The sequence below is a fragment of the Methyloterricola oryzae genome (assembly GCF_000934725.1).
GTDB classification, from domain to species: domain Bacteria; phylum Pseudomonadota; class Gammaproteobacteria; order Methylococcales; family Methylococcaceae; genus Methyloterricola; species Methyloterricola oryzae.
The window spans coordinates 1-57,671 of the sequence record NZ_JYNS01000012.1 but is presented as its reverse complement, the minus strand read 5'-3'; the positions used below and the strand labels follow the sequence as shown (position 1 = coordinate 57,671).

Annotated in this window: 51 protein-coding genes, 1 tRNA gene and 2 pseudogenes (1 of these 54 running past the window's edge); 29 read left to right on the top strand and 25 right to left on the bottom strand. The window is 59.4% G+C overall.

The genetic code is table 11. The annotated features are described in order from the left end of the window. Positions 1-557: the 5' portion of a response regulator transcription factor gene (locus EK23_RS15285; protein WP_045226253.1), read on the bottom strand. 106 nt of this gene lie to the left of the window's left edge; only the first 557 of its 663 coding nucleotides appear in the window; the start codon lies at positions 555-557; its stop codon lies beyond the left edge, outside the window. Then, positions 547-1,824, bottom strand: coding sequence for a sensor histidine kinase (locus EK23_RS15280; RefSeq protein WP_158002522.1), 1,278 nt, complete (start codon positions 1,822-1,824; stop codon positions 547-549). The genes EK23_RS15285 and EK23_RS15280 overlap by 11 nt, the downstream gene beginning before the upstream one ends. 267 nt (positions 1,825-2,091) lie before the next feature. Between EK23_RS15280 and EK23_RS15275 the strand changes: the two genes are divergently transcribed. Both EK23_RS15275 and EK23_RS15270 read left to right on the top strand, forming a co-directional pair. Beyond that, positions 2,092-2,319 (top strand): hypothetical protein, encoded by a 228-nt coding sequence (locus tag EK23_RS15275; protein ID WP_045226251.1) that lies wholly within the window; start codon positions 2,092-2,094, stop codon positions 2,317-2,319. Between the two features lie 100 nt (positions 2,320-2,419). Beyond that, positions 2,420-3,340 carry a GGDEF domain-containing protein gene (locus EK23_RS15270; protein ID WP_045226250.1) on the top strand — a complete coding sequence of 307 codons (921 nt, stop codon included), beginning with the start codon at positions 2,420-2,422 and terminating at the stop codon, positions 3,338-3,340. Between the two features lie 20 nt (positions 3,341-3,360). Here the strand turns inward: EK23_RS15270 and EK23_RS15265 are convergent, their stop codons facing one another. The 8 genes from EK23_RS15265 to EK23_RS15225 form a co-directional block, all read right to left on the bottom strand. Beyond that, positions 3,361-4,101 (bottom strand): DUF2914 domain-containing protein, encoded by a 741-nt coding sequence (locus EK23_RS15265; protein ID WP_045226249.1) that lies wholly within the window; start codon positions 4,099-4,101, stop codon positions 3,361-3,363. Between the two features lie 122 nt (positions 4,102-4,223). Next, entirely contained in the window at positions 4,224-5,456 is a 1,233-nt protein-coding gene (locus EK23_RS15260; RefSeq protein ID WP_045226248.1) for a ribonucleotide-diphosphate reductase subunit beta, read from the bottom strand. A gap of 36 nt (positions 5,457-5,492) precedes the next feature. After that, a complete protein-coding gene (locus EK23_RS15255) occupies positions 5,493-6,053 on the bottom strand; it encodes a cytochrome b (RefSeq protein WP_045226247.1) in 561 nt (186 codons plus the stop codon). Between the two features lie 23 nt (positions 6,054-6,076). Then, complete coding sequence (locus tag EK23_RS15250) at positions 6,077-6,676, bottom strand: Tll0287-like domain-containing protein (protein WP_052808226.1); 600 nt, start codon at positions 6,674-6,676, stop codon at positions 6,077-6,079. A gap of 47 nt (positions 6,677-6,723) precedes the next feature. Then, positions 6,724-7,089 (bottom strand): ribosomal protein L7/L12, encoded by a 366-nt coding sequence (locus EK23_RS15245; protein WP_045226246.1) that lies wholly within the window; start codon positions 7,087-7,089, stop codon positions 6,724-6,726. Positions 7,090-7,105: 16 nt separating this feature from the next. Further along, the gene (locus tag EK23_RS15240) at positions 7,106-8,023 is read right to left on the bottom strand and encodes a class I SAM-dependent methyltransferase (RefSeq protein WP_045226245.1); all 918 of its coding nucleotides are present in this window, start codon (positions 8,021-8,023) and stop codon (positions 7,106-7,108) included. A 100-nt stretch (positions 8,024-8,123) separates the two neighbouring features. Then, a complete protein-coding gene (locus EK23_RS21930) occupies positions 8,124-9,377 on the bottom strand; it encodes a PP2C family protein-serine/threonine phosphatase (protein ID WP_052808225.1) in 1,254 nt (417 codons plus the stop codon). A gap of 1,292 nt (positions 9,378-10,669) precedes the next feature. Next, positions 10,670-13,540, bottom strand: coding sequence for a ribonucleoside-diphosphate reductase subunit alpha (locus EK23_RS15225; RefSeq protein WP_045226243.1), 2,871 nt, complete (start codon positions 13,538-13,540; stop codon positions 10,670-10,672). Between the two features lie 244 nt (positions 13,541-13,784). On the opposite strand from EK23_RS15225, the gene EK23_RS15220 reads away from it, so the two are divergent. Next, a complete protein-coding gene (locus EK23_RS15220) occupies positions 13,785-14,882 on the top strand; it encodes an AI-2E family transporter (protein WP_045226242.1) in 1,098 nt (365 codons plus the stop codon). Between the two features lie 28 nt (positions 14,883-14,910). Here EK23_RS15220 and EK23_RS15215 read toward each other — a convergent pair whose 3' ends face one another. The 3 genes from EK23_RS15215 to edd form a co-directional block, all read right to left on the bottom strand. After that, a complete protein-coding gene (locus EK23_RS15215) occupies positions 14,911-16,107 on the bottom strand; it encodes an RtcB family protein (protein WP_045226241.1) in 1,197 nt (398 codons plus the stop codon). Between the two features lie 81 nt (positions 16,108-16,188). Then, a complete protein-coding gene (locus tag EK23_RS15210; RefSeq protein ID WP_045226240.1) occupies positions 16,189-16,812 on the bottom strand; it encodes a bifunctional 4-hydroxy-2-oxoglutarate aldolase/2-dehydro-3-deoxy-phosphogluconate aldolase in 624 nt (207 codons plus the stop codon). Positions 16,813-16,858: 46 nt separating this feature from the next. After that, positions 16,859-18,679, bottom strand: coding sequence for a phosphogluconate dehydratase (gene edd, locus EK23_RS15205; protein ID WP_045226239.1), 1,821 nt, complete (start codon positions 18,677-18,679; stop codon positions 16,859-16,861). Between the two features lie 369 nt (positions 18,680-19,048). Between edd and EK23_RS15200 the strand changes: the two genes are divergently transcribed. The 5 genes from EK23_RS15200 (at position 19,049) to EK23_RS15180 (ending at position 23,837) form a co-directional block, all read left to right on the top strand. Beyond that, complete coding sequence (locus EK23_RS15200; RefSeq protein WP_045226238.1) at positions 19,049-19,639, top strand: RNA polymerase sigma factor; 591 nt, start codon at positions 19,049-19,051, stop codon at positions 19,637-19,639. Next, complete coding sequence (locus EK23_RS15195; protein ID WP_045226237.1) at positions 19,636-20,346, top strand: zf-HC2 domain-containing protein; 711 nt, start codon at positions 19,636-19,638, stop codon at positions 20,344-20,346. Before EK23_RS15200 ends, EK23_RS15195 begins: the two co-directional genes overlap by 4 nt. Positions 20,347-20,377: 31 nt before the next feature. After that, positions 20,378-21,733 (top strand): S8 family peptidase, encoded by a 1,356-nt coding sequence (locus EK23_RS15190; RefSeq protein WP_052808224.1) that lies wholly within the window; start codon positions 20,378-20,380, stop codon positions 21,731-21,733. An 87-nt stretch (positions 21,734-21,820) separates the two neighbouring features. After that, positions 21,821-22,447 carry a LexA family protein gene (locus tag EK23_RS15185; protein ID WP_045226236.1) on the top strand — a complete coding sequence of 209 codons (627 nt, stop codon included), beginning with the start codon at positions 21,821-21,823 and terminating at the stop codon, positions 22,445-22,447. 589 nt (positions 22,448-23,036) lie between these two features. Next, positions 23,037-23,837: a L,D-transpeptidase gene (locus EK23_RS15180; RefSeq protein ID WP_235282095.1), complete on the top strand. Its 801-nt coding sequence runs from the start codon at positions 23,037-23,039 to the stop codon at positions 23,835-23,837. Positions 23,838-23,872: 35 nt separating this feature from the next. Here the strand turns inward: EK23_RS15180 and EK23_RS15175 are convergent. The 3 genes from EK23_RS15175 to EK23_RS23690 all read right to left on the bottom strand — a co-directional run bounded on the left by EK23_RS15175 (position 23,873) and on the right by EK23_RS23690 (position 24,540). Continuing rightward, positions 23,873-23,963: transfer RNA gene (locus tag EK23_RS15175), tRNA-Ser, on the bottom strand. 106 nt (positions 23,964-24,069) lie between these two features. Further along, positions 24,070-24,318, bottom strand: a complete 249-nt coding sequence (locus EK23_RS15170; protein WP_045226235.1) for a hypothetical protein — start codon at positions 24,316-24,318, stop codon at positions 24,070-24,072. 45 nt (positions 24,319-24,363) lie between these two features. Beyond that, positions 24,364-24,540, bottom strand: a complete 177-nt coding sequence (locus EK23_RS23690; protein ID WP_158002521.1) for a hypothetical protein — start codon at positions 24,538-24,540, stop codon at positions 24,364-24,366. Here EK23_RS23690 and EK23_RS15165 point away from each other — a divergent pair. From EK23_RS15165 to pgaD, 5 genes are all read left to right on the top strand, one after another. Continuing rightward, positions 24,539-24,796 carry an OadG family protein gene (locus tag EK23_RS15165; protein WP_045226234.1) on the top strand — a complete coding sequence of 86 codons (258 nt, stop codon included), beginning with the start codon at positions 24,539-24,541 and terminating at the stop codon, positions 24,794-24,796. The two genes, EK23_RS23690 and EK23_RS15165, sit on opposite strands and share 2 nt — an antisense overlap. Positions 24,797-24,826: 30 nt before the next feature. Then, positions 24,827-26,593, top strand: a complete 1,767-nt coding sequence (gene oadA / locus EK23_RS15160; RefSeq protein WP_045226233.1) for a sodium-extruding oxaloacetate decarboxylase subunit alpha — start codon at positions 24,827-24,829, stop codon at positions 26,591-26,593. Between the two features lie 12 nt (positions 26,594-26,605). Next, a complete protein-coding gene (locus tag EK23_RS15155; RefSeq protein WP_045226232.1) occupies positions 26,606-27,733 on the top strand; it encodes a sodium ion-translocating decarboxylase subunit beta in 1,128 nt (375 codons plus the stop codon). A 375-nt stretch (positions 27,734-28,108) separates the two neighbouring features. Beyond that, positions 28,109-29,500: a poly-beta-1,6-N-acetyl-D-glucosamine synthase gene (gene pgaC / locus EK23_RS15150; protein ID WP_235282094.1), complete on the top strand. Its 1,392-nt coding sequence runs from the start codon at positions 28,109-28,111 to the stop codon at positions 29,498-29,500. After that, on the top strand, positions 29,481-29,921 hold the full coding sequence (pgaD, locus tag EK23_RS15145; protein WP_045226231.1) for a poly-beta-1,6-N-acetyl-D-glucosamine biosynthesis protein PgaD: 441 nt from the start codon (positions 29,481-29,483) through the stop codon (positions 29,919-29,921). The genes pgaC and pgaD overlap by 20 nt, the downstream gene beginning before the upstream one ends. Positions 29,922-29,943: 22 nt before the next feature. Here the strand turns inward: pgaD and EK23_RS21925 are convergent, their stop codons facing one another. Further along, positions 29,944-30,861 carry an alpha/beta fold hydrolase gene (locus EK23_RS21925; RefSeq protein ID WP_052808221.1) on the bottom strand — a complete coding sequence of 306 codons (918 nt, stop codon included), beginning with the start codon at positions 30,859-30,861 and terminating at the stop codon, positions 29,944-29,946. Between the two features lie 100 nt (positions 30,862-30,961). On the opposite strand from EK23_RS21925, the gene EK23_RS15135 reads away from it, so the two are divergent. Next, positions 30,962-33,019 carry a thioredoxin domain-containing protein gene (locus EK23_RS15135; RefSeq protein WP_045226230.1) on the top strand — a complete coding sequence of 686 codons (2,058 nt, stop codon included), beginning with the start codon at positions 30,962-30,964 and terminating at the stop codon, positions 33,017-33,019. On the opposite strand, the gene gluQRS is transcribed toward EK23_RS15135, so the two are convergent. Then, positions 32,990-33,892: a tRNA glutamyl-Q(34) synthetase GluQRS gene (gene gluQRS / locus EK23_RS15130; protein WP_045226229.1), complete on the bottom strand. Its 903-nt coding sequence runs from the start codon at positions 33,890-33,892 to the stop codon at positions 32,990-32,992. The two genes, EK23_RS15135 and gluQRS, sit on opposite strands and share 30 nt — an antisense overlap. Before the next feature lie 23 nt (positions 33,893-33,915). Then, positions 33,916-34,356 (bottom strand): RNA polymerase-binding protein DksA, encoded by a 441-nt coding sequence (gene dksA / locus EK23_RS15125; protein WP_045226228.1) that lies wholly within the window; start codon positions 34,354-34,356, stop codon positions 33,916-33,918. Positions 34,357-34,473: 117 nt separating this feature from the next. Between dksA and EK23_RS15120 the strand changes: the two genes are divergently transcribed. The 9 genes from EK23_RS15120 (at position 34,474) to EK23_RS15080 (ending at position 44,810) form a co-directional block, all read left to right on the top strand. Beyond that, positions 34,474-35,661, top strand: a complete 1,188-nt coding sequence (locus EK23_RS15120; RefSeq protein ID WP_045226227.1) for an aminotransferase class I/II-fold pyridoxal phosphate-dependent enzyme — start codon at positions 34,474-34,476, stop codon at positions 35,659-35,661. 184 nt (positions 35,662-35,845) lie between these two features. Then, on the top strand, positions 35,846-36,763 hold the full coding sequence (locus EK23_RS15115; protein WP_145998686.1) for a hypothetical protein: 918 nt from the start codon (positions 35,846-35,848) through the stop codon (positions 36,761-36,763). 12 nt (positions 36,764-36,775) lie between these two features. Continuing rightward, positions 36,776-37,804: an AAA family ATPase gene (locus EK23_RS21920; protein ID WP_052808220.1), complete on the top strand. Its 1,029-nt coding sequence runs from the start codon at positions 36,776-36,778 to the stop codon at positions 37,802-37,804. An 85-nt stretch (positions 37,805-37,889) separates the two neighbouring features. Continuing rightward, positions 37,890-38,960 (top strand): XrtA/PEP-CTERM system-associated ATPase, encoded by a 1,071-nt coding sequence (locus tag EK23_RS15105; RefSeq protein ID WP_045226225.1) that lies wholly within the window; start codon positions 37,890-37,892, stop codon positions 38,958-38,960. Positions 38,961-38,963: 3 nt separating this feature from the next. Continuing rightward, positions 38,964-39,824: an XrtA system polysaccharide deacetylase gene (locus tag EK23_RS15100; protein ID WP_235282093.1), complete on the top strand. Its 861-nt coding sequence runs from the start codon at positions 38,964-38,966 to the stop codon at positions 39,822-39,824. Between the two features lie 19 nt (positions 39,825-39,843). Further along, complete coding sequence (locus EK23_RS15095) at positions 39,844-40,866, top strand: FemAB family XrtA/PEP-CTERM system-associated protein (protein ID WP_045226223.1); 1,023 nt, start codon at positions 39,844-39,846, stop codon at positions 40,864-40,866. A gap of 48 nt (positions 40,867-40,914) precedes the next feature. Then, positions 40,915-42,117 (top strand): TIGR03087 family PEP-CTERM/XrtA system glycosyltransferase, encoded by a 1,203-nt coding sequence (locus EK23_RS15090; protein ID WP_045226222.1) that lies wholly within the window; start codon positions 40,915-40,917, stop codon positions 42,115-42,117. A gap of 398 nt (positions 42,118-42,515) precedes the next feature. Continuing rightward, positions 42,516-43,733 carry a TIGR04063 family PEP-CTERM/XrtA system glycosyltransferase gene (locus EK23_RS15085; protein ID WP_045226221.1) on the top strand — a complete coding sequence of 406 codons (1,218 nt, stop codon included), beginning with the start codon at positions 42,516-42,518 and terminating at the stop codon, positions 43,731-43,733. Positions 43,734-43,790: 57 nt separating this feature from the next. Continuing rightward, the gene (locus EK23_RS15080; RefSeq protein ID WP_045226220.1) at positions 43,791-44,810 is read left to right on the top strand and encodes a glycosyltransferase family 4 protein; all 1,020 of its coding nucleotides are present in this window, start codon (positions 43,791-43,793) and stop codon (positions 44,808-44,810) included. 23 nt (positions 44,811-44,833) lie between these two features. Here the strand turns inward: EK23_RS15080 and EK23_RS15075 are convergent, their stop codons facing one another. The 4 genes from EK23_RS15075 to EK23_RS21915 form a co-directional block, all read right to left on the bottom strand. Beyond that, positions 44,834-46,357: an oligosaccharide flippase family protein gene (locus EK23_RS15075; RefSeq protein WP_045226219.1), complete on the bottom strand. Its 1,524-nt coding sequence runs from the start codon at positions 46,355-46,357 to the stop codon at positions 44,834-44,836. A 27-nt stretch (positions 46,358-46,384) separates the two neighbouring features. Beyond that, positions 46,385-47,572, bottom strand: a complete 1,188-nt coding sequence (locus EK23_RS15070; protein ID WP_045226218.1) for a J domain-containing protein — start codon at positions 47,570-47,572, stop codon at positions 46,385-46,387. Positions 47,573-47,739: 167 nt separating this feature from the next. Beyond that, on the bottom strand, positions 47,740-48,735 hold the full coding sequence (locus tag EK23_RS15065; RefSeq protein ID WP_045226217.1) for a hydrolase: 996 nt from the start codon (positions 48,733-48,735) through the stop codon (positions 47,740-47,742). A gap of 23 nt (positions 48,736-48,758) precedes the next feature. Further along, complete coding sequence (locus EK23_RS21915; RefSeq protein ID WP_145998684.1) at positions 48,759-49,145, bottom strand: hypothetical protein; 387 nt, start codon at positions 49,143-49,145, stop codon at positions 48,759-48,761. A gap of 633 nt (positions 49,146-49,778) precedes the next feature. Here EK23_RS21915 and EK23_RS23345 point away from each other — a divergent pair. The 3 genes from EK23_RS23345 (at position 49,779) to EK23_RS15050 (ending at position 52,512) form a co-directional block, all read left to right on the top strand. After that, a complete protein-coding gene (locus EK23_RS23345; protein WP_145998683.1) occupies positions 49,779-51,584 on the top strand; it encodes a hypothetical protein in 1,806 nt (601 codons plus the stop codon). Between the two features lie 302 nt (positions 51,585-51,886). Beyond that, complete coding sequence (locus tag EK23_RS24595; protein ID WP_327037059.1) at positions 51,887-52,081, top strand: ATP-binding protein; 195 nt, start codon at positions 51,887-51,889, stop codon at positions 52,079-52,081. Next, complete coding sequence (locus EK23_RS15050; protein WP_327037058.1) at positions 52,063-52,512, top strand: ATP-binding protein; 450 nt, start codon at positions 52,063-52,065, stop codon at positions 52,510-52,512. Before EK23_RS24595 ends, EK23_RS15050 begins: the two co-directional genes overlap by 19 nt. Here the strand turns inward: EK23_RS15050 and EK23_RS15045 are convergent. Next, positions 52,489-53,091, bottom strand: coding sequence for an RHS repeat domain-containing protein (locus EK23_RS15045; protein ID WP_235282092.1), 603 nt, complete (start codon positions 53,089-53,091; stop codon positions 52,489-52,491). The two genes, EK23_RS15050 and EK23_RS15045, sit on opposite strands and share 24 nt — an antisense overlap. Before the next feature lie 117 nt (positions 53,092-53,208). After that, positions 53,209-55,713, bottom strand: a complete 2,505-nt coding sequence (locus EK23_RS15040; RefSeq protein WP_268748188.1) for a DUF6531 domain-containing protein — start codon at positions 55,711-55,713, stop codon at positions 53,209-53,211. A gap of 218 nt (positions 55,714-55,931) precedes the next feature. Between EK23_RS15040 and EK23_RS22610 the strand changes: the two are divergent. From EK23_RS22610 to EK23_RS24715, 3 genes and pseudogenes are all read left to right on the top strand, one after another. Next, positions 55,932-56,873, top strand: a pseudogene (locus tag EK23_RS22610) (IS1595 family transposase); the annotation flags it as partial. An 11-nt stretch (positions 56,874-56,884) separates the two neighbouring features. After that, a pseudogene (locus tag EK23_RS15025) lies at positions 56,885-57,439 on the top strand (transposase); the annotation flags it as partial. Between the two features lie 54 nt (positions 57,440-57,493). After that, the coding region (locus EK23_RS24715; protein WP_045226299.1) for a transposase at positions 57,494-57,671 on the top strand (178 nt) is incomplete at its 3' end.

Here is a 57,671-nt window from a genome sequence, read left to right as displayed (position 1 = left end):
CGCATCTTGACCATCAGGCGCGCCCGGTGCGCATCCACGGTGCGCGGGCTGATGCCCAGCAACTGGGCGACCTGCTTGCTGGACTTGCCTTCGGCGATGAAGGCCATGATCTCGCGTTCGCGCGGCGACAACCGCGCGTAGCGCGCGCGGATATCCGCCTTGCCATTCTGCAATGCGCGTTGTTGGGCATCCAGTTCCAGCGCCTGTCTGATTCGCTCGATCAGTACCGCCGCGGAAACGGGCTTTTCCAAAAAGTCTAGCGCCCCCGCCTTCACGGCTGACACGGAATCGCGAATCGAGCCGTAGGCGGTCATGAAGATGATGGGCAGATTGATGTGGCGCTGGAGCAGTTCTTGCTGCACCGCCAAGCCGTCCATCCCCGGCATGCACAAATCCAGCAACAGGCAGCCTGGAATTTCCTGATTGTAACCATTGAGAAAGTTCTCGCCGTTGGCGTAGCAAACCACGCGATAACCGGCGCTGGATAGCGACAGTTTCAGGGCGTCGCGCACGGCGTCGTCGTCATCGATGACAAAAACGGTTGGGTCATGCTTCATGGGAATCTCCCGCCACTGGCAGCGTAAAATGGACGCAGCTGCCCTGCGTATTGCCCGCGTCCAGCCACAACTCGCCGCCATGGGCCTTGATGATGGATTGGCTGATGCTCAGCCCCAGGCCCAGACGTCCGCTGTTATCCGCCTGCATGTGCTTGAAGATGTTTTCCGCGGGCGTGCCCCGCATCCCCGGTCCGTTGTCCAGGACGCTGATGCGGACCCAGTTCATCAGGGATGCCGCGGTGATTTCCACCGTGGGTGCCTGACCCTGAACCGAAGCGCTGGCCTCAATGGCATTATGCAGCAAAGTAACGAGGACTTGCTGCAGCTGCACGGCGTCGCCTGAAACCTGCGGCAGATCGCGCGGCAATGCGATACTCAGGCGGCACTTGTGGTCCAGCGCGAAGCTGTCCACCAGCCCCGAAACCTGCTGCACCAGTCCATGGACATTGATATCCGCTACATCCGGGTGCAAGCGCCGCATGAAACTGCGCAGATGGGTCACGACTTCCATGGCCCGGTTCAACTGATTGCGTACCCGGACCACCAGGTCGGCGGCCAGCTCGTGGTTGAATGGGGTTAGCGCCGTCTGCAACGCGTCGCAGTAATAGCTCATGGCGGTCAAGGGTTGGGTCATTTCATGGGTTATACCTGAGGCCAGTTCGCTGATTCCGTGCAGGCGTGATTCCCGCGCCAGCATGTCGCGCTGCCTGGCCGTCTGCAGTTCCAGTTGGCGCTGCGCGGTAATATCGAAATGCAGCACCACTGCGCCGTCACAGGCCATCTCGCCAAACGCGGTGACCTTCATGGAAAACCAGCGGTATTGCTGCGGCGAATCGCAGGGATACTCCAGACTGAACTGACGTTGCCGACCGGAAAGCACCGCCTCGATGCCCTCCGCCGCAAGACCGGCTGTGGTGTCGCCGTCCTGCTGTGCCTGCCGGCAAACCTTGAGGTAATCCAGGTTGACACCCTCGGCGATGAACTGATTGCCGCCGTTGTCGCGGGCAAAGCGGCGCCAGCCCTCATTGACTGAGACGATCCGGCCGGATCGGTCCAGCACCGCGACATTGGCGGGCAGGGCATCCAGCACCAGGCAGAGCCTGAAGGTCGCTGCGCTCGGTAGGAAGTCGGCGTCGCCCAAGGCGCAGGGACCCCGCCCGCACTCGGGTTGCGGAATATCGCAACTTGCCTGGTCGACGCAAGCCGCTCCGCCTGAGCCACCGGAACTGCCTGGCACCACTGGCGGCGCCGACTGCGATAGTGTCATGGATTTGATGTGGATTTGCTCTAAGTACCTGAGACCACGTGCCGGCGGCCGGCTGAGGCCTCTATCGCGCATGATCACACTATATCGGGTTGGGGTCGATTTGGCAGCAGGTAGTAATACTTAACCAATTGAACGAATCGCAAGGCATCGGTCAATGGCGGAACATAACCTCTGCCGGTGATCCCACGATTTCGCATGGGTGTGACTCGCGCGCATTCGGATAGCCGGACAGACAGACCCGTTTGACGGACTGAAAGGAGCGTGCCGATGAACCAGCAACAATTGCAGCGGATGGCTAGGGCCGCAGGAGTGCCCGAGCAACTCAGCCGGGATGGTGTCCCTGGCATTCGCAGCGAGCCTCAACTGATCCGCGCGATACAACGGGCGCAGGGTTTGGAGGACTGCTTCCGCACGGACCGACGTTACACCTGCAAGAACCTTGAGTGTCCCTGGCGCGGCGACTGCATGCGACTGGTGGCGCATTGGCAGGCTTGAACCGATGACCTCCCTCTGAGGCAACCGGCTGCGATGGAGCGCCCCGGCCCGTCGGACGCCGGGCCTGTCATCCTGCCCGCATGAAAATGAGGACGAACTCATGCAAGACTTCGAAACACGGCGGACGGCAACATCTCTCTCGGCGGCAGATTTCTCTGCGGAACGGGTCCTGGAAGCCATCGCCGAACCCATCCTCGTGCTCGAACTGGACGGCACCATCCGCTATTTGAACCAGGCCGCCAAATGCCAGTTCGCGCGACGCCAATTGCCCGAGCCTGAAAAACTGGCCGCCGACCTGCTGGTCCGGGTTCGCCATAACCTGACTAATGTCGGGGCGCTGCCGGACGTTCCAATTCAGGGAGTCACGTGTCATGCCAACGCGGAAGGAGAAAATCTGGCACTGACCTTCGCGGCCTATCCCATGCCCGCAAGGGGAGTCGAGCCAACCCGGCTGGCCATTCGCCTGCACCGTCGGGATGAGAGTTCCGCGCTGCTACGTAAGCTGTTGCACTATGCAACCCATGATGAGCTGACGGGTCTGGTAAACCGGAGGGAGATCCTCATCCGGCTGCGGCGCTTGCTTCGCGCGGGACGCTGCAGGGCGCAACACATGCTCTTCTTCATGGACCTGGACCATTTCAAGCGGATCAACGACACCTGCGGACACCGAGCTGGCGACGAAACTCTGCGTCGCGTCGCGGCGTTACTCAGTGCTCAGGTCAGGAATCGCGACACTTTGGGCCGGCTGGGTGGCGACGAATTCGTGTTGATCATGGAGCACTGCCCGGAACACAAGGCGCTGGAGACGGCTCATGCCATGGTGGATGCCGTGCGGCGGGAGCGCATTTGCTGCGGGCCTGGACTGTTCAAATGCGGGCTCAGCGTCGGTGTCCTGGCCCTGGACGGCTCCGAAGGGGATGCGCAGACCCTGCTCGACCAGGCAGAGGCGGCCTGCTACGAAGCCAAACGCAGTGCCGGCGCGTGGCCTGCCGTCCTGCGGCGCCCTGGTTCTCGGCGGTAAGGTCCGCGCCCGGCAAGCGGCTACTGCACCTCGAAGGCGGCTTGCGCGTAAAGCTTCTTCTGTGAATCGACCACCTTGACCTTCCAGGGTCCGGTCATGATGCGGTCGATGAACTTGCTGGTGGCGGAGACCTGCTTGTCTTCCTTCACAGGCACCCGCACGCGGGCGATCAGCTTGTCCTTCCAGTACCAGTCGTGGAACAGGACGCGCCCCTTCAGACCGCCCAGTTCCGTGTAGAGATAGACCTTCACCAGGCCCTGCTCATTCATGGGGATGCTCTTGGGCAACTGGTCCACCGGTTCGTCCTTGATAACATTGCTGGTGAGTTGCGCGCGGCGCACATTGCGCGACTGGATCGACACCCGGCTGGGCGCGCCCGTCTTGCCCTGGGTGAGCGGCTTCTCCTCAATGGCGGGCTGCGCGCTGGGGGCCGGCTTGATCGCCGCCGATTCGCTGGCAGCGACTGCTTCTGCCCTAATTGGCGCTGCAGCAGGCTGGGTGACGGCCTGCGGGCTTTCTGCCACAGGCGCTGCAAGCTTGGCTGGAACGCCAGCGGTCTGCACCGGCTCTTCACTATCCCCGGAGCCGAGGAGGGCGCGGCCGCCTGCGTAGAGTCCAGACAGCAACAGAGCGACGATCGCCACGGCGGCAGCGATGCGGTGCCAGTAGTAGACCACTTGCGGCGCGGGCGGGAAATCCCGGTCCACAGCCTGTTCCTGGGATTTCGGGTTGATGAGGCGGATGACGACTTTATCGGTCATGGCGGGTCCATGGCGGTGAATGCGAAATGCGGCTGCCGGCCTGCCAGACCGCGCGGGGCGAGGGTTTCGCCCCGTCGTCTGGCACCGGGCATGATACTACCGCGCGCCGCTTGGAGCGAGCCTCAATCCCAGCTCAAGGCCCCGCCGGTCTGGTATTCCGTCACGCGGGTTTCGAAGAAGTTCTTCTCCTTCTTCAGGTCCAGCACCTCGCTCATCCAGGGGAAGGGATTGTTGGCGCCCGGGTATTGCTCCGGCAGGCCGATCTGGGCGCAGCGGCGGTTGGCGATGAACTCCAGGTATTCCTTGAACATGGGCGCATTCAGTCCCAGGATGCCGCGGGGCATGGTGTCATAGGCGTACTGGGTTTCGATGTCCACGGCCTCGCGGATCATCTGGATCATCTCGGCCTTGAAGCTCTCCGACCACAGGTGCGGGTTTTCCAGCTTGATCTGGTTGATCACGTCGATGCCGAAGTTCATGTGCATGGACTCGTCGCGCATGATGTACTGGAACTGCTCTGCGGTGCCGGTCATCTTGTTGCGCCGGCCCATGGAGAGGATCTGGGTGAAACCCACGTAAAAGAAGATGCCTTCGAAGATCACGTAGAAGGCGATCAGTTCCCGCAGCAGGCGCTGGTCGTTTTCCGGCGTGCCGGTGTGGAAGTGGGGGTCCGACAGGTACTGGGTGAAGGGCAGGGCCCATTCCGCCTTGCGCGCCACAGCCGGCAGTTCCCGGTACATGTTGAAAACTTCACCCTCGTCCAGCCCCAGGGATTCCACCACGTACTGGTAGGCGTGGGTGTGCAGGGCTTCCTCGAAGGACTGGCGCAGCAGGTATTGCCGGCATTCCGGGTTGGTGATGTGACGGTAGACGGCCAGCACCAGGTTGTTGGCCACCAGGGAATCGGCGGTGGAGAAGAAGCCCAGGTTGCGCTTGATGATGGTGCGCTCGTCCTCCGTCAGGCCGTCGGCGCTTTTCCACAGAGCGATGTCGGCGTTCATGTTGATTTCCTGCGGCATCCAGTGGTTGGCGCAGGCATCCAGGTATTTCTGCCAGGCCCACTGGTACTTGAAGGGCACCAACTGGTTCAGGTCCGCCCGGCAGTTGATGATCTTCTTGTCGTCCACCTGAATGCGGCGCGCGCCCATCTCGATGTTTTCCAGCCCCGTCGCGCCGGCATGCGCTTCTTCCGGAAAGGCCGGTTCCAATGAGATAGCCGTGTCCGTACGCAGGGGAGCGGCGGTGACCGCGTCCGGCAGAGACACCGGCTCGGCCACGACGGCTTTCGGCGGCGCCTTGGGTTCGGCGGTACGGTTGGCGGTGAGGCCTGCGAGCGGGTCGTCCCAGTTCAGCATGATCGTTTCCTCAGATGAGTTGGCAGGTATGGATCTTTAGTGTTGCTCGGGTTTGGCGCCGTGGCGCGGCACCATGCGCAGCAGTACGGTGTCCTTGTCGATAAAGTGGTGCTTGAGGGCCATGAGAATGTGGCCAGTCACCAGGATGCCCAGGGTCCAGCCGATGATTTCATGCACCTCCACCAGTTCCTTGCCCAGAGCCTCGTCCTTGTCCAGCAGGAAGGGCAGGGTGATGAATCCGGCCATTTTCACCGGGTAACCGAAGGCCGAACTCATGGCCCATCCGCTCAAGGGTTGGGCCAGCATCAGGCCATATAGGGCCCAATGCGCCCAGTGGGCGACTTTTTGCTGAAGGGCCGGGATGGTTGCGGGCAAGGCGGGCGGCTGATGGGTGAAGCGCCAAGCGATGCGGGCCACCAGCAGGGGCAGCACCACGCTGCCGATGGCTTTGTGCCACTGAATCCATTGGGTCTTGTCCGGGCCCTTGGGGAGGTCGGCCAGGTAGACGCCGGCTATCCAGACCGTGATGATGAGCGCCGCCATGATCCAGTGCAGCCATTTGGCCGCCGATGTGTAGTGTTCGTACTCGTCTTGCATGGCCGATTCCCTCCTCATGTCGGTCAGTAGGTATCGGCGGCGGGTGCCGCCTTGGTGTCCGGCGTCACCGGCCGGGTAATGCTGAAGGCCCCGCGCAGGTCTCCGAATTTGAAGCCGCGGGCCTGGTCTTGCGGATAAAGCGGCTGCAGCGCCGCCTTCACCTCCGGCGCGATCTGGGTGCCGTGGCAGGCCAGGCAGACGCCCTGGGTGGGAATGCCCTTCATGTAGCGGAAGATCGGTCCGCCCCCCTGATCCACAATTTCCGAGAACTCCAGCTGCCCCGGATCCGCGCCCTTGTCCCGCTGCGCCTGGAACTGCTCGAGCACGGAGCGCTCCCAGGCATCCGGCGCGTTGGCCGGGTTGCGCACCTTCAGGCTGGTGCGGGCAATGCGGAAACCACGCGCCTGCGAAACCTGGTCGGCGATGCCGGGCGCCTTGAGCTGACAGACCTCGATGGCCTTGACCGGGCCAGCCGTGTAGAGGGCGGCTTCCAGTTCGGACTTGAGCGCGGCGGAAAAATCCGCCACCGCCTTGCGGCTGTCGGTCACATAGGCGTCTTCCCCCGCGGCCAGTCCGGCCAGGGGCAGCATCAAGAGCCAGGCGGCAATCAGCTTACGTGGCATGGGCGATCTCCATAGGGTTGCGGATTAATCGGCTCGCGCCGTCCCTCTCAGCGGCCGACCTTGGCGATGGACTCGGCCACGGCTTTGGCTTCGGCCAGACCCAGGCCGGTGATTTCGCGCAGGCGCTTGATGGCTTCGATCATCTTGCGTGCCTGCACCAGGGCCTGGATTTCGGCGGCTTGCGCGGCATCGAGGTTCACCGTGCGGCCGTTGATCACCAGGTTGATGGGCTGGCCGCTTGCGGCAGGCGCCTGGCCGGACCCCGTTGCCTGCAGGTCGATATCGCGCGGGACGCTGGCGCCCAATCGGCCCGTCAGCCAGCCGAGCAGGAAACCGATGCCCATGCCCGCCAGCAGGTAGACGTAGTCCTTGGGGATGCCGAACAGGGCGTCTGCGGTCGTTTCCGGGTTCATGTGCGTGCCTCCGCCTTCACAGGGGTTTCTTGGCGCGGAACAGGCAGTAGCGTGCCAGGCCGCCGTGAAAGACCTTCCATTGCGCCAGCGCCACCTTGAAATTGGCGGTCTGCGCCTTCTTGCGCAGGCCGAGCCAGTGCATCAGAAGCTGCATGGGATAGGTCCACAGGGCCGTCAGGTACATGCGCCGGGAGGAGGGCAGGGTCTCCTTGGTCGCCTCGGTGATATGAACCTCGCGGAAGCCGCATTCCTCCATGCCCTGCTGGAATTCCTCCGCCGTCGCCAGATTGGGCACGGCCCAGCCGTTCAGGCAATCCATCACCGCCTGCCATTCCTCGTCGTTGAACTCGCGCCGGGTGGCGTAGCCGTCGCAGGCCATCAGGGTGCCGCCCGGCTTGAGCAGGCGGTAAGCCTCGCGGAAGAAATCGCGCTTGTCGGTGGCGTAGCAGCTGCTTTCCACCGCCCAGACCACATCGAAGGACTCGTCCGGGAACGGCGTCTTGCAGAAATCGGCCACCTGAAAGTCCGTCTTGTCCGAGACGCCGTGACGCTGCGCATTGCGCTTGGCGTGCGCCACCTGCTCGGCGCTCACCGTGATGCCGGTTGCCTTGCAACCGATGTTCTTGGCCAGCCAGATGGAACTGCCGCCGATGCCGCAGCCCGCGTCCAGAACATGATCGGTCGGCTGTATGCCGGCGATGGCGGCCATGATGCGGTTCTTGTTGCTGAGCGCCTGGCTGTGGGTCTTGATGCCCTCTTCCCAATAGCCGTAGTGCAGCGCCAGGTTGTCGTTGTCGAACCAGGCGGTGCGGTAATCCCAGTAACAGTCGTCATAGTGTTTGGCGGTATCGACGCGGATTTCCTCCTCGGAAAACTCGGCGCCGTGGCGCAGGGAGTCGTTGCGATAATCTTTGTTGGCTTCCAGGTAGTGCATATTCTTGTTCTGTTCTCGTAAAACGGGTTCCCGCGATTTGGGGCCGCCTAGGGTATCACCAATGCCCCGCGGCATCTTAGGGGAGACGGGCCTGGAGCGCTCAGGCCGCAGGGTGCCGGCGGATGGCAAACAGGGTGATGTCATCGGCCTGCGCGCCCTCGCCCTGAAAAGACCGCAGCGCCTCCAGTACAGTTTCGGCGACCTCCGTCGCACTGTGCCCGGCCGCGCTGCTCAGGGCCTGACTCAGACATTCCCGCTCGAACATGCCTCCCTCCCGATTAGCTGCATCAATGACACCGTCGGTGTAGAGAAAAAGCAGTTCGCCGGGGTTCAATTGGATGCAGGCATCTTCCAGCACGGGCTCATCGAGTACGCCCAGGGGCATGCCCTCGGCCATGGGCAGGTGGCGGACCTGGCCGTGGGGATTCATGAGCATTGGCAGTTCGTGCCCGGCCCGGGCGTAATGGCATTCGCCGGTCTCGGCGGCAAGGATGCCGTAGATGAGGGTGGCAAACACCTCGCCGCTGCCCATTTCCAGCAGCAGGCGATTCACTTGTCGCAGCGTCTCGCAGGGCGTTGACGCGGGATGCGCCAAGGCGCGCAGCAGGGCATGGGTCTGCGCCATGTAGATGGCGGCCGGAATGCCCTTGCCCATGACATCGCCCACTACGAAGCCCATATGCCGGTCATCCAGCGGAAACAGGCTGTAGAAATCACCACCCACAGCCCGCGCCGGCAGCATGGTGGCGCCGAAGTCATAGCCATGTAGCGCCGGAAACTGTGCGGGCAGGATGCTCGACTGGATTTCCCGCGCCAGCTTCAACTCCTGCTCCAGGGCGCGCTTTTCCAGCAGTTCTTCCTGGGCATTTTGCAACTGCTCGTAGGCATGCTGCAGACGGCAGTTTTTTTCCACCAGGCGCTTGACGGCCGTTTCATGGGCGCTAGTCAGGCGCTCGCTCAGCATTCCGGCCAGGCGGCAGCCGAATACGGGCGCATAAACCGCCAGATCGTCGAACTCGCCGAAGGGCACCCGCAACAGGTGGCTCGGAACCGTCGCCTTCACTGTGGCCATACGCCGATGCCCCCGGTTGAACAGGCCCATCTCGCCCAGGATCTCGCCGCGCCCCGACACATCCACCACCGCGTCCTCGGGCGCGCCCGCTGTCTTGAGTATCTCCATCTGGCCGTCGAGGACCACATAGAAATCGCCACTGGCGTCGCCTTCCTCGAACAGCACCTGGCCCGCGGCCAGCTCCACCATTTGCACCTGCTGGGCCAGACGCGCCTGCTCATCCGCGGGAAGATCGCGGATGAGGGGTATGTTGGCGAGTTGTTCGGTCAGTGCGGGGGACATGGGGTGGTGTTTTTGTGATCCGTTGGTTTAGATGTTGGTTAGTGGTCTTGGATTTAGATGATTAGGTTGTGTCGCTTCGCGACGTTTTTCTTGATTCGGGTTCCCGCACCCGAAGGCGGGATACTTTTCTTTGCGTGGCCAAAGAAAAGTATCCAAAAGAAAGGCCACCCGGTTGCCGCTTTCTTGCAGCGCTGCGCAATCCTGCTCCGCTTGCAAGCCGGGGTATACCATCCGTGGTTTACCCGTTCGCCGGGCGAAAGGTCCAAAGGACCTTCCGCTTTATCCGGCTCACCCTGCGCCCTTCGCTTTCTTCGGGAGTCGGCAGAAGGGTCATCCCTGTCCCTCTGCCGCCGCGCTTTATCCCTAAAGCGCCCCTTCGGGTCATTCCCTCGAAAGCTCCAGTGCTCGGCGCGGCAAACGGGCTTCACCCAACAAGCCTCATACGATGTGCCGACCAAGAAGGTTCCTAATGAACGTTCTTTCGCGACGATACAAACAAAAACGAAATTGAGTGCCTGGGCCTCGTATAAGACCCAGGGCTTTCATTTGGTGATTGGCATCACTAGTAGCCAAAGAGCCATTAAGAATCTAATAACTTTAATAATCTCTGCCACAGTGAATCTCACCTTCAGGGTTATCTCGAACATGATTTTTACCATGCAAGAGGAACCGCTGAGCGCCCAGCAATTCCGGATGAACCGAAAATGTTGGTTGGTGGTTACGGCTTCGAGAGCTGGATTGCCCTCAGATTTTGCGCTGAGGTGCCGCAAATTCGTCAGCATCGTCTAGCCTTGGCCACCTTGCATGGAGTCGCGACTTCCATGCGGATTTCTTGTTGGGCCGTGGCCACGGACTGCTTTACTACAAGCAGTGTTTCCAACAAGAATTTCCAAGTCGATTGAACCCGTTTGCCGCGCCGAGCATCGCAGTTTGCCCAAGGAGCAGCCCGAAGGGGCGCCGCACGGAGGCGGCGCGGCGGCGAAGGGACAGGGATGAACCTTTCGCCGACCCCGTAGGGCAAACGCGAAGCGCAGGAAAAAAGCGGCAACCGGGTCGCCTTTCTTTTGGTAACTTTTCTTTGGCGACGCAAAGAAAAGTTACTCGGCCGTGGGTCCGAGAACCCACAAGCCAAAAAGCCATGTTGCGAAGCGACACAAAATTCAAGCTTCCCTGAAACATCACATCCGGCAATCCCTGCCGGAACGCCCTCGTCACAAAACGGTGCGGAGCCTTCGCCCCGCACCCAAACCGCCGGAGGAGGGAGCCGACGTCTTCAAACTCACCGAACAAACTTACTGACAGGCCTCGCATTCCGGATCGGCAATGGAACACATCTTCACCGGAATCGCGTCGTCGATGGGGTCCATCTTCACCGCGTTGAGCTTGCCCTCGGCCAGGGTGCTCTTCTCCACATGGGTGGCGCCCAGGGAGCGCAGGTAATAGGTGGTCTTCAGGCCGCGCAGCCAGGCCAGCTTGTACAGGCTGTCCAACTTCTTGCCGTTGGGCTCGGACATGTAGAGATTGAGCGACTGCGCCTGGTCGATCCATTTCTGCCGGCGCGAGGCAGCCTCCACCAGCCAGCGAGGGTCGATCTCGAAGGCGGTGGAATACAGGGCCTTCAAATCCTCCGGAATGCGCTCGACCTTCTGCAAGCTGCCGTCGTAGTACTTGAGGTCGTTGATCATGACCGCATCCCACAGGTTCAGCTTCTTCAGGTCATTGACCAGATAGGGGTTGACAACGGTGAACTCGCCCGACAGGTTCGACTTGACGAACAGGTTCTGGTAGGTGGGTTCGATGGACTGCGACACCCCGCAAATGTTGGAGATGGTCGCCGTGGGCGCAATCGCCATGGTGTTGGAATTGCGCATGCCAAACTTCTTCACCCGCTCACGCAGGGCGTCCCAGTCCAGGGTGAAGGAGCGGTCCATCTGCAGATAGCCGCCGCGCGCTTCTTCCAGCAGGCCGATGGAGTCCATGGGCAGGATGCCCTGGCTCCACAGCGAGCCCTGGAAGGTAGAGTAGGCGCCGCGCTCTTCGGCCAGTTCGGTGGAGGCCTTGATGGCGTAATAGCTCACGGCCTCCATGCTGGCGTCGGCGAACTTCAGGGCGTCCTCCGAGGCGTAGGCGATGCGCATCTTGTACAAGGCATCCTGGAAACCCATGATGCCTAGCCCCACCGGGCGGTGGCGCAGGTTGGAGCGGCGCGCCTGGGGTACGCTGTAGTAGTTGATGTCGATGACGTTATCCAGCATGCGCATGGCGGTGGCCACGGTGCGCTCCAGCTTGGCGCTGTCCAGCAGGCCCTCGTCGGTGACATGCGCCGCCAGGTTCACCGAGCCCAGGTTGCACACGGCGATCTCGGCGTCGGAGGTGTTCAGGGTGATTTCCGTGCACAGATTGGAGCTGTGCACCACGCCCGCATGCTGCTGCGGCGAGCGCAGATTGCAGGGGTCCTTGAAGGCGATCCAGGGATGCCCGGTTTCGAACAGCATGGACAGCATCTTGCGCCACAGGGTCAGGGCCGGCATGCGCTTGAATAGCTTGAGTTCGCCCCGGTCTGCCTTCTCCTCGTAGGCCTGATAGGCCTTTTCGAAGGCAGCGCCGGTGAGGTCGTGCAGATCGGGCACGTCATTGGGCGAGAACAGCGTCCACTCGCCTTCCTCGGCGACACGCTTCATGAACAGGTCAGGCACCCAGTTGGCGGTGTTCATGTCGTGGGTGCGGCGACGGTCGTCGCCCGTATTCTTTCTGAGGTCGAGGAATTCCTCGATGTCGATGTGCCAGGTTTCCAGGTACGCGCACACCGCGCCCTTGCGCTTGCCGCCCTGGTTGACGGCGACTGCGGTGTCGTTGGCGACCTTGAGGAACGGCACCACGCCCTGGGACTTGCCGTTGGTGCCCTTGATGTGGGCGCCCATGCCCCTCACCCGCGTCCAGTCGTTCCCCAGACCCCCGGCGTACTTGGACAAGAGCGCATTGTCCTTGATGGCGCCGTAGATGCCGTCGAGATCGTCCGGGACGGAGGTGAGGTAGCAGGACGAGAGCTGCGGGCGCAGGGTGCCCGAGTTGAAGAGGGTGGGCGTGGACGACATGAAGTCGAACGAGGAGAGGAGGTTGTAGAACTCGATGGCACGGTCCTCCCTGTCGATTTCCGCGGAAGCGAGTCCCATCGCAACGCGCATGAAGAAGGCTTGCGGCAGCTCGAAGCGCTGGCCGTGGCTGTGGATGAAATAGCGGTCGTACAGGGTTTGCAGACCCAGGTAGCTGAATTGCAGGTCACGCTCCGGCTTCAGGGCCGCGCCCAGGCGCTCCAGATCGTACCGGGTCAGGTCAGGGGAGAGCAGTTCAAGGTCCGCGCCGCGCCGGATGTAGTCGGCGAAGTATTCGCCATAGCGCTCGGCCATTTCCGTTTGGGTGGCTTCGCTCTTGCCGTTGCCCAGGAAGCTTAGGGCCTCGCGGCGCATGCTGTCCAGCAGCAGGCGGGCCGATACCTGGGAGTAGTTCGGCTCCTGCTCGATGCGGGTGCGCGCGGTCATGACCAGGGCCGGGGCCACGTCCTTTTCCGGGACGCCGTCGAACAGGTTGCGCCGGGTTTCTTCCAGGATCCAGGCGCTGTCCACGCCGTCCAGTCCGGCGCAGGCCTCAGCGACGATGCGCTTGAGACGAGCCTCGTCCAGGGCCTTGCGACTGCCGTCGGCCAGGGTGACCTGCAAGGCTTCGCTACCGCTCTCCACGCTGGTCTCCGCGGCCTTCTCGGCGCGCAGACGCGAATGCTCCTCGCGGTAAAGCACATAGGAGCGCGCCACTTTCTGGTGCTCGGAGCGCATCAGCGCCAGTTCCACCTGATCCTGGATGTCCTCGATGTGGATGGTTCCGCCGGAGGGCAGGCGGCGGAACAGGGCACGCACCACCTGATCGGTCAGCTCCGCGACGGTTTCGTGAATACGGCGGCTGGCGGCGGCGGTGTTGCCCTCCACGGCGAGAAAGGCCTTGGTGATGGCCACGTTGATCTTGGTGGCGTCGAATCCGGTTACCTTGCCGTTGCGTCGGATCACCCGCACCTCGCCCGGGGCGTTGGTGCTGATCTCGGCGGCGGTCATGGCGGCGGGTGGAATCATGGGTGTGGCGGAGGGCATGCGGGCTGCGGATTCTGCTTCCATTTGGGGCTCCTTTCTCGCGAATCGGGTGTGCTGGATAATCAGCGTGACACACTATAGACTGTGGTTCTGAAAAAGGTCAAGCACACTATATTGTGCTTATCTCTGTTGAAAGCCTGTGGATGAAATGTGCATGAATGCACGCAGACCGCGCCGCGCCGGACTCCCGGGCAGCCGCCCATGGCCGGTTTGTTGTAGACTGTAGCGGTCCAAAAAAAACGATAACAACGAGAAAAGGACGGGACATATGCAGTCAGTGCGCGAATGGTTGAGCGATTGGATCGCGCGGGTGCTGCCCAATTCGCAGGCGGTGTCTTTTGCGATCTTTCTGACCGTCGTCGCGGTCACCGTGGTCAGCCTGGGTAAGATCCTGATGCCGGTGTTCGCCGCGGGGGTCATCGCCTACCTGCTGGAGGGTCTGGTCAAGCTGGGCGAGCGCGAGAAATTGCCGCGCCTGGTGGCGGTGGTGCTGGTGTACGTGCTGTTTCTGGCCCTGGTGTTTTTCGTATTCATCGCCCTGATCCCGCTGCTCTACCAGCAGACAGTGGAGTTGATCAAGCAGTTGCCGGCCATGATCAACCGCGGCCAGGTGCTGATCATGCAGCTGCCCGAGCACTACCCCAATTTCATCACCGAGGCGCAGATCTACGAGCTGGTGGCGGTCATCCGCCAGGAACTGGTGAGCTACGGGCAGTCCATGCTGACCTATTCGTACTCCTCCCTGGTCAGCGTCATCACCTTGATCGTTTATCTCATCCTGGTGCCGTTGCTAGTGTTCTTCTTCATGAAGGACAAGCACACGATCCTCGGCTGGTTCACCCAGTACGTCCCCCGTGACCGCAAGCTGTCAACCCAGGTTTGGCTGGAAGTGGACGCGCAGATCGGCAATTACGTGCGCGGCAAGTTCTTCGAGATCGTCATCCTGCTGGCGGCGAGTTACGTCACCTTCAGCCTGATGGGGCTGAACTATGCCTTATTGCTGTCGGTGCTGATGGGGCTGTCGGTGATCATCCCCTATGTGGGCGCCACCCTGGTGACCTTTCCAGTGATGCTGGTGGCCTTTTTCGAATGGGGGCTCGCGGACGATTTCTGGTATCTGATGCTGGCCTACGCCATCATCCAGGCGGTGGACGGCGTGGTGCTGGTGCCGCTGTTGTTCTCCGAGGTGGTGAACCTGCACCCGGTGGCCATCATGGTGGCGATCCTCTTCTTCGGGGGCATCTGGGGCTTCTGGGGCGTGTTTTTCGCCATACCCCTGGCTACTCTGGTGCAGGCGGTGCTGACGGCCTGGCCGAGGCTCTCGCCGGGCGAGGAACGAGCGACGGCTGGCGGAGCCGGCGCCTGAGGGCCATCGTGAGGCGTGCCCCGGCGCCTCAGCCTTTCACACAGATGACCTGCTTGAGGGTGTGGACTACCTCCACCAGATCGGCCTGATTGGCCATGACCTGGTCGATGTCCTTGTAGGCTCCCGGTATTTCATCCACCACGCCCTTGTCCTTGCGGCAGATGACGCCTTCGGTCTGTTTCGCCAGATCGGCGGCGGTGTAGGCCTTTTCCGCTGCGGTCCGGCTCATGCGCCGACCGGCGCCGTGGGCGCAGGACTGGAAGCTCCGGGCATTGCCCTTGCCGCGCACGATGTAGCTTTTCGCACCCATGCTGCCGGGAATGATGCCGAGATCGCCACGTCGGGCGCGAATCGCCCCTTTCCGCGTCACCCATACCGACGCGCCGTAGTGCTTTTCCCGCGCCACGTAGTTGTGGTGGCAGTTCACGGCCTCGGCGGTTACGTTGAAAGTGGGCAGGTGGCGGCGCAGGGCTGCGAGGATGATGTCCAGCATGGCGGCGCGGTTAGCGGCGGCGTAGTCCTGGGCCCAGGTGACCGCGGCGACGTAGTCGTCGAAATGCCGCGTGCCTTCCTGCAGGTAAGCCAGATCACGGTCGGGTAGGTGAATCAGCAGCCGTTCCATGTCCTGGCGCGCCAGTTCGATGAAGTAGTTGCCGATGGCATTGCCTATGCCGCGGGACCCGGAGTGGAGCATGACCCAGGTGTTCCCGGATTCGTCCAGGCACAGCTCGATGAAATGGTTGCCGCCGCCCAGGGTGCCCATCTGGAACATCCAGTTGGAATGCTTGCCAAAACGCTTGAGCAATTCCGGATGCCGGGCCAGCAGCGTCCTGAGTCCCGCCTCGAAGGCCCGGGCCCGCTCCAAGGGAGCTCGGTCGATGGTGTGCTGCTCGCGCCCCACGGGCACGTCGCGGCTGATCTGGTCGAACACCCGCTTCAGCAGGGTGTGGCTGAGGTTCTGTTCAGAGAGGGAAAGACGGCAGGCGATCATGCCGCAGCCAATGTCCACCCCCACGGCCGCGGGAATGATGGCCTGGCGCGTGGCGATGACCGAGCCGACGGTGGCGCCAATGCCGGTGTGCACATCCGGCATGGCCGCCACATGATCATGAATGAAGGGCAGGGAGGCGATGTTCAGCAGTTGCTGGCGGGCGGTCTGCTCCAGTTCCTCGGTCCAGACCTCTACCGGCGCCTGACTGCCCTGCAATACCTGTTTAACGGGCATGGGCTGTTCCGTTCTTGATGCCGGCCGCAGAGGCCAGCGGCCGGGGGTTGCCCCTTACGAAAGAGCCCGGTAAGGGGTGCCTCAGGGCTTGAGGGCGGAGGCTTCCCGTGCTAGACGGGTGATTTCCGCCCAGTTGCCGGCGGCAACCAGATCCTTGGGAGTCAGCCAGGAACCGCCGATGCAGGCCACGTTGGGCAGCTTGAAGAAATCCGGCGCATTCTGTGGATTGATGCCGCCGGTGGGGCAGAAGCTCACCTGGGGAAAAGGACCCCGGAAGGAATCCAGCATCTTGATGCCGCCTGCCGCCACCGCCGGAAACAGCTTCATGACGGTGAAGCCATATTCCATGGCGTGCATGACCTCGGACATGGTGGCCACGCCCGGCAGGAAGGGCAGCTTGCTGTCGGCGGCGGCCTGCAGCAGCTTGGGCGTGCTGCCCGGCGAGACGCCAAACTGTGCGCCGGCGGCGATGGCGGCGTTGAGTTGATCCTGCGTGGCGATGGTGCCCACGCCGACGATGGCGTCGGGAATTTCGGCGCGGATCGCCTTCACCGCATCCAGGGCAGCGGCGGTGCGCAAGGTGATTTCCAGCACGCGGATCCCGCCAGCCACCAGGGCACGGGAGAGGGGCACGGCGTCTTCCACCTTGTCCACCACCATGACCGGCATGACGCTGGTCGCCGCGATTATCTCGTCAAGATTCATACAAGCAGGTCTCTCGTTGGGTTTGGGTGTCTGTGGCGGGCTTGCTTCAGTCGTCGAACTGGAAGGTGCAGGCGCCGCGTTCGGCGGTGTCGGCGATCTGGCGCATGCCGCTGAAGAGTTCGCGACCGTTGCCGAATCCGTTACCGGACAGGTCTTTGGTGGCCAGCTCGCGGCGTTCCCACTCGTCCGCCGGCACTTCGGCGGTCAATTCCCCGGTAGTCGCGTCCAGGCGCAGCATGTCGCCATCGCGCACCTTGGCCAAGGGCCCGCCCATGGCGCACTCCGGCGAAATATGGATGGCGGCGGGCACCTTGCCGGATGCGCCGGACATGCGGCCGTCGGTGACCAGGGCCACCTGAAATCCGCGATCCTGCAGCAGGGTGAGGGACGGAGTGAGTTGATGCAATTCCGGCATGCCATTGGCGCGCGGCCCCTGGAAACGCACGACGGCGATGAAATCCCGCTCCAGTTCGCCGCGCTTGAAGGCGGCGATCAGGTCTTCCTGATCGTCGAACAGCACGGCGGGGGCGCGCACCACGCGGTGCTCCGGCGCCACCGCCGACACCTTGATGACCCCGCGTCCCATATTGCCATTCATCAGGCGCAGACCGCCGTCGGCGCTGAACGGCGACTTGGCGGTGGCCAGCACGGCGGGGTCGAGACTTTCCGCCGGGCAAGGGCGCCAGGCGATGCGGCCGCCGTCCAGACAGGGTTCCTCGGCCCAGCGCCTAAGGCCCTGGCCTAGGACGGTGTTGACGTCCTCGTGGAGCAAACCGGCGTCCAGTAGTTCGCGGATCAGAAAGCCCATGCCGCCGGCGGCGTGGAAGTGGTTCACGTCCGCCTTGCCATTGGGATAGACCCGAGCCAACAGAGGCACCACGGCGGACAGGTCGTTGAAATCGTCCCAGTTGATGTCCAGGCCAGCGGCGCGGGCAATCGCAATCAAATGAATGGTGTGGTTGGTGGAACCGCCGGTGGACAAAAGGCCGACGATGCCGTTGACCACGACGCGCGCATCGACGATGTCGCACAGGGCTGGGGTGGACGGGTCTCGCGCCATTTCCGCGGCTCTGCGGGTCGCGGCCCGTGTCAGCGCCTCGCGCATCTCCGTGCCGGGGCCCACGAAGGATGAGCCAGGGAGTTGCAAACCCATGATTTCCATGAGCATCTGGTTGCTGTTGGCGGTACCGTAGAAGGTGCAGGTGCCGGGACCGTGATAGGACGCCATTTCCGACTGCAACAAGGCGTCGCGGTCAGCCTTGCCCTCGGCGAACAACTGGCGGACTTTGGCCTTCTCGGCATTGGAGATGCCGGTGGACATGGGGCCCGCGGGCACAAAGAGGCCGGGCAAATGGCCGAAGCGCAGGGCGGCGATTAACAGCCCGGGCACGATCTTGTCGCAGATGCCCAGATACAGCGCCGCATCGAATACCTTGTGGGATAAGCCGACGGCCGTGGCGAGGGCGATCACGTCCCGGGAGAACAAGGAGAGTTCCATCCCACTCTGGCCTTGGGTCACGCCATCGCACATGGCAGGCACACCGCCGGCCACCTGGGCCGTGACGCCTGCCGTGCGGGCCTCGTCCTTGATAATGCTCGGGTAGGTTTCGTAGGGCTGATGGGCCGACAGCATGTCGTTATAGGCCGTCACGATACCGAGATTCGGGGCCTTGGCCTCCTTTAACACCAATTTGTCATTCTGCGGCATGGCCGCATAGGCGTGGGCGACGTTGGTACAACTGATGCGGCTGCGCTCGACCCCATCCTGGCGGGCCTGACGCATGCGTTTCAGATAGGCGTCGCGCTTGGCCTGGCTGCGCTCGCGGATACGTTCGGTGACGGCAACTAAAGTCGGATGCTGGGACATAGGTTCTCGATGGGTCGGGCAGCCGGAAGCGCATTCCATGGCGAGGGCCGGCGTTCGCGGGAGAAAACGATGAATTTAAGCCGAAGCACGAAGGCAGTGTCAAGGATCGCCGCCGTGGCTTAGCCCTGTCTGGGCGGCCGTCGAGGCGTGGGGCGGTCTTGGAACGACAGGCCGGAGCAGGAGTATAAAAAAATATGTCACCCATCTCATTTTCAATGAACCTTTTGCCTGAAAAGCGGAACTCAAAGGGCAGACGACTGGTAGTGCGCTAAACAGGGGTTCCAGCCTGGGAAGGGGCCGAAAGTGCAACGATCTGACAAGCCGGGTTCTATAATGCGTACGTCTTTACAATCTAGAGCTCGCTCTCCGATGGCCGAGAATGTACGCGACGAGATCAGCGACGAAGACTTGCTGGCAAGTATCTGCAACGCGGATCAGCGCGCCTTTGAGATATTTTACAAGCGTTACTATCAGAGACTGTTTCGGTTTTCGTATCGAGTCACGCGGCGACTGGACCTGATCGAGGAAGTCATCAACGACGTGATGCTCGTGGTTTGGAACAAGTCAGCCTCGTTTAATAACGAGGCCAAAGTTTCCACCTGGATTTTGGGTATCGCCTACAAGAAGTGCTTGAAGGCGATGTCCGACCGGGGCCAAACCGAGCTCGTGTCGCTGGATGAATTCGAGGAACTGGTGCCTGGCGTTCGTGACAGCGCCATGCAGCGTGTGGAGTTGGATGATTGGCTGGAGGCGGCATTGAGCCGGATTTCGCCTGAGCAACGGGCCGTGTTGGAGTTGACATACCATCACGGCATGCATTACAGCGAGATTGCGGACATGCTTGGTTGCCCCGAGAACACGGTCAAGACCCGCGTTTTCCACGCGAGGAAGAAACTGCAGTCGCTGGTTGAAGAACTGAATGACTCGAGCCCATTTGAGCACAACGGTGAATCTCTATGAACAAGCAGACACAGAAGTCGGTTTATTCTGACCATGACGACGTGTTGATGTTGCTGCCCTGGTACGCCAATGGCACTCTGGTTGGCAGCGATCTGGACAAGGTGCGCAACCACTTGAAGGTATGCCTGACCTGTCGTCGGGAAATGGCCAGCGCGGAATTCCTCGTGGCTGGGCTGCAGCGTGAGCCTGTCATGGAGATTTCCTACAAGCCCTCGTTCGATCGTCTGATGGTTCAGATTCGCCGGGAAGAGCAGGCAAAGGCGGCGCCTGCGCCGAAAACGGCTCGTGTTTCCGGGCTCGCGCATTTTGCCGGTTGGCTGTCCGAGTGGATGTCGCCGAAGTACCTGGTGCCGGCCCTTGCGACGGTGACCATGGCAGCGGTCATCCCGTTCCTGCTGCGCGGCGAAGGTCCGGCTACCGATGATGCACAGGTATACCAGACATTGGCGATGCCGGGGAGCATGGCCAAGTACTCGGGAAGCGATGTGCAACTGGTGTTTTCCGGTGATGCATCCAAGCAGGAAATCAGCCGATTGATCGCAGCCGTTCAGGGCGAACTGGTGGATGGCCCGAGCCTGAAAGGGGTTTACACGGTACGTATCGCGCACGGTCGCGATCTGGCCGAAGCACTGTCGCGGCTGCGCCAAGACACCAAGGTGGTGTTCGCCGAGCCGGTACTGGGTCCGGGATTCTCGTCTGATAAATGAGCTAGGTGAGGCATCCGCCATGAAACCGAGTATGAAGATTTTGACGGCTTGCCTGGCTGCGCTACTTACGCAGGCATGTACCACTGACGGTACCAATCGGGATGTCTCGGGCGTGAGTGCCGACGCTAAGCCGGGTGCCGTTGTGGCTTTAGAGAAAACACAGATCCTGGTGACCTTCAACGACGAGCGGGTCAATCGGGTACCCATCGCGGATGCCGTCAATACCTACCGCGCGCGCGGTAGTTACAGCAATTCGACCTATAGCGAGCGCGTTGCCGAGAGCCTGGCACAAACCTACGGCTTGTCCCAGGTCGCGCAATGGCCTGTAACCACTCTGGGCGTTCATTGTGTCGTTTACGAGGTTCCCACCAAGTCCACCGACGACGTCATGAAGCGGCTGGGGGCGGACCCTCGGGTCGGCGTCGTGCAGACGATGAATCAGTTCCACGTGATGAACTCGCCATCCGCTAAACCCTACACGGATCCTTATTACAAGCTGCAGTCCGGATTGCATGAGATGCAGCTAAATGACATCCACCGCGAAGTCACGGGTCGGAACGTGAAGATCGCTGTGATCGACACGGGTGTGGACGTGGATCACCAAGATCTCAGCGGACAACTCGACCGGTCCGAAAACTATGTCCCCAAGTCCGGCGATTCCGATGGCAATGTGCATGGCACCGCGGTGGCCGGGATCATCGCCGCCATCGCCAACAACGGTCGCGGCATCGTCGGCATCGCGCCAGATGCAAGGCTGATTTCGCTGAAGGCATGCTGGCAAGAGAAGGCGGGGCAACCTGAAGCCGAGTGCAACTCCTTCACCTTGGCGCTCGCGTTGAACAACGCGATCCTGATGAAGCCGCAGATATTGAATATGAGTTTGTCGGGCCCCGAGGACCCTCTTCTCAGCCTGCTGATACAGAAGGCCATGGATGAGGGCATCATCGTCGTAGCCTCTGTCCCCAGCAAACACGCGAGCAATAACGCCTTCCCTGCATCCATGAAGGGTGTAATCGGTGTGCAGTCGGTTCCGGGTGATTCCATTTCCTTAGGGAAGTCGGGTACGAGGGTCATCGCTGCGCCTGGTAACGAAATTCTGACGACGATGCCGCATGACGGTTACAGTTTCATGACCGGCAGCTCCTTTGCTGCTGCGAACGTTTCGGGCGTCATTGCGCTGCTTCTGGAGAAACGACCACTATTGAACAGCGCCCAGGTGTTCGACATTCTCAAGCGCAGTGCAGAGAACAGTGGGGACAGCCACAGTATCAACGTGTGCAATGCGGTCGCTCAGGTCGGAGCGTCCTCGCCGGGATGCGGGCTCAGTCGCACCTCGGCAGGAGGCAAGAAGACATCGGGGCTGTTCGCGAGCGACACGCCGTCTTAATCAAAGCCGACAGCCCGGCGTAAACACCGGGCTGTTTTTTTGATCCGCTTGACTACAATTGTGGTTCTGTGTATTCTAACTGCCACTATGTCGCTCGCACTTCGAATCAAGCAGGCTCGATCCGCAGCCCGGCTTACCCAACGTGATCTGGCAAAGCGTTCGCTTCTCAGCCAGCAGATGATTTCCAAATTGGAAAACGGTTTGGTGGAATCAACGACCGAGGTCTTCAATCTCGCCGCGGCACTGAATGTCGACCCACGTTGGTTGGCGACGGGGCAGGGTGAAGCGATGAAAAGTTCCCAGGGAGGTGAGGAAGCCGGGCGACCCGTCGCCTATGTGCCGTTGCTCTCGTGGGTGGCGGCGGGCAACTGGCGCGACATGGCGGATCAGCGTTCACCCGCAGATGCCGAACGGGTTCCCGTAACCTGCCGGGTTGGGGACGGTGCCTACGCTCTTAGGGTCCATGGTGACAGTATGGAGCCCGTGTTTGCCAACGGTAGCATCATCGTGGTCGATCCGTCTCTTGAGGCAAGGAATGGCAGTTATGTGGTGGTGCGCCTGGATACCGCGGCGCAAGCGACTTTCAAGCAACTGGTCATCGATGGCGGTCAGCGTTTCCTCAAGCCCTTGAATCCCCGCTATCCGTTGATGGAGATCAGGGAAGAGGCCACGCTCTGCGGTGTCGTGAAACAGATGCTGATGAATTTTGAGTGATGTTTTTGCGACGAAAATACTAGGATTGTAGTCTTTCTGCGTTATTGTCCTGTTTGTCAACGACGGCGTGGCCGTCCATCAATCGAAGGGGGTCAGTATGTTGGAGAAGCTCATTATTTGCCTGGAGCGCTTGCAAGTCCGCCTGGAACAAAGGCATTTGCGGCGGCAGCACGACCGTTCCCTGAGAACGGCCAAGGTCGAGATCAACCGGCTCTCCAGAATGCGTCTTACCTGAAAATCTGAGCATTAGACCTGCGGCGCAGGATTGCCGGAGTGGTCATGTGACGGGATTGGTTGCCCGGCGGGACGCCAAACGAGCGTCCCTCATCGCGACCATCCACAGCACGGCTGTCGATTTCTGCCACTCGTGGCCGATAGGACGGAAAGGCGCCGCTTTACAGCAAGACGATGCGGAGCCATACCGCGGAGGTGATACCTACTCTTCTCCGTGCATAAGGATCGGCGCTGTAATCGGGTGGCTGCTATGGCACGCATGGGTCTATGTAGTCTGGTCGGGCTCCTGGCATTTCAGTTAGGTTTTCTATCCCCTGCTGCCTTGGCTGCGGCCTGGGATGGGTATGGACGCAGCATGCCCAGCACGCGCTACGAGCGGGATGAGGGGGCGCTGGCCAAGTTTTCTCCAGGGAAGACGTTGAAGGCATTTGCGCCCTACCAGGACCCGCCCTTCTCCGAGGCCCTTGCCCTGCCTAATCCCCTGCGTGAACCGCTCTTTCAGAGCTATCGGGTCATCGTGGTGGTAAACATGCTGAGCCAACCATTCTGGGGGAGGGCGCAGACGCTTCGGGTGTACCTGCGTGGTCAGGGCTTGATCCGCTACTGGTTGATTTCATCGGGCGGAAAGGGATTCGAGACGCCCTCGGGATACTTCGTGCCCCAAGGTTTCTCCTCCCGGCACTGGTCCAGTCGTTATGATGCGCCCATGCTGTGGGCGGTGTTTTTCAACTCCGGGATTTCCCTGCATTCCTCCCTGGATCGTGGTGCCCTGAGGGACATGGGACGTGCAGCTACTTCGCATGGCTGCGTGCGCATCGAGGACCATCGCGCTGAGGAACTGTACCATCTCATAGGGCACAGCGGTTATGGACCGGTGGACCGTCTTGACCGCAACGGGTTACAGATAAAGAAAAAGGGGCAGGCCGCCAAGTTGTTGGCCTACAAGACCCTGATCATCGTTGCACCCACCCGCCAATGGGGGACGCAGCCTTCAGTGAAGCAAGCCGCCAAGGTAAACGTGGCTCACAAGGCCTCAGAGGCCAGCGTTGCCAGAAATCTACCGGCCACGCGAACCAGTGCAAAAGCAGGTTCTAGCCAAACGGCGCAGACGAACGCGAAATCTCATCGGAACAGAACGCAAAAAGCCCGCAAATAGCGGGCTTTGCAGCGTCCGTGGACGCCCTAAATAGCTGGCGGAGAGAGAGGGATTCGAACCCTCGATACGCTATTAACGTATACACACTTTCCAGGCGTGCTCCTTAAACCACTCGGACATCTCTCCAGTTAAGCGCGCATTTTAACGTGTAAATTGGCGCTTGTCATCCCTATGTAGGCTGAAAAACCGGGGTTCGGGAGGCTTGGCTTTCAGCAACTGCCGGGCCAGCGCTTCAACGGTTGGTCAAGGGCAGTTCATTCTGCTCATCCAGTGAACGCTCCTGAGTTGCACCGATCTCCTTGGGTTTCAGCGTTAGCTTGGCGATTCCGGTCCAGGAAGCCATGAACAGTCCCATGCACAGGGCAGTGACTGTGAGACGGTCCGGCTGCTTCATCCAGAAGAGTATCCATTTAGGCTTGATGAGGCCGATGATGAGGATCAGGACAGATAACAAAGCCACAATTTTCAATGTCAGGATCATGTTCTTCTCGCGTCGAAAGGGTGTGATGAAAACGCATGCGCCGAATTAGACAATAAATTTCCCATCTTCTCCATAGTCATCTTCTAGGTCTTCCGAAGGGCCGTTCAATCCGTTTGCCGGCGCGCCAGACGCCTTGCGCGCCGCCGCCATCGGTCGACTTTCCAGCGCTTGCGGGCTATCATGCGGCATATTTTTTCCATACCGATTCAAAAGACTGCGCATGGAATCATCAATTAGCCACCTGGTTCTATCAGGCTTAAACCTGATGCTGATCGGCATGACCATTGTGTTTCTGTTCCTGGCACTACTGGTCTGGATCATCGGATTTACGGCGCGTCTGGTAAACCGGTTTTCGCCGGAATTCAGCGTAACCGTACCGGAACCGGGCACTGTCTACCCCGTGAGCCACGAGCCTGAGTCCGAGTCCGAACTGATCGCCGTGATCAGCGCTGCCATCCACCGGCACCAAAACAACTAAAACGAATAAAGCACTCGAAGGAGTAACTTCATGGCCAATCGGCTCGGCATCACCGAGGTCGTTCTGCGCGACGCCCATCAGTCTCTGCTGGCAACCCGCCTACGCATCGAGGATATGCTGCCCATCTGCGGCAAACTGGACCAAGTGGGCTTCTGGTCCATGGAAAGTTGGGGCGGGGCGACTTTCGATGCCTGCATTCGCTATCTGGGCGAAGACCCGTGGGAACGGCTGCGTACCCTGAAGCAGGCCATGCCCAATACACCCCAACAGATGTTGCTGCGCGCCCAGAATCTGCTGGGATACCGTCACTATGCTGACGACCTGGTGGACAAGTTTATAGAACGCGCCGCCGAAAACGGCGTCGATGTGTTCCGGATTTTCGATGCCCTGAACGATGTGCGCAATTTCCAGCGCGCCGTTAAAGCCGCCATCGAGTGCGGAAAGCACGCTCAAGCGGCCATTTCCTACACCGTAAGCCCGGTCCATACCATCGACATGTGGGTGGATCTGGCCAAGCGCCTGGAAGATATGGGGGTCCATTCCGTCGCCATCAAGGACATGGCCGGATTGCTAAAACCCTATGTCGCAGAGGAGTTGATTTCCCGATTGAAGGCGTCCCTGAGCGTACCGATCCACATGCAGTGTCACGCCACCACCGGCCTCAGCACGGCGACTATCGTCAAGGCGGTGGAAGCGGGCATCGACAACGTCGATACGGCCATTTCTTCCATGAGCATGACCTACGGCCACAGCCCGACCGAATCGGTGGTATCCATCTTCGAAGGTCTTGGTCGCGATACCGGGCTGGATATCGCGCTGCTGGAAGAGATCGCCTCCTATTTTCGCGAAGTGCGCAAGAAGTACGCAAAGTTCGAGGGTACCCTGCGGGGCGTCGACAGTCGCATTCTCGTCGCCCAGGTTCCAGGCGGCATGCTCACCAACATGGAGAGTCAACTCAAGGAGCAGGGCGCCTTGCAGCGCATGGATGAAGTGCTGAAGGAAATTCCCCTGGTACGGGAAGATTTGGGCTTTATTCCCCTGGTTACGCCCACGTCTCAGATCGTAGGCAGTCAGGCCGTCATCAATGTGCTGGCCGGCGAACGCTACAAAACCATCACCAAGGAGACGGCTGGCGTTCTGAAAGGCGAATACGGCGCCACACCCGCGCCCGTCAATGCGGAATTGCAGGCCCGCGTACTGGGAAGTTTCGAGCCCATCACCTGCCGTCCGGCTGACCTCTTGGAGCCGGAGCTGGATAAGCTGACTGCGGAGTTGGACAAACTCGCCTTAGAACAAGGCCTACGCTTGGCCGAGCAGGCAGTGGATGACGTCCTTACTTACGCGCTATTTGCGCAGACCGGTCTGAAATTTCTGCAGAATCGCGGAAAACCAGAGGCCTTTGAGCCGGCCCCAGGTTCGGGGCCGAGTGCGGCGGTCGTGGCCGAAAGCGATAGTGCCAACGGTGCCAAATCCTATGTCGTTCGAGTCAATGGCCGCAATTACCAGGTAGAGGTTGCCCCAGGCGGTGCGCTCACGCAGCTCATGCCGGTGGGTGCGGCGGCGGCGCCATTGGCCGCGATGGGGGCGGAGAATGTCAAGGCGCCCATGGCGGGCCATATCCTCCGAATCAATGTCAGGGAAGGGCAGGGCGTCGACGCGGGACAGGTGGTTGTGGTCATGGAGGCCATGAAGATGGAGACCGAGGTCCGCGTGCGCGGATCCGGGACCGTGCAGGAGGTGTGCGTTAAGGTTGGCGACACCGTGGCCGCCAACGACGTTCTGGTCAAGCTGGGATAAGGGCGCGCACCCATGGGCAGTTTTGCGGATCTGTGGCTGAGCACTGGCCTGTCCAATTTTCAGTGGGGCCAGGTGGTGATGATGGGAGTGGGCTTTCTGCTAATTTATTTGGCGGTACGCAAGGGCTTTGAGCCCCTGCTGCTGCTTCCCATCGGTTTTGGAGCGGTTTTGAGCAATATTCCTGTGGCGGGCATTGCGGAGGAAGGAGGGCTGCTGTCGTATCTGTACTATGGCATCAAGTCTGGCATCTTTCCTCTGCTGATCTTCATGGGCGTCGGTGCCATGACTGACTTCGGACCCATGCTGGCCAACCCGAAGACCCTGCTTCTGGGAGCGGCCGCCCAGTTCGGTATCTTCGGTACTCTGCTGGGTGCACTGGCGCTCAATGCGGTGCCAGGACTCAATTTTACCTTCCGCGACGCCGCGGCCATCGCCATCATCGGGGGTGCCGATGGTCCCACCGCAATTTACGTGGCTTCGCGGCTGGCGCCGGATCTCCTGGGTGCCATTGCGGTGGCAGCCTATTCCTATATGGCCTTGGTACCCCTGATTCAGCCGCCCATCATGCGGGCCCTGACCACCCCCGAGGAGCGCCTGATTGAAATGGAGCAGATGCGCCATGTCGGCCGGCAGGAGAAAATCGTCTTTCCGCTGATTCTATTGATGCTGGCGGCCCTGCTGTTGCCCTCCGCTGCCCCTCTAGTTGGGATGTTCTGTCTGGGCAATCTGATGCGCGAGTGTGGCGTGGTGGAGCGTCTCAGCAAGACATCCCAGAACGAACTGATCAATATCGTCACCATCTTCCTCGGCCTGTCGGTGGGTTCCAAGCTCAGCGCCCAGGCCTTTCTGAGGCCAGAGACTCTGGGCATCCTGGTGCTCGGCGCCATAGCCTTCAGTTTTGGGACGGCCGCAGGTGTGATCATGGCCAAAATCATGAACCGGTTCAGCGAGCATAAGGTAAATCCACTCATCGGCGCGGCCGGCGTTTCTGCCGTGCCCATGTCGGCACGCGTGGCGAACAAGGTCGGTCAGGAAAGCAACCCCCACAACTTCCTGCTGATGCACGCCATGGGACCCAATGTGGCAGGGGTCATCGGTTCGGCCGTGGCCGCAGGCGTGTTGCTCGCCCTGGTTCAATAACGGCTACGGTCCACACTTCCGTCAGATGATGTGAGGCGGGTACATGGCCTTGTCGATTCGTCGGTATGAACTAAACTGACGCACTTGCACAAAAGCCTGTGCCTGTTTTGGATTCAATTCGGTGAGATGTCCCTTCAATCTGGTTTGTGCCCCTGGGTTTCAAGCCAAGACGCCCTGCCGTCGCGGCGCAAGCCGTGTAGCGAGAGCTCAATCGACCAGGCTCTCCACGTTCAATTTGCGATCTGAATACGATCAGCGCCACCGTGGGTATTCTGGTCGCGGGGAACAGAGGATCTGATGCTCGGCCTGTTGACTCTCGTCAAAGATTGCGCGGGCAAGCGCTGAACCGTCATGCAGCGGACAATGACAGACCACATGCTCGTCTTGCTGAGCACGTTTCACCATCAACTGGGCGCCTGGCTGCACATGTTTGCCACATGGCGGGATGTGGGGATGCGAGACGCCCAAGGCTGGCTGGAGCGGGTGCCCTGGCCCGCGGTCGGCGATGCCGTATCCAGTTTCGTGTTCTATTATCCGCTGGTCATGTCCTATGTTTGGATGATCGGTGCGATCCTGTTTTACCTCATCTGGGAGCGGCGCGATGGGGACATGGTCGAGGATATGCCGAGGCGCTCGGACCTGCCGCCAGTATCCATCCTCATCCCCTGCTTCAACGAAGCCCAGAACATCCGCGAGACCGTGGAATTTCTGCTGCAGCAGAAATACCCGGATTTCGAGATCCTTGCCATCAATGATGGCAGCCGGGACCGCACCCTGAGTATCCTGCGGTCGCTGGCGAAACGCCATGAACGGGTGCGCGTGGTCAATCTGCATACCAACCAGGGCAAGGCGATGGCTCTGAAAGCGGGCGCCCTGCTGGCGCGGCATGAATTCCTGGTCTGTATCGACGGCGATGCTCTGCTCGCCCCGGAGGCCTGCGCCTGGATGGTCCGGCATTTTCTGGATAATCCGCGGGTAGGCGCGGTGACCGGAAATCCGCGCATCCGCACCCGTTCCAGCTTGCTGGGCAAGATCCAGGTCGGCGAATTTTCTGCCATCGTAGGGCTGATCAAGCGCGCACAGCGGGTTTATGGGCGGGTATTCACGGTTTCCGGTGTCATTGCGGCCTTTCGCAAGTCCGCCCTGCACCAGGTCGGCTACTGGAGCAATGACATGGTGACCGAGGATATCGACATCAGTTGGAAGCTCCAGATCCGAGGATGGGACATCCGCTTCGAACAGAATGCCCTGTGCTGGGTATTGATGCCGGAAACCCTCAACGGCCTTTGGAAGCAGCGACTGCGCTGGTCTCAGGGCGGCGCGGAAGTCCTGCTTCGCTACGCGCGGCCAGTCTGTAGGTGGTCCGCCCGGCGCATGTGGCCCATATTTATGGAGTGCCTGGTTAGCATCATCTGGTCCTACCTCATGGCCGGCATGCTGGTTGTGGCGCTCATGGAGTTGCTGAGTGAACGCGAGCCATTGGTGGCGTCGAGTTTGATGGCGGGATGGTCGGGCATGCTGCTGAGTATCACCTGCCTGACCCAGTTTGGGGTCAGCCTGGCCATTGACTCCCGTTTCGAACGGCGCCACGGGGGTGTCAGCCGCTATTACTACTGGATGATCTGGTACCCGCTGATCTACTGGCTCAACAATGTCATCACCACCGTCGTCGGTTTTCTCAAGGCTGTGTCCAAGGAGCGGGGACAGCGTGCAGTATGGGTGACCCTGGACAGAGGAATCTTGAACCGTGACCGAACTCGTCATTAACGCGCCCGATTTACAGACCTTTCAGCAGCGCCTGGTGGCGGCGCTCCTGGCGGTGACCGGGTGGCTGCTCTGGAGCTATATCTTTTTTCCTCTCGTGACCCTCAGTTGTTGGCTGGTGGATAACGATGTGTGCTCCCAGTGGGTCAACTTTGCTGGGGGTTATCTGCAACTCCAACGCATGCTGGACATATATCTCCAGACCATCGCCGCGCTGAGTCTGCTCTGGGCAATCTGGTTATCCTACAATTCGATCCGCCGCCGCTTGCGGACAGGGAAGCAGGAGCCTGCTTGCATAGGCATCGAGGATCTTTGCCAGGAATTCCAGCTGCCTCGCGACGCGCTGGCGCGCTGCCGCGAAAGCCGCTACACCACTCTCCGCTTTGACAGTAAAGGACGCATCATTTCCCTGGAAACCGATTGAGTTCGGGCTGGCCTGGAACGCTTCAGGCACCTGAGGCTGAAGGCTCTGCCATGCGATCGAACGCCTGCCAGAACAGGGCGCGTACCGTGTCGGTTTCCATCATGACTTCGTGCTTGGCGCCCTCCAGCATCAGAAAGCGGCAGTTACGAAGCCTTTTAGCCATGGCACGCAGGGACTCAAGATCGACGACAACATCGCTGTCGCCCACCAAGATGACCACCGGGGTCGTGATACCTTCCACATAGCCTTCAGCGTTCAGGATCGCCGCCGATCGTAAGGCGGCATCCATCCAACCGAACGTGGGCCCATCCACATCCAGATCGGGAATCTGCCGTACTGCATCGGCGCGTAAATGGAAGCGCCGTTCGTCACTGGTCAGAGGGTTGTCCTCGAATTTTCGCTCCGAGGGCCGGTACGAGCGGTTTCCCGGAATGCAGGCTTCCGTCAAGCCCAGTCCTGCCATGCCTTCCATGATGATGGGCGCGAGCGCCGCGGACCAACGCCGGGTCTTTACCCCGATCATGGGAGCGCAGAGCAGGGCGCCTGACACGTCCAGATTGTGTTCCGCAAGATAGCGCAACGCCAGATGCGCACCCATGGACTGGCCGAGGATGAGGCGGTGCCTCGTGTCTGGCTGCCAGATCCGGGTGACGAACTGGTGCAGGTCGTTCAGATAGTCTTCAAAACTGCTCACGTGGGACGCCAGGTGGTCTGCCAGGGGACGGGTGGAGAGTCCCTGGCCGCGCCAGTCAAAGGCATAGACCGAGAATCCACGTCCAGTAAGCTCCTGCGTGACTTCCGCATAGAGTTCCAGGCAGTCGCCTCTCCCCTGCAGCAACAGAACGCTTCCCTGGGCCGGCCTAGTTTTAGGGCAGGCTATCTGATAGCGCACCTGGGTCGAGGAGTCCACGGCAAGAAAATCGACAGTGGTGGTTTGCATGCGAACGGCGAGGCGACTGAGAGGAAAGGCAGTGTTGCGAATTGCGGCATTCCAGGCTTGTTATGATACCCGCACATAAAGTGCTCCTGCGGACAACAGTATGACGCAAATCGCCCCGAGCAACCGCCTGGCCAAGGAAACCAGCCCGTACTTGCGCCAGCATGCCAATAATCCCGTGGATTGGTTTCCCTGGGGCGATGAAGCCCTTGCTTTGGCCAAACAAGAGAACAAGCCGGTCCTTCTGTCCATCGGTTATTCGGCCTGTCATTGGTGCCATGTGATGGCGCATGAATCCTTCGAAGATGGGAAGACTGCGGCCGTCATGAACGAATTGTTCGTCAATATCAAGGTGGATAGAGAGGAAAGGCCGGACCTGGACAAGATCTACCAGTTGTCACACCAGTTGCTGACGCGCCGTTCCGGCGGTTGGCCTCTGACAGTGTTTTTGAACCCCCACGACCAGACACCGTTTTTCAGCGGCACCTATTTCCCTAAGGAAGCGCGCTACAACTTGCCCGCCTTTGCATCTCTGCTGCAGCAGGTGTCCCGTTACTACACGGAGCAAAGCGAGGCCGTGAGCAATAACGGCGTTGCATTCCGCGAAGCGTTGCAGCAACTGGCGCGGGAAGAGGGACGAACCGGGCAAACGGACTTGGACGTCGCGCTGCCGGGAAAGCTGCTGCGGGCATGCGAAGTCAGTTTCGATCGTGTGAACGGCGGCTTTGGTGGTGCGCCCAAGTTCCCGCATCCCTCGACCCTGGAATTTCTTTCGCGGCAGGCAGGCCGGTCGGTCAGCGCACGCTCGATGCTGAGCCTGACCCTGGAAAAGATGGCGGCTGGCGGCATCTACGATCATCTTGGAGGTGGCTTTTGCCGCTATGCCGTGGATTCGGAATGGCTGATTCCGCATTTCGAGAAGATGCTTTACGACAATGCAGGCCTGCTCTCACTGTATGCCAAGGCTTCGCGCTTACTGGATTCAGAGAACCTGCGGCGAGTCGCTGCGGAAACCGGCGCATGGGTCATGCGGGAAATGCAGGCCCCGGAGGGTGGCTACTATTCCAGCCTGGACGCCGACTCGGAAGGGGTGGAGGGCAAGTTCTACGTTTGGGACAGGAGCGCAGTCAAAGCGCTGCTGACGCCCGAGGAATACTCGGTCGCGGCCCTCTACTTCGGCCTGAACGAGACGCCCAATTTCGAGGGATGCTGGCACCTGCACGCAGAGATGGGTCTGGAGGTCGTGGCCGAACGGCTGCGGCAGCCTCGGGAGCGGATTCAAGACTTGCTGGTCTTAGCCCGTAGCAAACTGCTGGAGGCGCGCGCGGAGCGGGTGCGCCCAGGCCTCGACGACAAGGTGCTTGCCGCCTGGAACGCCCTGATGATCAAAGGCATGCTGGTGGCCGGTCGAACGCTACAACGCGAAGACTTCATCGCATCCGGACAACAGGCATTCGATTTCCTCCATGAGCGTCTGTGGCGCGATGATCGTTTGCTGGCCACCTATAAGGATGGCGTCGCTCGTCATCAGGCTTACCTGGATGACCACGCCTTCCTGCTGGATGCTGGGTTGGAACTATTGCAGACCCGTTGGAGAAGCTCGGATCTTCTATGGATCATACAATTGGCGAACGCCTTGCTTGCGCGTTTCCAGAACCAGGAGAGCGGCGGCTTTTACTTCACCGCTGACGATCACGAAGCGCTAATACACCGTCCAAGCCCCATGGAGGACGAGGCCACCCCCTCGGGGAATGGAATTGCGGCACTGGCGCTGGCGCGCCTTGGCCATCTGTTGGGGGAGATGCGCTACGTGGATGCGGCCGAGCGGGTTTTTAAGGCCGCATGTTCCAGAATGAGTCAGTACCCCCAGGCCCATGCGAGCTTGATGATGGCACTGGAGGATTGGTTCAATCCGCCGCCCTTGCTGGTCATCCGAGCGGACCTGGCGGAAGGTGCCGTCTGGCGTAGTGCAGCTGAGAAGGCGCTGGGGGGCGAACTGCTGTGTTTTCTCATTCCCCCCGATGCGGCCGACTTGCCAGGGCTATTGGCGGAGCGTGGCTACCCCGGCCATCCTGTTGCCTATCTGTGCAAGGGCGGAACATGTCTGCCGCCGATCGAATCCGCCCGTCAACTAGCCGATCTCAATAGCCTTGCCGTGTAAGCGGCCCTGATCCCAGCCCGCCACCGCCCAGTTCACAAGGTCGTCGGCGGGTGCATCGCTCAACTCAGACGGGGGCGAAAATCCAAGCAGGGGCAGGAGCGAATACAGCAGCTCGCCGGGTTTCCGTAAATCGACGGGGGCCGCCCCCGTCTGTTTGCTCAGCTTGATCCCGGCTTTATCGACCAAGACGGGCAAATGCAGGTAGGCCGGTGTGTGAAAGTTCAGGGCGCGTTGAAGCAACACTTGGCGCGGAGTTGACTCCAGCAGGTCGACCCCGCGAACTACTTCCGTTATGCCCGCCTCGGCATCATCCACCACGGTTGCGAGATGGTAGGCGTGGATGCCGTCACTGCGCCAGACGATGAAATCACCTACCTCCCGGTCAAAGTCCTGACTGTAGGCGCCTTGTAAACCATCCAGCACGGTCACGACCTCACCCTCGGTGATCAGTCGCAGGGCATGGGGCATGGCCGTGGGGTTCGGGCGGCCACGGCATAGCCCCGGGTAGCGCGGCCACTGAACCAGGTTCTTGCGGGTGCAGGTACAGGCATACAGCCTGCCTTGGGCGGACAGGCGCTCGACCGCGGATTGATAGTGCGCGGTCCGCTGGCTCTGGTAAACGGCCGCGCCGTCCCAGAACAGTGAAAAGCGTTCCAGGGTGGTCAGGATGGCGTCGGCGGCGCCGGGCACGCTGCGCGCGCAATCGACGTCATCAATCCGTATCAGCCAAGCGCCGCCATGAGCGCGGGCTTGCAGATAACTGGCGAGGGCAGTGAAGAGCGATCCCAGGTGCAGCGGACCGGTCGGCGAGGGTGCGAACCGGCCGCGATAAGGTAGGTCGTGTGCGTTGGAAGCCTTTCTTGCCGGATCCAAAGCCGCGACGAAGGCAGGCAGGTTCAGCCGATCTGTTTCTCGCGGATCTCGTCCAAGGTCTTGCAGTCGATGCACTGTGTGGCGGTCGGCCTTGCCTCGAGGCGGCGCAGGCCGATCTCGATACCGCAGGTTTCACAGTAGCCGTAATCGCCCCGTTCCAGATTCTCCAGGGCTTCCTCGATCTTCTTGATCAGCTTACGCTCCCGGTCGCGGGTGCGAAGCTCAAGACTGAATTCCGATTCCTGCGTGGCGCGATCGTTAGGGTCGGGGAAGTTCGCGGCTTCATCCTGCATGTGGTGTACGGTACGGTCAACTTCACGCATGAGCTCCGCCTTCCAATTCTGTAGAATGCGGCGAAAATGTTCGACCTGTGCGTCATTCATGTATTCCTCGCCTTCCGTGGGCTGGTAAGGCGCGAAGCTGAATGGCGTGACGTGTTGCTCGTTGGCTTTGACGCTGGGCATCCATTAACTCCTGAACAGGATCGGTAAATCGGCTATTTCTAGCAGAAAGCCATAATATCTGCAAGCCGCACGCTCGTCTGAAGGCCTGCGGCATCAAAGCAATAAGCCCTGAAACGAATGTCCAAGAATTTGATTCCCCGGAAAACCTTGCCCCGCCTCGAATCGCTGAGCCCATTTTATGTCATGGAACTTTTGGCGCGGGCCAAGGCGATGGAGCGTGCCGGTCGCGACGTTGTGCACATGGAAATTGGGGAACCTGATTTTCCGACACCACCCTGCGTCGTCGAAGCGGGAATCGAAGCTCTTCGCACCGATAAGATCCACTATACGACTGCGGCGGGGCTTCCTGAGTTGCGCGAGGCTATTGCCCTGCATTACCGCGAGCGGTGCGGAGTCAGCCTGGATTGTGACAGGATCATCGTGACGCCCGGCGCGAGCGGTGCATTGCTTCTGCTTCTGTCGGCACTGGTCGAGCATGGTGATGAGGTGCTCCTGGAGGACCCTGGCTATCCCTGCTATGCCAACTTCGTGCGGATTCTGGGCGGATGCGTGCGTCAGGTTTCCGTTGGGCCAGAGGATGGCTTTCACCTGACGGCGGCCATAGCAGGCTCGCAATGGGGGCCAAGGACGCGCGGCCTCTTGCTCGCATCGCCAGCCAACCCGACAGGAGCCGTCATGCCAAAAGGCCACCTGGCGGAATTGGTGGAACTGGCAAATGCGCGCGACGGCTTTCTGGTGGTGGATGAAATCTATCAGGGGCTGGAGTACGGAACCCGCTCGCACTCGGCGTTCGAGTTCTCCCCGCAGGCTTTCGTGGTCAACAGCTTCTCAAAATACTATGGCATGACAGGCTGGCGGCTGGGCTGGGCCGTCGTGCCGGAGGGTTATGCCGAACTGGCGCAGCGTATCGCTCAAAACATCTTCATCGCCGCTCCGACGCACTCGCAGCTGGCCGCCTTGGCGGCCTTTTCACCGGCAAACGGCGAGGAGTTGCAGCGGCGTCGGGAAGTCTTCAGAAGCCGCCGGGACTTCCTGGTTAACGCTCTGCTTGACCTGGGTTTCAGTCTGCCCACCCTGCCAGAGGGGGCATTTTACGTGTATGCTGATTGCAGCCGCTTCACCGATGACAGTTTTGATTTCGCGTGGCGCCTGCTGGAGACTGTCGGGGTGGCTGTCACCCCGGGAAAAGACTTCGGCGTCAATCAACCCGAACGGTTCCTGCGCTTCGCCTATACCACGTCGATGGAGCGTCTTGAGACGGGTGTGCAGCGAATTGAAGGCTTTGTCCGTGAATTTGGCGGTTAGGACGCCCGGTTACGGTTGATGCTACACTAGCGCACGACTGCGTTTCGTCTACGCGTTCGTTTTAACACTGAATGGACTGATCATGGTGTTTTTGTCCCAGCTCCGAAGTGCCCGCCGTTACAAATGGCTTTCCGTCAGCATAGTTTGGCTGCTCTGCCTAGGCGGCTGGGCTCTGGTATCCCAAATGCCCGACCAATACCGTGCCGAGGCCAGGGTGAAGATCGATGCGGCGACGGTAGTCGCCCCGATTCTGGCGGAGCGGCGTATCGAGGTTGACACAGAGACCCGCAATGCGCTCCTGATCGAACTATTTCTTAGCACCCAGTCCATCCATCGCATCGCTGAGGCATCCAGCGCTGACGGCAAATCCGGAGAATTTGACGAAGCCTTGTTCGATGAAATCAAGGATTCCCTCAATATGGAAGGTGGGGCTGACGATATTTTCGTGGTTTCCATGGTTCGTACGGACCCCAAGTCCGCGGCACAACTATTGACGTACGCCTTGACCGGCATGTCCGAGGTCGCGAAATCCATGCTGGATTACAGGGCATCCGGCGAACTTGGTGTATTGGAGCAGAAGATCGCTGATCTGGAGGCCCGGAGCATTGAACTATCCCAGAGTCGAGGGGCGCCTCAAGCGGCCCAGGACCCTCCGGATCCGCGCTTGCAGGTGGTCAAGTCGGAACTGGAAACTGCCCAGAAGCGCAGGGAAGAACTGAAAACCGCGCTGGATCAGGCGATACAGGCGCACCCCAAGCTATTCGAAGTCGCAGAGCCACCGGTAGAGCCGACAGCTCCTTTCAGCCCTGATCGCACGTTGTTGCACACCCTGGTGCTGCTCAGCGCACTCGCAATCACCGTGGTGCTGGCGATCATCGTGAATCTGCTGCGCCCGACTTTGACCACCGCACACGAATTACAGAAGGTGACGGGCTTACCGGTGCTGGGAAGTGTCAGGGTTATGGATTGTCCGGCATACCAGCGGACACACCGACTGTCGCGCATCGCATTTGCCGCCGCCCTGGCAAGCTTGGGCGTGGTGTTCGTTATTGTGGTCATGCTTGAGCGCAGCGGGGTCAACCTGCATCACATGGCTGCTTGATTGGGGGCTTCCGTGAGCATCATCGAAAAAGCGCTTGATAAAGCTCTGGGTCGTACCGACGACGATGCGGTCGCCGAGGATGATCAGCACGCAGGCGCACCACAGGCGCCTGAAGTGGAGGTCCAGGATACGGTTGCCCATGATGCTGTACCTTCGGTGTCCGAGGACGAAGCTGGCCTAGCCACTCCAAGCCCGCAACCAGAGGTTGTTGAAGAGAGCCCCCCGGCAGAAGAGCACTCAACCGCGGCCCGGGAAACACCGATCGAGGAGTCACCGACGGAGGGGCCGATCCATGCCCTGGACTGGGAAGTACTGAATAGCCACGGCTATGTCAGTGCCATGGACAGCCCTCTATTCGGTACCTTCGAGCGCGTTTCTCGGCCCGTGCTCGCAAACGCATTCTCCGGCAGTCGCGCCGGTATCCAAAGAGGCAATTTGCTGCTGGTGACCAGTAGCCGCGCCGGCGAGGGAAAAACCTTCACCGCCCTCAATCTTGCCTTAAGCCTAACTCTGGCTGACCCAGCGGCGAAAGTCCTGCTGGTGGACACCGACACCGAGAAGTCTTCCCTTAGCCGCTTGGTTGGATTGGCTGACCAGAGCGGACTCAGCGAGTTGTTGGAGAGCAAGAATCAGCGCCTTCAGGACCTGATACGCAACACGGATCGGCCGGGCCTGCGAATTCTGCCTGCCGGCCAGTCGAAACAGAAGGGCTATGGGCTTTTGAGCAGTTCTGCGATCATGAAGTTTGCCAAGGAACTTGCCAAGTTGCATCCAGGACTGCTGGTTATTTTCGACGCCCCGCCCCTGCTCGATGTGGCGGAGACGGCCAGCCTGGCGATGCAAGTTGGACAGGTGCTGGTGGTCGTCGAGGTCGAGATGACACCTCAAATCGTAGTCCGTGAAGCTCTCGCAAAACTGGAATTCTGCAACGTGGTGGGTTGCGTTCTGAACAAGGCCACGCAAGCGCAGAGCGCTGAGGATGAGGATGTGTCCCTCGCCTTCGGCTACGGCCTCTACCAGCCCGAACTCGGTGAAGACTGAGCCGGACTGCATGCGGGTTTTGCGCGATACTGCCGTCGGAAATTGACGCCTCTGACTCGAACCTGAACGCCAAACTGGGCTTCCCATGTACGACGCCTTTTACAATCTCAAGAAAAAACCATTCCAGCTCAATCCAGACCCTGAATTCTTCTTTCACAGTGCCGTGCACAAGCGCGCTCTGGCTTACCTTCGCTACGGCTTGGCCCAGGGTGAGGGTTTCATCGTGGTGACCGGCGCGCCGGGCACCGGAAAGACGATGCTGGTCAAGGAACTGTTCGAGAACATCCGTGGCGCGGAAATTGTCGCCGGCCTCATGGTGACGTCGCAGGTGGGCGCTGAGGACACGTTGCGCATCATTGCCGCCACCTTCGGACTCTCCTATGACGGCGACGCCAAGGCCGTGTTGTTGAAGAACCTGGAGAATTTCTTCAAGCTTAAGGCCAAGGAAGGCAAGCGCGTGCTGCTGGTGGTGGACGAGGCACAGAATCTTCCCTTGCAGTCCATGGAAGAGTTGCGGATGCTCCTCAACTTTGAGCTCGAAGGCAAATCCATCTTCCAGGTTTTCATGCTGGGTCAGGATGAACTACGCGCCACCTTGCAAGCCGAGAACCTCGAGCAGGTGCGCCAGCGTATCATCGCGACCTACCATCTGCGCCCTCTCGAAGAGGAGGAGAGCCGCGAGTACATCCTGCACCGACTCAACACATCCGGATGGAACAACGACCCCAAGTTCCACGATAGCGCGCATCAGGAAATATTTCGCTACACCGGTGGCATACCCCGCATTATCAACAGCCTCTGCGACCGCCTGTTGTTGTATGGATTCCTGGAGGAACTGCACGAATTCAGTGGCGAGGAAGTGCAGGTGGTCATCAACGAAATGGAACAGGATGCTCACCATGGCGCGCCGGAGATGCGTATCGAGCAAGGCCCGGGCGCCAATCACGGGCCTGGCGTCATTGCCCACCGGGCCGATGCTCCCTTTACACCGCCCGTTGGCGGCAATGTGGAGGACCGGTTGCAATACCTGGAGAGCGCCGTAGCCGGCATGCGCCGGACCATTGGCAGGGAACGTGCCTTGCTGCGCAAGGCGATATTGCTGCAGTTGGACATGGACGAAGTCTACAGCGAGGCCCAGGACGAGGAGGGAGCCTGAGCCGTGACGAGCAGCGCTGCCCAGATGGTGAACGCGCTGACCGTCGATGTGGAGGACTATTTCCAGGTATCCGCGTTTGAACGGCATATCAGCAGGGAAGACTGGAGCCGACTTCCCGCGCGGGTGGAAGACAACACCCACAAGATCTTGGACCTGTTTGCAGACCATGGGGTGAAGGCCACCTTTTTCACCCTGGGCTGGGTGGCGCAGCAATTCCCCCAATTGGTGCGCGCCATCGTCGCCGGGGGGCACGAACTGGCTTGCCACGGAATGGCGCATGTTCGTGTCACCGAGCAGAATCCAGCCGAGTTCCGTGACGATGTGCGGCGTTGCAAGGCGCTGCTGGAAGACATCGGCGGAATGGAAGTTCTGGGTTACCGTGCCGCCAGTTACTCCATTGGTGCCGGCAATCTCTGGGCGCTCAAGGTGTTGCAGGACAGCGGCTTCGCCTACAGTTCGAGCATCTATCCGGTACGTCACGACCTTTACGGCATGCCGGATGCGCCGCGTTTTGCCTTCCGACCCAAGAACGCGCCGGCCTTACTTGAGATTCCCGTTACGACCGTGCACATCGCGGGACGAAACCTGCCTTGCGGCGGTGGCGGATACTTCCGTCTGCTGCCCTATGTCCTGTGGCGCTGGGGCATGCGCCACGTCAATCAGAAGGACGGGCAACCTGGCATCTTCTACTTTCATCCGTGGGAAATCGACCCGCACCAGCCGCGGCAACGCGGCATTTCGTTCAAGACCCGCTTCCGCCACTACCTGAATCTGACCCGCATGCAGTCGCGCCTGGAATGCTTACTGCGGGACTTTCGATGGAACACTGTGGCGAACGTGTTCGCGTCACACCTGGCGCCCTGACCGCCGCATTCATTTACGCATGCAGATTCGGGTTCTGGGTGCATCGGAGGCCGCAGGCTGGGACGCTTATGTGGCGGCGCATCCTGAAGCCACCTTTTTCCATCGCAGCGGCTGGCGGCGCATACTGGAAGAGACCCTGGGGCATCGCAGTCATTATCTCTACGCTGAAATTGACGGTCGAATCGCAGGTATCCTGCCGCTCGGCCACATCAGGAGCCGGCTGTTCGGCAATTCACTGATTTCTAGTCCTTTCTGCGTCTACGGCGGCATCATTGCCGACAATGCCGCGGTCAGCGCGGCCCTGGATGACGCTGCTTGCCGTTTGGCGCATAGCCTGGGAGTCGATTACCTGGAACTGCGCAATCAGAAGCCGGGGCAGAAATTGCGCCCCAGCAAGGATCTCTACGTCACTTTCCGCAAGCCACTCAGCGACGATGTGGAAGCCAATTTTCGCGCCATTCCGCGAAAGCAGCGGGCCATGATCCGCCGAAGCGGGGAGGCCGGCCTGGTTGGGATAATCGATGATGAGCCGGATCGCTTGTACAGAGTTTATGCGGAGAGCGTCCGTAACCTGGGGACCCCTGTCTTTCCCAGGGAACTGTTTTACGCGTTGAAAAGCGAATTTGGGCCGGATTGCGAGGTGTTGACGGTCGAGCGGCGCGGCCACGTTCTCAGCAGCGTTATGAGCTTTTATTTTCGCGACCAGGTGCTTCCCTATTACGGCGGGGGAACGCGCGCCGCGCGGCTGTGCCACGCCAATGACTTCCTCTATTGGGAGTTGATGCGGCGCTGCTGTGAACGGGGCATCCGGATTTTCGACTTCGGGCGCAGTAAGCGAGGAACCGGCTCCTATCAGTACAAGTGCCACTGGGGCATCCAGCCGGAGCCGCTCGCCTATGAATTTGAACTGGTCAAGGCTACACATATCCCGGATATCAATCCTCTCAATCCGAAATACCGCCTGTTCATTGCGGCCTGGAAACACCTGCCGCTCCCGTTGAGTATGGCCATCGGACCGTTTCTGGCGAGGAATCTGGGTTGAGCCTGAGCCAGCGTAATGGTAGGAAGACCGTCTAGGAAGGCGATCACAGTGCGAGACCTGCTGTTTCTGGCGCATCGGATCCCGTTTCCGCCGGACAAAGGCGATAAGATTCGTTCGTTCCACGAACTTCGGTACCTTGCTACCCGGTTCCGTGTCCATCTCGGCGCGTTCGTCGATTCCCAAGACGACTGGCGCCATGTCGAAAGTCTACGCGCTTATTGCGCGGATTCCTGTTTTCTGCCCCTGCGCCCTTGGCAGGCCAAGCTGCGAAGCCTGGGAGGCCTATTGAGCGGCGAACCGCTGACAGTACCCTATTACCGTGATCCGCGCATGGCAGCCTGGCTCCGGAGCGTCGTGAATCACAACAGCCCGGATGCAGCACTGGTTTTCTCCTCTGCCATGGCGCAATATGCCCAGGACCTGGATATTCCGGTTTGCGTGCTCGACTTTGTGGATGTCGATTCCCAAAAATGGACCCAATATGCTGAGTCGCATCCGTGGCCTTTCAGCTGGCTTTACCGCAGGGAGGGCGAGCAGCTGCTGGCCTATGAGCGCAAGCTGGCCCAGCGCTTCGATGTCTCACTGTTTGTATCCAAAGCCGAAGCGCGGCTTTTTACCAGACTGGTGCCGGAAGCGGCTGAACGGGTGAAGGTTCTGGAGAACGGCGTGGATGCCGCGTATTTCCAGGCCAACGCGACGTATCCGAGCCCGTATCCCTCAGAACGGCCGATACTGGTGTTCACCGGCGCCATGGACTACTGGCCCAATGTCGACGGCGTCGTCTGGTTTGTGCGGGAGGTGTTCCCCAAGGTACTGCGAACCTGGCCCGAAGCGCTGTTCTACATCGTCGGCAGCCGTCCGCACAAATCGGTGCTCGCGCTGCGCGAGAGGCCGGGCGTTTGCGTGACCGGCCGGGTCGATGATGTTCGACCTTACCTTGCTCACGCGAACCTGGCATGCGTCCCGCTGCGACTGGCGCGGGGCATTCAAAACAAGGTACTGGAAGCCATGGCCATGGGACGCGCACTGCTTGCCTCGCCTCAGGCAATGGAAGGCATCGAGAGCGTTGAGGGGACTGCAGTGACTGTTGCGCAGACGGTTTCCGATTGGGTATCGGCTATCGATGCGGTTCTATCCCAGAGGGGCGAGCCGCGGTTTTTTTCGGTGAACCGTGATTTCGCCATGAAAAATTATGACTGGGAGACACATTTGGCTAAACTGGAGTTCTATTTGCGCGGAGAGCCCTGCTAGCGCGGGGCGCCGGGTGTTTTGGGGTACGTCTAGCCAGGACGCTAACCCAATCAAGACGGGATGGAATCCTGAATGCACGCTTGTAGAAAGAAGAATAAAAATAACGTCATTCAATGTGCGCAAATGCCGGAATCGGCCGCTTGAGGCATCGCCAGTATATTCAGAACGCTCTGCTGCGCGTCTCCGAGGCAGAACGACATGATGCTCGTCCATCTCACGTGGATGGGATCACTGCGCCGCACACGGCCTGCCAACGGCGGTCCCGCATCGACCGCAGGTGCCCATACATCAGCAGCATCTATACTCCACTTGCGTATCCTCCTTGCTTTGCCGAGGGGACATCCAGTCGCCCAGTGATTGAATCCATCTCGCGAACACAGGCCTGAGCACCACGACCTATGCGCATACTACACGTGCTCGATCACTCCATTCCGCAACACAGTGGTTACAGCTTTCGCACCAGGGCCATACTCGAGCAGCAAAGGGCTCTGGGATGGAGTACGGTGCAACTCACGTCATCCAAGCATCCGGGGCCACCAACGCGAGAGGAGGAGGTCGACGGTTTCCGATTTTACAGGACCCCACGCTCGCTCTCCTGGTTGTCGCGGTTACCGTTACTTAACCCGATTTCCGTGGTGAACGGCTTGGCGCGCCGGTTGGACGAAGTGGTCGAGGAGGTCAAGCCGGATGTAGTGCACGCGCATTCACCGGCCTTGAACGGACTAGCCGCTCTTCGCGTATCCCAGTGGCACCGGCTGCCTGTGGTCTATGAATGTCGGGCGTTTTGGGAAGATGCTGCTGTGGATCACGGCACCAGCAGCGAAGGCGGCCTTCGCTATCGCGCGACTCATGCGCTGGAAACCTATGTATTCAGGCGCGCACAAGCGATCACGACCATATGCGAGGGATTGCGCCGCGATATTATTCAGCGTGGAATCGCACCGGAAAAGGTCGACGTCATCCCTAACGCAGTCGACATCCAGCGTTTCAGACCAACCCAGGACCGGGACTCGCAGCTTCGCGATGAACTGGGCCTCACTGATGCCACTGTGCTCGGCTTCATTGGGTCTTTCTATGCCTATGAAGGGCTCTCGCTGCTGGTGCGGGCCTTGCCTCTGATTGCTCAGGTACAGCCTGACACCCGGCTGCTCTTGGTCGGTGGAGGCAGCCAGGAGGGTGAACTCAGAAGCTTGGTGGAACACTTGCGGCTTGATTCGAGGGTCATCTTTACCGGGCGGATGTCCCACGAGCAGGTCCAGAAATACTATGAGCAGGTCGATCTTCTGGTCTATCCGCGCTTTTCCATTCGTCTCACAGAATTGGTGACGCCATTGAAGCCCCTCGAGGCCATGGCTCAGGGCCGGCCGGTATTGGCCTCTGATGTGGGGGGACATCGGGAGATCATTCATGACGGTGTCAATGGCTGGTTGTTTCCGGCGGGCGATTGCGAGGGACTGGCTGCCAAAGTCATCTCGCTGCTGAATGACCGAAGTTCCTGGCCCGCTGTCATCCGGGAAGGGCGGAGGCTGGTGGAAGAAGAGAGGAACTGGGCCAAAAGCGTCGGCCGTTATGCCAGCGTTTATGAAAAGGCCATTCGTCAACTCCAGAAGGATTGATAGAACAGCGTGCTGAGACTCGCATTGATTGGGCCGATTCCGCCGCCCAATGGCGGTATGGCCATGCAAACGCGCCAATTGGCTGATTATTTCGCCCGGGAAGGTATTTCGGTTACCTTGCTGGCAGTGAACCTACCTTACAGCCCAAAGTGGGTGGCCAGAATTCGTGGCCTGCGTGCTCTGTGCCGGCTGGTACCCTACCTTGCGCGTCTGTGGCAAGCGGCCGGCTCAGCCCACGTCTTTCAGGTGATGGCCAACTCGGGCTGGTCGTGGCATCTGTTTGCGGCACCTGCCATCTGGATTGGATCCTGGCGTGGGGTGCCTGTCATCGTAAACTATCGAGGAGGCGAGGCTGCCGCGTTCCTGCAACGGCAGTTTCGTTGGGTAGCGCCCAGTCTTCGACGCGCTTCCCGGGTCATTGTCCCATCGCGGTACCTGCAGGACGTCTTCGCCCGATTCGGCCTTGTGGCGGAGATCATCCCCAATTGTGTGAACACGGATGTTTTCCACCCCTCGCCGCAGGCGAAAGGATCAACGGCCGCGCCTCGCATACTGGTTGCCCGTCACCTCGAACCGATCTACGACATCGGAACGGCGATTCGGGCCTTTGCCGAGGTCAGAAAGCAATTTCCCAAGGCCGAGTTGCATATTGCCGGCGACGGCCCTGAGCGGCAGAAGTTGACGGAATTGGCGCAGAGTTTGTCGGTCGCTGCCTCCGTAAGGTTTCATGGCACTCTGGAGCGCCACGCTATGGCAGAATTGCTGCGAGCTGCCTGCGTCGTGTTGAACTCAAGTCGTGAGGACAACATGCCAAATTCATTGTTGGAGGCCATGGCCAGCGGCGTTCCCATTGTGACGACCGATGCAGGGGGCATCCCACACCTGATTCAGCACGAAATGAATGGGTTGATGGTCTCTCGGTCGGATCCGGAAGCCATGGCAAGGGCGGTGATTCGCGTTCTGGAGGACGACGACCTGCGCAGGCGCCTGATCTCGGAGGGTTTAGCACTCACCTCCCAGTTGACCTGGCAGAAAATAAGGTGCCTTTGGATCTCCCTTTTCCAATCCTTCGCCTGATCCGTCTACCTTTTGCTTAGAGTCTAAGCTCGCATCCGTGCCATGATTTTTCGTTTGCGCCAGAGGATCCTACACAGAACGTAGATTCGAGCCTCGATGCCTGGCGGCTTTCCCTCCAGATGCCACATTGCCGAAACAGCCGCGCAGAAGACCGTGGATCCCGCAAACACTTTTATTAACAGGACCTGCAATAACACCCATTGTCCCGATTGCGCCGGAAGCACGCGATGGATGGCGAATACCACCAAGGCTGTGGCTAAGGCTGCTAGGGCAGGGCGGACGATGGTCCTGCAGAGGCCGAGAGGGGTAATTTGGAGCATGCCGGCAATCATGAAGATCGAAAGAGCCGTGAAGATCACGGCGGCGATCACTGCACTGATTACTCCACCTAGATAGCCCATGGCCAACACGCCGCTGATAAACAGTGGTGGCCTGAACAGGGCCATGATCAGGGCGCGCTGGAATAGGCCGCGCGTATACCTGACCGCCATACAAAATGGAACGGCGACGGCAATCAGGGCCTCCAGCGACAAAAATGGCGAAAGCAACTGCACCATTGGAATTATTCTTTCCCAGGTCTCACCCAATACCAACCGGATGAACTCGTCCGCTACCAAGGCGAAACCAGCGCCCACGGCGATTCCTACCGTGGCGACTATCTGGAACGCTTCCATTACCTTGCTCCTGAGCCGCGCCGGATCGTGCGTGAAGCGATTGAACCCGGGGAAAAGGACCCGGCTCAGCGGATGAATGATTTCGGCATAGGGCAATCGGGAGATTTCCGTCGCCACGTTGTAGAGCCCCGCCGCATTAATATCCACCAACATACCGACCAAAATGTTATCGAAGCGCGTGGAAATCGTTGTCAACATCTGAGCCCCTGCCAGCCAGCCGGAGAAAGACATCAAGCGCCGAAATGATGTAAGTCTCAAACTTGGACGATAAGGCGCCAACGCATAGGACCAAAACAGCTTGGAAGCGGCCAGCACGAGAAGGCCTGCCACCAAGGCCCAGTAACTGCGGAACGCAATGGCCGCGCTGATGGTTGCAGCGGCACCGAGAATCTTCGTGCCGATTTGAAGGCGTGCTTCCCGAGAAAAATCGATATTTCTTTCGAATTCCACGAATTTAGGATTGGCAAAGCCGAGCAGCAGCGGTTGCAAGGCAAGCAGACGGATCACGGTCTCCAGGCGTTCATCGCCAACCAATCCCGGCACAATCAAGCTGCTGATGAGTACCAGAGATGCCACGCCAATGCCACGAATTACGTTCAACGTGAAGGCTGTGTCGTATTCAGCTCGCCCGGCATCGTCCTCTCGAATCAACGCGAAATTCAGGCCGAGTTCGGAGAGCCCATCCAGAATTGCAATATAGGATGTAGCAACCGAGACTAGGCCAAAATCACCGGGCACGAGCAGGCGCGCCAAGATCAGAGTGGACACCAGCCCGATTCCACGAACTCCCCAGCGCAAACCGATGAACCAGGCAGCTCCTTTTGTCAGCAGAACAGCCGTACTTTTCCCTAAGTTATTTGCGTGATCTGCCATGATGCTGTCAGCTTGATCTTTGTTCGTTCAAGGCTGCTTGGGTGCGACTTTGTTGAATAGGTAGGAAAGCGGCCCCGCGCCACCATCGCGTAACGCGGTGGATGTGCCAGCGCGCGATGATTTCAATATCTGCTCGGCTTTGCAGGCATCACTGGGTCCGCGGTACAGCAACATGTTGAGTTGGGTGGCTCGGTGCTCGGATGTAGACACTGCGGGTGGTTCTTCGCGAATGCTGATGACATCGCTCTTCCATTCAACCCCTTGCTCCAAGTCTTGATAGTGTATCTCGTATGATCCAGGTTCAATCTTTTTGAGGGCAAAGCTTCCGTAGGCTGGAATGAACAGCACGCGAACGTCCTGGGGTGCCTGCCATGCGGGTAGCGCCGCTGATTCCGATGGTAACTGCACGCTACCGCGTAAATCCTTGATCTGCACCAGTTTGACTAACACGTCAGAGCCATTGCGGGTGTTGTCGATGTTTGCGACGGATGTGCCAGCATCGCGTAATACCTTGGAACCGGCCAGGTATTCGGCTTGTCGGGGCCAAGGCAGGCCATTAGGGCCTGTCTTGGGCCGCACATAGCTGTTAGCCTTTGACAGTATAGGCGCAACGTCAGATCGATCTGGAAGGTTTGGGCATGAGAACGAAGCGGCCAGCCGCGGTATACCCCGGGAGATCTTTCGAAATCCCGCGTCCACTTTCCCCGCTTTATAGGCAAGCGCCAGCAATGCCGCTATGAGAATAAACGGCAGGGTCAGGCTTGCCACTTTCAGCCATCGTCTCGATGCTCGTGAAGCGGCTGCCTCGGGAATAGGGTGGGATGAGTAGTAATCAATAGAACGCTGGCGTTCAAGAGCGAGGAGTCGTTCCAGGCGTTTGCGCTCTTTCTGTTCTATCGCCAGTTTGTGCTCTAATTCTGCCGCACCTTCAGAACCGTGAGACGGATGGTTGCGTCGCCAGCGGCGTTCCTTTTTCTCTTCGGCTTCTCTTTCTATGTCGGCGATCCAGACATCATGTGCCGCTCGCCTCTGCGGGTCCGACAACACCTCATAGGACGTGTTGATAATGTGCATGATCCTGGCCGCACCGGCGTCACCCGGATTCTTATCCGGATGATACTTCTGGGTAAGCACTTTGTAAGCGGCACGGATTACTTCCGCGGGCGCATTGCGCGATACCTTGAGATTATCGTAGTGGGTGCGGATCTTGGACATCGGTCAAACGGGGCGCGTTATAACAACGGGCCAGCGAATCAAAGGATCGCCTAATTGCATAGGCAAACCTGACTGTAGCGTCAACCGATCCTTAAGTCGAGTATTTGACGAGTGCTCAAAGAGGCATCGAAGCCAAATGGGCATGCCCGCAGCGTGGGGCTGCCCGTTCATTCGAGCTGCTGCGATAGAAACTGCGGAATCCTTTGCTCGAGCCAATAGCAGGGCTGGCACAGCTGACTTCCGGCAATAAAACCCACATGACCGCCGGCACGGCAGACCTCCAGCAACACCGTGCATGAAAGTTCGTCTGCTGTCGGAATTACATCCGGGCTCATGAAGGGGTCATCTTGCGCATGGACGATGAGGGCAGGGCAGCGCACTTGCTTCAGGTACGGTCGCGCACTGCAACGCCGGTAATAGTCGTGCACGCCATTGAAACCATAAAGAGTCGCCACCACGCGGTCATCGTATTCCCAAAAGGAACGTATGGGGTCCAACTCCCCCAGGTTGGCAAGCTTACGGAACTCATCAACGGGACCAAATTCGCGCAGATGCTCTCTCTTGATCCGCACGTAATCTTTCAGTTCCTTCAATAAGCGGTCTCGGTAAATTTTTGAGAGCCCTGCGTCCAATCGATCTGCACAACGATCCAGCAACATAGGAACAGAAACGGCCGCCGCACCAAACAACTTGACTTCTGACCCTTGTTCTCCGAGCCACTTCAGCAGAACGTTTCCACCCAATGAGAAACCAACGGCCGCTATCGGGCGCCCCGGAAACCTGGCAGTTAGGACAGAGTATAGATAGTTCAGATCATCCGTGTCGCCCGAATGGTAACAGCGCGCCGTTCTGTTTGGATCGCCGCCACACCCGCGGAAATTAAGAGCCACGCTATCCATGCCGCAGCTTCTGAGAGCAGACTGCATACCCAGGATATACGACGAGCGGGACGAACCACTCAACCCGTGCAACAGCAAGACCAGAGGTCCGGTCTCTGCATCCGTCCAATCCAAATCTACGAAGTCACCATCCGGCGTATCCAGTTGCTCGCGATTACGCTCTATGTTCGGCCCCTGCCGTAGCAAGGCCGGCCAAAGTGTTTGAAGGTGGGGATTACTCAGCCACCAAGCGGGAACAAAGCTGTTGGAATAGATGACCGGCACAACCCTATTCCCGCAATCTCGCCCTAATGCGTTGGCAGTGTCGTCTTTTCGCTATCAGGATCGAATGTGCTTTCAACCTTCGATCTTGGATGATTGCCTGAAATTTCCGAAAAGTCTTCGGGTATAAGCTTTTCTACTCTCCTTGTAGCCCGTTCACACTCAGGAACTGCATTCGTCAACTGCATTTTTGTCCTCATTCCCGGGTTCCGGCCCTCAGATATCGCGGAGACGGTTTCGTTCACAGGAAGGCAGGCATTCAACATGGACGTTTCCGCGGTGAGAAGGGCGGCACTCGGCGTGCTCTTCTGCTCTTCTTCGATCATTTCCAACTCATTGATGAGTTCGCTGTAAACCCGATTGTGATGCCTGAAGACATGTTCGACATAGGTCGCGAATTCGCTTTCGGTCATCGTGACGGACTCTCCTTCCGGCGTCCTAGTTCTTACTGTCGAGCAGCCAGCGAGTAAGAAGATCAGCCCCGAATACGCCAATGCCCGTCTTTTCAGCGAATTGGGCATCTTGTGAGCCTCATTGCTGTCCTCTGATGTCTGTGTCGATGAAGTGCGATTGTACCCTAATCCACCGCTTGAACGGTTGCTTGCTCAAGGTGATCCGTGATCGAAGCGCGGGTTGCACCCCATCAGCCCCCTCTTCAAAACCATCGGCTGCCTGACGACTCAGAAACCGCAGGTCACCTCGTGCCTCTGGCAAATAGACTACGCCCTGAGCAGTCTGCTTACGCCGCCAATTTCCATTTTTTGAAAACTTTAGCCGAACAGTAAAGGCAATACCGCGCTTTATCAAGAAGTGCGGGGTATTCCACATTTTAAAGCTGGAAACTGTAGAAGGGTTGTTCTGTCGGCTGATTCACAAAAAGTTAGCCCTGTTATTCCTAATATATCACCACAAGATCAAGTAACAGCTTGGTTAGATTAAAAGCAAACATCGATATAAGAGTATTGAAATAAATCAATACCTATATCAATTAATCTGAGTTTTGTTCTCGATGCTTGCTTTATTCATTGAGTATTAGGAGAACACCCATGAACACGCTTCCTTCAAGATTCGCTCTTACGGCATTCAGTACGCTAGTTATTTCAGCGTTCACGCCCAATGGTGCCTTCGCTGCCGACCTTATGGTAAGCGCCTCAGCAACACGCGCATCGGCATCGCTGCTCAATGGGCGCAACCTCACCGGCAATGTATATATCTACGCTACTCAAGATACGGGGGCGAAGCAGGTATTATTTTACCTTGACGATCCCAAAATGAGCCGTACGCCCATTATGGCGGAAAGCTTGGCTCCTTACGATTTCGCAGGTACTGCTAGTTCTGGCGCGGCCAATCCATTCGATGCGTCGAAGCTGGTCGCAGGCGCACATAATCTCACTATCCGGGTTAACTATACGAACGGGACCTATAAAATATTCAACTCAACATTCAATTGTGCCGCGTTGCCCACGCCCACGCCCACGCCCACGCCCACGCCCACGCCCACGCCCACGCCCACGCCTGTAGCCACAACTTCTGGTGATTTAATGCTAAGCCTCTCAGCTGACCGCACTTCACCAGTGGCGTTGGCTGGCCGCTCAGTGTCCGGAAACGTGTACCTCTATTCGAAACACGATGTCAGCATGAAACAGGTGCAGTTCTATCTTGATGATTCAACCATGAGCCGCACGCCAATCAAAACTGAAGGGGCAGCTCCCTTTGATTTTGCGGGTACAACCGCTTCTGGAACAGCTTATGCCTACGACGCGGCAAATCTGTCAGCAGGGATTCACACTTTGACAGCCCGCATTACCTTTACCAATGGAACGACACGAGTTGTAAACGCGAGCTTCTCTCGCCCAGCGCTGGCGGTTACGACCGCCACTCCCACCCCGGTGCCGACCCCTACTCCAACACCGGCCCCAACTTTCGGCAAGAAATGGCATCCTGGCCACTATCTAAATGCCTATTGGGGTAAAGATATGGCTTGGTCTCTGAATCGGGTGAAGCCCTATGCCTTCCTAAAGGGCGTATCGGTGATCCATCAGTGGCGCGAACTGGAACCGTCAAAGGGCGTCTACGACTTCAGCCGCATCGAGGCTGAATTGGCAGCGGCTAAAGCGGCAAACAAGCAACTCATGATCCAGATCAACGACCGTACCTTCTGGTCAAATTGGCCGTCCTGCGTCCCGGACTATGTAAAGAGTGATCCAATCTACAAAGGTGGTGAGTCGCATGTTGGAGTAAAGTGCACAGCTCTGCGCTGGGTCCCCGCGGTTCAGGATCGCCTGATCGCTCTCTACAAGGCGCTGGGCAAACGTTTCAACAATGAACCCAACTTTGAGGCTATCTTCCTAGAAGAAGATGGCGTGGAAACCACCGGTGATCATATGGAGCTTTACACGACTCGTGGCTATGCAGATCAGGAGAAGCGTGGAATGGACGCACTGGCCGCAGCCTTCCCGAACACTCAAGTTTTCAAGTTCCTGAGTTGGGGGCCGTATGTCGGTGAACTGTTCGCCTATGCCGAGAAGCTTGGTCTTGGGGTTGGAGGGCCGGATCTGATGCCGAACTCCAAAACTTTCGCAACCCCCTACTATGACCAATATGCAGGAAGAATTCCTTTACAGATTTCTGTCCAGGACCCAAAGGTTCAGCAAGTGATAGCGAGTGGAGTCACTCCGGAAAGACTATATGATTTTGGAGTCACCGATCCGAATGGCTTGCACGTAAACTACATTATCTGGGATCAACCCGAGTCCACCGTCATCAGTTACTCGAAAGACATACTGCCGCTCCTGCAAGCGCACAATGGCTATATCAATACCGGGTGCCCTCTCAATATGAACTGCAATTAGATTGTTAAGGTTCCACGAAAAATAGAGCCGCGATCTAGGATGGATCGCGGCTCTTAGCTTTAACAATATGTTGAAATTCGAAAGACCTCGGCATCCTGCGACTGGGCGAGCGCTTCGGCGACGCCCGTCTGGAAGCCGCGTGCCAACGCGCCTTGGCCATCAAGGCCTTGAGCTATCGCAGGGTCGAATCCATCTTGTCTCACGGCCTCGACGGACAAGCCCTGGTACCACCGTCACCCGCGCCCAGCCTGCAGCACGACAACCTGCGCGGTGCGGAATACTTTCATTGAGGCCCACAGACCATGCTGAATCATCCCACGTTCAACCAACTACGCGAACTCAAACTCGCCGGCATGCTCAAGGCGCTGCAAGATCAGGAGCAGATATCGGATATCGAACGCCTTGGATTCCTGGAGCGTCTTGGACTGCTCGTCGATCGGGAAATCCAGGAACGCGAAACCGCCGCCTCGACACCCGCTTGCGCTTCGCCAAGCTGAAACAAGCCGCCAGTCTCGAAGACCTGGATCCGAAAACGCCACGGCAACTGGATCGCGCCCTGATCCAACAACTCGCCGACTGCCGCTGGGTCAAGGAACACCTCAATATTCTGGTCACCGGTCCCACCGGCGTGGGCAAATCCTTCTTGGTGTGTGCCCTGGCGCACAAAGCCTGCCGCCAAGGGTATACGTTGTTCTATCAGCGATTGCCGCGCTTACTCACGGAGCCGGAAATCAGCCGCGGCGACTGCCGCTATCCCCGACTCATGCGGCAGCTGGCAAGAATCGATGTCCTCATACTCGATGACTGGGGTTTGGATAGCGGCCTCACCGATCGCCAACGCAGGGACCTGCTGGAAAGCCTCGATGACCCCTACGCAACCCGTGCCACTGTGGTGACCAGCCAGCTACCCGTCGAGCATTGGCACTAGGCACTGGGTGATCCTACTCTGGCCGAGGCTATCCTCGAGCGTCTGCTGGCTGCTGCCGGTGACGCCAGTCAGGTTGCCCGCCGGATCGTAAGCGTAGCCCAGGCTCTGGAGGCTGCCGGCGGTCTGGATGAAGAGGCGGTAGTCGTCGTCGAAACTGCGGCTTAGGGCACGATTGTTGCCGAAGCTGAGTCCAGTCAGAGGGCCAAACGGCAAATGGCCGACGCTGCCGGCCAAGGTGCTGGTGGTCGTGCCGACGGTGGTGGTCACCGCGCTGATGCGTCCGGCGCCGTCGCGCAGGTCGTCGACCTTGCGCCCGGAGGGGTAGGTAATCCCGCTCAGGCGGTCTAGGCCATTGACGCCTTGGTCATAGACCGGGGTGATGTTGCCCAGGGTCACCCCGGTATACGCCTCGCTGGTTGGGCGGTTCAGGGCGTCATAAGTAAAACTGGTGGCGACGTTGCGGGCATCGGTCTTCTGGGTGAGATTACCGGCGGCGTCGTAGAGGTAGGTCGCCGTGCCGGTATTGGGGCTGATCTCCTGGGTTCGGTTGCCGAGGCCGTCATAAGGGTACTGCGTCACCAACCTATTGGGGTCGGTCACTTGCGTGACATGGCCCTGGGCGTCATAGGCGTACTGGGTGATGCCGGCCAGCGCATCGGTTACCTAGAGCGGCCGGTCGAGGGCGTCAGAAACGCTCTACTGAGCATGGCCGTTGGCATCGGTCAGGGTGGTGAGATTCCCGTTAGGATCGTAGCCGAAGGCTTGGGTCTGTTGGGCCGCACCGATGTCCTGACTGAGGCGCGACAGCGCGTCGTACACCTGGTGTTGGCGCTTTCTCAGCACATTGCCGGGATCGTAGATGTCTTCCTGAGTGCGGTTGCCGGCGCCATCCAGGGTGTAGTGGATGCGGTTGCCCTGAGCGTCGGCGATGTCGGTCAGGCGATGCGCCGCGTCGTAGGTGTAGCTGAGTGTCTCTTGGGTGGGCAACGTGACCTGGGTAAGGTTGCCGGCGGCATCGTAGGCATAGCCGGTGGTGTTGCCATCCACCGTGCGGCCGGTGAGGCGCCCGCGGGCATCGTAGCTAAAGCTCACCACCAGGCCATTGGGATCGGTCAGGCTGAGTAGGTGGCCGTGCTTGTCATAGCTGGTGAAGTGGGTGACATGGCCCAGGGCATTGGTCAGGGTAGCCAGATCGCCCGGCATATGCGCGACGGTGGTGTCGCTGTAATAGCTGTAGCTGGTGACATCGCTCACATCGGTGCGCGGGCCGTCGGCCGTCAGCACTTGGCCCAGACTGTTGTAGGTGTAGGCCCAGGTGCGCGGCGGGCCGGCCAGGGTGGCTGACAGCCCTAAGGCACCCGTGGTATCTGTGGTCGCCTGCTCGATGCGCTTGCATAGCACGGCGATGGGCTTGCCGTCCGGCAGCAGGGCGGAAGCCGGGGCGCAGCTCGCCAGCGCATTGCCGTTGCTGGGATCGGGCTGGCCGTTGTAGACCCAGAGGGTGAGCTTCTTGGATTCGGCGCGCTTGACCTCCAGGCGCCGATCTGGGTGCCAGGCACGGCTGATCTTGCGCTCGACTGTGTTGGTAGCCGGGCTGTAGGAACCGGCATCAGCGGGACAGGCCTTGCCCGGCGCCAGCCCCTCGACGCGGGCGGTTTCCAGGTTGCGGCTCAGGTCATAGGCGAAACAGCGGGAATTACCGTTGAAATCGGTGCGGTTGGCGATGTTGCCGTTGGCATCGTAGCCCAGGTTGGCGGCACTGGCGGCGCAGCCGGAACCGGCGGGTTGGGTTTGGCCGGTGCTCTTCACAACGCCCAAGACCGTTTGAAATCCATAGGTCCGCGCAGCACCCAGGGCGTCTGTCACGACCGTGCTGCCATTGGCGTTGTAAGCCACCTGGGTGCGTTCAGCTCCGCCTGAATGTACACTCAGGATGGCGCGCCCTTGGGTGTCATATTGGTACGTGGCAAACCGGATACCGGTCGAAACGGTGCCATCATAAATGCCTGTCAAGGCATTCGGGAGCATGGTATTGCTGGTATTCGCTGCCTCGTTGTAGACGTAGGATTTGACCGTGCCATCTGGCCGCGTGACTGACGTCAGGTTCCACTTGGCATCATAACCGTAGGTGAACACGCCTCCCGATGGATCCGTCATGGTTTGCACGCGGGCGTTGCTGTTGTAGACAAAGGTCAGACTATGGCCTTGTGGGTCGGTGACTTTTGTCAGTCGACTATTGGCATCATAAGTCAGCGTCTGCGTAGCGCCACTTTGATCGGTAATCGTCAGCAGCTTGCCACCGGCATCATAGCTTTCGAGCTGATTATCCGGCGAAACGACAGTCCAGCCGATGGTGGTCCCCGATGCGTTTTTTTTCTGGTTTAGAATGAATGGCACATCGGAATCAGCGTTCCAAACACCACCAGCCAATACGAAGAATATCCGCTTTCCATCGGGGCGTTGCACGATAGCCGCGTTATTAATGAACCTGATGACCGCCTCATACGGGTGCGTCCAATTCGCTCCGAAGGCGCCCGTGGCACCATTGGCCCGGCTGTTGTAGACACGGATCAGCTGCAGAGGAAACTGGCCAGTTCCGGTATAGTCAGTTTCCATGGCAACCTTATTTCCGATCCCTGGCGCAATAGGATTGCCAACCGTCAGACTGCCACCATCACACGCACCACCCCCCAAGTTTTTATCAAGTTTCGGCGTGCCATCCGGAATGCAGGAAGCTCCAGAAAGAGAATAACCTTTGCTACATTGAAGAGTTCCAATGATCGTTTCTCCTCCGCCGGAGCATTGGCCAGTGAGTAGAACACTACCGAATGTACCGGCTACGTTGCCACTTGATCTAGGCGTATATGAATAGCCGCAGCTTAACCGACCTGGACCAACGCCCCAATAAGCCTGATAGGTTTGCCACCACTCATCGATTGCCTCACTTATACTAGGCCACCAACTGGTAGAAAAGTGTAGGTCTTGCTGTTTAAATGGCGACCCATAAATCTGTGGTGAAGATACTTCTGAAGCAACCGCTTTTCCTGAAAAAAGGCAAGATAGCGTCGCGCCTGTTCCAAGCGCTATCAAGAGCAAAATAACGGGATACTTTGCTTTTGGCGCTTGATGCCGCTGCTTTGTGATTGAAGAGTCAGAAAATACGTATCTAAATTCGGATCTGCTAGCGGCGACAATAATCATGAAATCATGCCCTATAAAGTACATATAACATTCCACGCAACGATGGTCGCATAAAGGCTAGTCAATCTATATAGCTAAGTTCCAATTTCTTGGTAAGAATTCACAACTAAATTGTGAATATTACCGAACCAGCGATAATCAAGGCTCTGTCGACGTTAAACGTTGAAACGGAATTTTTGTCGAAGGGATGAATACGCGTTGATGCGGAAGGTATTGCCATGAAGACCTCGGAGGTTCGAACGTGGTTTGAACAGCTGCCGCATCTCAGCCAGGGCCAGGCCGAGCGCGTCCGGCGGGAACTCGGCGAGACACCACCAGCGCCAGAAACGGTACAGTGGCTGGAGCAGCTTTACCACCCTCGTTGTCCGCGTTCCGACGGCGAAGGGTGTTACCGCTGGGGCGCAACGGTTTCGCTGCCGCGCCTGTGGTGGGACGTTCACCGCGACTTCGGGTACACCCTCGGCCCGCCTGCGCCTGAAGTCGCTGTGGCTGACCTTCTGCGAGGCGTTGAAGAACGGCCTGACCGTGCGCGCCAGCGCTGCGCTCTGTGACGTCGACAAGAACACGAACTTTCGCTGGCGTCACCGTTTTTGACCTTGCCCGCGTCTAACTGCAGGGCATTGTCGAGGCCGACGAGACCGTCTTCCCGCACTCATGCAAGGGTCAGCGTCGCCTCGACCGACCGCCCCGTCAACGTGGCAAGCAGATTCGCCGCCGGGGTACCGGCAAGGATCAGGTGCCCGTTTTGGTGGTGCGTGACCGGTCCGGCGCCACCGCCGATTTCAAGCTGAGCGGAACGGATACCGACGCCATGGAACCCCCGCTGTGCGCCATCCTGGCGAAGGATGTCATTCTTTGCAGTGACGGCGCTGCCGTGTATCGGGCCGTGGCATCCAAACTCGGCGTGCCCCACCGGCCGGTCAACCTCACCGCTGGCATCCGTGTGATCGCTGGGGTTTACCACATCCAAAATGTCAACGCGTATGACAGTTGGCTCAAACTGTGGATGGAGCGGTTTCATGGGGTCGCCACCAAATATCTGGAGAATTACCTCGGCTGGCGTCGCTGGCTGGAGCGTTGGGGCGAGCACAACTCCCCCCAACATCGCTCTGCAGGCCGCGCTCGGTCGAGAAAATCAATTTCAACTATTAATGCAGACATTAAGGGCGACGATTTATTCGGCCCACGTGCGCAGGTGGTGGGGGCCGGCGTCAGCGCCGCGGGGCGTCCCCGTTTACCGATCCGCCTGATGGCGTCGTTGCTGTACCTGACTGAAGCACGCATTTGACTTGAGTGATGATGAGGTCGTGGCGCGTTGGTCGGAGAATGTAGTCTGGCAGTACCTCAATGGCCAGGAGTACTGCGAGCCGCGCTTCCCGTGGACGCGACGCAGTTGGGGCGGTTCCGGCAGGCGATTGGGGAGGCTGGAGTGGAGGCGTTGATCAAGGCGACGATTGAGACGGCGGTGAGCTCGCAAGCCTTGCGGCCGAGCGAGTTTGAGCGGGTGATTGTCGAAGGCACCGTGCAGGAGAAGGCGATAGACCACCCGGTGGATAGGCGCTTATTGGAAATCGCGCGGACCAAGGTGGTGGCCGCAGCCAAAGTCGCCGGTATCAGCCTGAAGCAGACCTTCGCTAAGGAAGGCAAGGAATTGCGGCGCATGGGCGGCGGTTATGCGCATGCCAAGCAGTTCCATCGTATCCGTCCGGTAATCCCATCTGTAAGGCGCCCGATGGATTGCGCAAGATAGTGTCCACTTCAGTTTTTAGTGGACACTTTCATGGACTCATCTCCCAAGCGTACCCGGCGCTTCCATAGCGTTGCTTTCAAGCGGCAGGTGGTGGACGCCTGCCGACAGCCCGGTGCCTCAATTGCCGCGGTCGCGCTGGCACACGGCATCAACGCCAACCTGGCGCGGCGTTGGCTGCGCGAATCGGGCAGCGTAAGTGCCTCCAGAT

What these genes read in the sequence shown, in the direction of transcription:
- pgaC (WP_235282094.1), top strand. Translation starts at nt 28,109, where the DNA reads ATGCTCGTCTTGCTGAGCACGTTTCACCATCAACTGGGCGCCTGGCTG.
- EK23_RS15195 (WP_045226237.1), top strand. Translation starts at nt 19,636, where the DNA reads ATGAACAAGCAGACACAGAAGTCGGTTTATTCTGACCATGACGACGTG.
- EK23_RS15225 (WP_045226243.1), bottom strand. Translation starts at nt 13,540, where the DNA reads ATGGAAGCAGAATCCGCAGCCCGCATGCCCTCCGCCACACCCATGATT.
- EK23_RS15170 (WP_045226235.1), bottom strand. Translation starts at nt 24,318, where the DNA reads ATGATCCTGACATTGAAAATTGTGGCTTTGTTATCTGTCCTGATCCTC.
- EK23_RS15200 (WP_045226238.1), top strand. Translation starts at nt 19,049, where the DNA reads ATGGCCGAGAATGTACGCGACGAGATCAGCGACGAAGACTTGCTGGCA.
- EK23_RS15185 (WP_045226236.1), top strand. Translation starts at nt 21,821, where the DNA reads ATGTCGCTCGCACTTCGAATCAAGCAGGCTCGATCCGCAGCCCGGCTT.
- EK23_RS15245 (WP_045226246.1), bottom strand. Translation starts at nt 7,089, where the DNA reads ATGAACCCGGAAACGACCGCAGACGCCCTGTTCGGCATCCCCAAGGAC.
- EK23_RS15265 (WP_045226249.1), bottom strand. Translation starts at nt 4,101, where the DNA reads ATGACCGATAAAGTCGTCATCCGCCTCATCAACCCGAAATCCCAGGAA.
- EK23_RS15085 (WP_045226221.1), top strand. Translation starts at nt 42,516, where the DNA reads ATGCGCATACTACACGTGCTCGATCACTCCATTCCGCAACACAGTGGT.
- EK23_RS21915 (WP_145998684.1), bottom strand. Translation starts at nt 49,145, where the DNA reads ATGACCGAAAGCGAATTCGCGACCTATGTCGAACATGTCTTCAGGCAT.
- EK23_RS15190 (WP_052808224.1), top strand. Translation starts at nt 20,378, where the DNA reads ATGAAGATTTTGACGGCTTGCCTGGCTGCGCTACTTACGCAGGCATGT.
- dksA (WP_045226228.1), bottom strand. Translation starts at nt 34,356, where the DNA reads ATGCCCAGCGTCAAAGCCAACGAGCAACACGTCACGCCATTCAGCTTC.
- EK23_RS15180 (WP_235282095.1), top strand. Translation starts at nt 23,037, where the DNA reads ATGCCCAGCACGCGCTACGAGCGGGATGAGGGGGCGCTGGCCAAGTTT.
- EK23_RS24595 (WP_327037059.1), top strand. Translation starts at nt 51,887, where the DNA reads ATGCTGAATCATCCCACGTTCAACCAACTACGCGAACTCAAACTCGCC.
- EK23_RS15255 (WP_045226247.1), bottom strand. Translation starts at nt 6,053, where the DNA reads ATGCAAGACGAGTACGAACACTACACATCGGCGGCCAAATGGCTGCAC.
- EK23_RS23690 (WP_158002521.1), bottom strand. Translation starts at nt 24,540, where the DNA reads ATGCGCAGTCTTTTGAATCGGTATGGAAAAAATATGCCGCATGATAGC.
- EK23_RS15120 (WP_045226227.1), top strand. Translation starts at nt 34,474, where the DNA reads ATGTCCAAGAATTTGATTCCCCGGAAAACCTTGCCCCGCCTCGAATCG.
- EK23_RS15095 (WP_045226223.1), top strand. Translation starts at nt 39,844, where the DNA reads ATGCAGATTCGGGTTCTGGGTGCATCGGAGGCCGCAGGCTGGGACGCT.
- EK23_RS15135 (WP_045226230.1), top strand. Translation starts at nt 30,962, where the DNA reads ATGACGCAAATCGCCCCGAGCAACCGCCTGGCCAAGGAAACCAGCCCG.
- EK23_RS15275 (WP_045226251.1), top strand. Translation starts at nt 2,092, where the DNA reads ATGAACCAGCAACAATTGCAGCGGATGGCTAGGGCCGCAGGAGTGCCC.
- edd (WP_045226239.1), bottom strand. Translation starts at nt 18,679, where the DNA reads ATGTCCCAGCATCCGACTTTAGTTGCCGTCACCGAACGTATCCGCGAG.
- EK23_RS23345 (WP_145998683.1), top strand. Translation starts at nt 49,779, where the DNA reads ATGAACACGCTTCCTTCAAGATTCGCTCTTACGGCATTCAGTACGCTA.
- EK23_RS15210 (WP_045226240.1), bottom strand. Translation starts at nt 16,812, where the DNA reads ATGAATCTTGACGAGATAATCGCGGCGACCAGCGTCATGCCGGTCATG.
- EK23_RS15165 (WP_045226234.1), top strand. Translation starts at nt 24,539, where the DNA reads ATGGAATCATCAATTAGCCACCTGGTTCTATCAGGCTTAAACCTGATG.
- EK23_RS15260 (WP_045226248.1), bottom strand. Translation starts at nt 5,456, where the DNA reads ATGCTGAACTGGGACGACCCGCTCGCAGGCCTCACCGCCAACCGTACC.
- EK23_RS15270 (WP_045226250.1), top strand. Translation starts at nt 2,420, where the DNA reads ATGCAAGACTTCGAAACACGGCGGACGGCAACATCTCTCTCGGCGGCA.
- EK23_RS15215 (WP_045226241.1), bottom strand. Translation starts at nt 16,107, where the DNA reads ATGCCCGTTAAACAGGTATTGCAGGGCAGTCAGGCGCCGGTAGAGGTC.
- EK23_RS21930 (WP_052808225.1), bottom strand. Translation starts at nt 9,377, where the DNA reads ATGTCCCCCGCACTGACCGAACAACTCGCCAACATACCCCTCATCCGC.
- EK23_RS15080 (WP_045226220.1), top strand. Translation starts at nt 43,791, where the DNA reads ATGGCCATGCAAACGCGCCAATTGGCTGATTATTTCGCCCGGGAAGGT.
- EK23_RS15220 (WP_045226242.1), top strand. Translation starts at nt 13,785, where the DNA reads ATGCAGTCAGTGCGCGAATGGTTGAGCGATTGGATCGCGCGGGTGCTG.
- EK23_RS15250 (WP_052808226.1), bottom strand. Translation starts at nt 6,676, where the DNA reads ATGCCACGTAAGCTGATTGCCGCCTGGCTCTTGATGCTGCCCCTGGCC.
- EK23_RS15070 (WP_045226218.1), bottom strand. Translation starts at nt 47,572, where the DNA reads ATGTCCAAGATCCGCACCCACTACGATAATCTCAAGGTATCGCGCAAT.
- EK23_RS15240 (WP_045226245.1), bottom strand. Translation starts at nt 8,023, where the DNA reads ATGCACTACCTGGAAGCCAACAAAGATTATCGCAACGACTCCCTGCGC.
- oadA (WP_045226233.1), top strand. Translation starts at nt 24,827, where the DNA reads ATGGCCAATCGGCTCGGCATCACCGAGGTCGTTCTGCGCGACGCCCAT.
- EK23_RS15280 (WP_158002522.1), bottom strand. Translation starts at nt 1,824, where the DNA reads ATGACACTATCGCAGTCGGCGCCGCCAGTGGTGCCAGGCAGTTCCGGT.
- EK23_RS15155 (WP_045226232.1), top strand. Translation starts at nt 26,606, where the DNA reads ATGGGCAGTTTTGCGGATCTGTGGCTGAGCACTGGCCTGTCCAATTTT.
- EK23_RS15115 (WP_145998686.1), top strand. Translation starts at nt 35,846, where the DNA reads ATGCCCGACCAATACCGTGCCGAGGCCAGGGTGAAGATCGATGCGGCG.
- EK23_RS15075 (WP_045226219.1), bottom strand. Translation starts at nt 46,357, where the DNA reads ATGGCAGATCACGCAAATAACTTAGGGAAAAGTACGGCTGTTCTGCTG.
- EK23_RS15105 (WP_045226225.1), top strand. Translation starts at nt 37,890, where the DNA reads ATGTACGACGCCTTTTACAATCTCAAGAAAAAACCATTCCAGCTCAAT.
- EK23_RS21925 (WP_052808221.1), bottom strand. Translation starts at nt 30,861, where the DNA reads ATGCAAACCACCACTGTCGATTTTCTTGCCGTGGACTCCTCGACCCAG.
- EK23_RS15040 (WP_268748188.1), bottom strand. Translation starts at nt 55,713, where the DNA reads ATGATTATTGTCGCCGCTAGCAGATCCGAATTTAGATACGTATTTTCT.